We start from the raw sequence: 57,352 nt of genomic DNA on the forward strand, positions 1-57,352 counted from the left end.
AATCAGCGATGATATCACACCAAGTCATCCAATTTTATCTTGGGTATTCTATGCATTCCTATTAGTTACCCTTTTCCTTTCAGTACAATTTGTACGCGGCTGGTTCGACAGCGAAAATTAGCGTTTCTCAAATGGGGCGTCATAGAACGCCCTAACAATTTAATAATAACATTTCTAACCTAAAAACCAGCGGTAATTAACCGCACTTTAAAACCAATAAAGAGAACATTATGAGTTTATCTGCAGCGATTTTAATTTTAATCGTATTAATTATTATCAGTGCAATCTTATCATCAGCCGAGATTTCTCTCGCTGGTGCAAGACGCATTAAATTACAAACATTGGCTAGTGAAGGCAATATAACAGCTGAGAAAATCTTGAAATTACAAGAGCAACCAGGCCGCTTTATTACTGTTGTACAAATTGGACTTAATATGGTTGCTGTATTAGGAGGGGTGATTGGTGAAGCAACTCTTAGACTTTACTTGCAGAATTTTTTGCATGAATACACTAAGGCAGAATGGGTAGAATCGGCTTCTTCTTGGATTTCCTTTTTCATTGTCACCACGACATTTATTTTATTTGCCGATTTAATGCCGAAACGTCTTGCGTTAATTAATCCAGAAGGTGTGGCACTTAGAACTGTTGGCATTATGCAGGCCTTTATTTTCTTCTTAAAACCGATTGTATGGTTTTTTGATGGTATTTCTAATGCTTTATTTCGTTTAATGGGAATATCGACTAAACGTGAAGATAACATGACGCCAGAAGACATTGTGGCTATCGTAGAAGCGGGAGCTGAAGCGGGTGTGCTAAAAACACAAGAGCATTATTTGATTGAAAACATTTTTGAGATGCAAGAGCGCACCGTGTCTTCAACCATGACGACCCGTGAAAACATCGTATTTTTAGACCGCACTTTTACTCGTCAGGAAGTGTTGAATACCTTATCGGCAGACTCTCATTCTAAATTAGTGATCTGTGATAATGGTTTGGATAAGATTTTAGGTTATGTGGAATCACATACCTTATTAACACTCTATCTTCAACAAGAAGTGGTAGATTTAACGGATAGCCGTTTATTACGTAAAGCGTTATTTATCCCGGATACGCTGTCGCTATACGAAGTATTGGAATTATTTAAATCTACAGGTGAAGACTTTGCGATTATCGTCAATGAATATGCGCTTGTAATGGGCTTAATTACCTTGAACGATGTGATGAGTATTGTGATGGGAGAATTGGTTTCTAATGAAGAAGAGCAAATCGTCAGCCGTGATGAAAACTCTTGGTTGATTGATGGGGCAACGCCGCTTGAAGATGTGATGCGCGTTTTGGATATTGAATCTTTCCCTGATTCAGAAAATTACGAGACTATTAGTGGCTTTATGATGTATATGTTACGCAAAATCCCGAAAAAAACCGATTTTGTCGTATACGATAAATATAAATTTGAAGTCATTGATACCGAAAACTTCAAAATTGATCAAATTTTAGTTTCGATTGTCAAAGACAGCGGAGTGAGCAAAGAATCAGCGTAGTGCTAGGCGTTTCCTTGCTTAACTCCCCATTCTAAGTATAATTAATGGCGGTTTTAACCGCCTATAAATAAGGAAAATTTAATGTTTAAAAAAATCTCGGTATTCTTTGTGGCAGTAATGCTTGCGGGTTGTTCTTCGATTTCAGATATGACCTCTTACATTCCATTTATGGGTAAAGACAAAAAGGTCATTGATTTAGATAAAGATAAAATCGACCAAAAATCTTATGCGGCAGCTTATGAAGCCACAGTGGCAACGTATAAAGATCGTGTAACGAAAAATTTCTTTGTGGATAATTTTGCAAGTGGTGCGAATGACTGGTATCTCGGTCGTATTGTTGTGCCAATCAAACAAATTCAAGATAAGCTCTACACGGGTGGCCATGATTCTGATGTGTATGCTTACTACAGTGGTGTGTTGCATGCAGAAGCATTACAAACTAACTTCAGCCGCTTAAGCGCGAATTGTTGGCAAAAAGTGGATTCACCAAGTGTGACACAAGGGATCTACGATGCAATGCGTGATTTGCAAAAAGGCAAAGAGCGCGGTGAAAATGACGCTTACATTTCCCAAGGTAGCGAAATGCTACTCAAAGCCTGTACCGGCCAATAATCAATTTGAGCTGTTGATGAGCGATCTCATCAGCAGCTTTTCTTTTTTTAAATCATCAATGTGAAGGAGCAAGAATGTTAGAACTTTCGGAAAGCAACATTCATTTAAATGCTACGGCAACAAATAAGCTGCAAGCTATTGAAATGGCTGCAAGTGCGTTGGAGCAAGCTGGTAATGTTGAACAAGGCTATTTACAAGGCATGCTTGGACGTGAACAACAAACCTCCACTTTTTTAGGCAATGGGATTGCGATTCCACACGGTACATTAGAAACCCGTTCGATGGTGAAAAAAACCGGTGTGCAAGTTTTCCAATTTCCACAAGGTATTGAGTGGGGTGAAGGCAATATTGCCTATGTTGTAATTGGTATTGCTGCCCGTTCTGATGAGCATCTTGCTTTACTTCGTCAATTAACGCATGTTTTAGGTGATGAAGACACCGCGGCACAATTAGCAACATTAACAGATGTTGAAAAATTCCGTGCGATTTTGTTAGGTGAAAGCGATTCTTTTAGCATTACTGAAGAAACATTAAGTTTAGATATTGAAACGCAAAGTTTGCTCACCCTTACCGCCATCAATGCAGGTAAATTACAACAGCAAAGTGCGGTTGAAAATAGCTTTGTTTCTGAAGTAGTCTCCAATTCTGCTCTGCCACTTGGCAAAGGGTTATGGGTAACCGATGCCGTATCAGGTAACTTGAAAAATGCGTTGGCATTCAGTCGTGCGAAAACCATTTTTAGTCATAATGGCAAAGCGGTGAAAGGCGTGTTGACGATTTCGGCTGTCAGTGACCAAATCAATGAGACATTAGCGTGTTTATTGGATGATGAAGTCCAAAATATTTTATTAAGTGGTAATACGCAGCAAATTTTGACCGCACTTAATGGTGGTAAAGTGCCAGTTGCAGCAGCTGCTCAATCTGAAGGTCAAATCGCTACGGGTGCAGTGATTGGTACCTTTACTGTTCGTAATGAACATGGCTTGCATGCTCGCCCAAGTGCGGTGCTTGTTAATGAAGTGAAAAAATTCGCCTCCAAGATTACCGTACAAAATATTACTCGAGAAACCGCACCAGTTAGTGCAAAAAGCTTGATGAAAATTGTGGCATTAGGTGTCACTCAAGGTCATCGCTTACGTTTTGTTGCAGAAGGGGATGATGCGAAACAAGCTATTGAAGCCTTAGGTAAGATTATTGCGAGTGGGCTTGGCGAAAGCGTATCAGCTGTGCCACCTGCTGAACCAGATACCATTGAAGTAAGTAGTGAGCACGCACCACAAATTCACGAAGAAAAAACAGGTTTACCAGCCGATGCCATTGAAGCCGTATTTATGATTCGTAATGAACACGGTTTACATGCTCGTCCAAGCGCGGTACTGGTTAATGAAGTGAAAAAATACAATGCGTCAGTTGCGGTACAAAACTTAGATCGTGACACCCAATTAGTCAGTGCAAAAAGTTTGATGAAAATTGTGGCGCTAGGTGTCGTGAAAGGTCATCGCCTACGTTTTGTCGCGAGCGGTGAAGAAGCTCAGCAAGCGATTGACGGTATTGGTGCAGTCATTGAAAGTGGTTTAGGCGAAGGTCGGGGGTAAGTGATGGCAAAAGTAGCAACAATTACCTTAAATTCCGCTTATGATTTAGTTGGGCGTTTGTCTCGTATTGAAATCGGCGAAGTGAATACCGTTGAAACGCTCGGTATTTTCCCTGCTGGCAAAGGCATCAATGTCGCTAAAGTGTTGAAAGATTTGGGTGTAGAGGTGGCCGTTGGTGGCTTCTTAGGGGAAGATAACGTCGGTGATTTTGAAACCTTATTTAAAAAACAAGGCTTGGAAGACAAATTTCACCGCGTTGCGGGCAAAACTCGCATTAACGTAAAAATTACGGAAACCGAAGCGGATGTAACAGATTTAAATTTCTTAGGTTATCAAATCACTCCAGAAGCTTGGCAGCAATTTACAGCAGATTCATTAGCGTATTGCCAAAACTTTGACATCGTTGCGGTATGTGGCAGTTTGCCGCGTGGTGTGAGTCCTGAATTATTTGCGGATTGGCTTAATCAGTTGCATCAAGCTGGTGTGAAAGTCGTATTAGATAGCAGTAATGCCGCACTCACGGCTGGTTTGAAAGCGCATCCTTGGTTAGTGAAACCGAATCATCGCGAATTGGAAGCGTGGATTGGTCACCCACTAAATTCTCTTGATGAAATTATTGTGGCGGCTAAAAAACTTAAAGCAGAAGGTATTGCTAACGTCATTATTTCGATGGGTGCGAATGGTTCTTTATGGCTGAGTGATCAAGCTGTTATTCAAGCTCAACCACCTAAATGTGAAAACGTGGTGAGCACCGTAGGGGCTGGTGATTCTATGGTAGCTGGCTTAATTTATGGTATCGAAAAAGGCTTGTCTCAAGCGGAAACCTTAGCGTTTGCAAGTGCTGTTTCTGCCTTTGCCGTTTCACAAAGTAATGTGGGCGTAAGCGATATCGCCTTGCTTGAGCCAATTCTGGCGAATGTCAAAATTTCTGTGATTGAAGGATAATGTAATGAATTTGTTTTTAACTCAATCTCCGCAAATTGGTGCGGCAAAAGCCTATTTACTTCGCCAAGCATTGAGCGTGGCAGCGAAAAAAGCCAATCATACTGTGGTTGAACAAGCTAAAGAGGCGGATTTAGTGATTATTTTCGGATCTAGTTTGCCAAACTCTGTTGATCTTGTGGGCAAAAAAGTCTTTTTAGCTAATGAAGACGCGCTGATTGCTTCACCTGAAGCAACGCTGACGAATGCACTCAATCAAGCCGTGGACTATGTTCAGCCTACTCAAAGTGCGGTTGAATTCGGCGGCGTTTCTGACGTCAAAAATATTGTTGCGGTTACAGCTTGCCCAACGGGTGTTGCGCATACCTTTATGTCTGCTGAAGCCATTGAAACCTATGCAAAAAAACAAGGTTGGCAGGTAAAAGTAGAAACCCGTGGCCAAGTAGGCGCAGGTAATGAAATTACCCCAGAAGAAGTTGCTGCGGCAGATTTAGTCTTTGTTGCAGCTGATATTGATGTGCCGTTAGATAAATTCCAAGGTAAACCGATGTATCGTACGTCGACCGGTTTGGCTTTAAAGAAAACAGCACAGGAATTCAATAAGGCATTTAAAGAAGCGAAAATTTACGAAGGTGGTGCAGCAAAATCTTCTGCGAAATCAGAAGAAAGCGGTGAGAAAAAAGGTGTTTATAAACACTTGATGACAGGTGTATCGCACATGTTGCCGTTGGTGGTTGCTGGTGGCTTGTTAATCGCGATTTCCTTTATGTTTGGTATCGAAGCCTTCAAAGATGAAACGATTTTCCATGGTATTCCAAAAGCCTTAATGGATATCGGTGGCGGTGCAGCATTCCACTTGATGATCGCAGTATTTGCCGGCTATGTGGCCTTTTCTATCGCAGACCGTCCGGGGCTTGCGGTAGGTCTTATTGGCGGTATGTTAGCCACCACAGCCGGTGCAGGGATTTTAGGTGGGATTATCGCCGGTTTCTTAGCGGGTTATGTGGTGAAAGGATTAAATGCAACCATTAAATTGCCGGCAAGTTTAACTTCCTTAAAACCGATTTTAATTCTCCCGCTCTTTGGTACCTTGATTGTTGGTCTTGCCATGATTTATGTGATTAACCCACCGGTTTCACAAATTATGACGACCTTAAGCGATTGGTTAAAATCCATGGGCGAGGTTAATGCGATGGTATTGGGTGCGATTATCGGTGCCATGATGTGTATTGATATGGGCGGTCCAGTAAACAAAGCAGCTTATACATTCTCCGTGGGAATGTTAGCCTCTCAAGTTCATACCCCAATGGCTGCCGCTATGGCTGCCGGTATGGTGCCGCCAATTGGTATGGCGATTGCAACTTGGATTGCTCGCAGTAAATTTACCAGTAATCAACGTGATGCAGGTAAAGCTTCTTTTGTCTTAGGGTTATGCTTTATCTCTGAAGGGGCATTGCCGTTTGTGGCTGCCGATCCATTACGTGTGATTATTAGCTCGGTGATCGGTGGTGCAACTGCCGGTGCGATTTCAATGGCATTAAATATTTCTCTTCAAGCACCACATGGTGGTTTATTTGTGATTCCGTTTGTCTCAGAACCATTGCTCTACCTAGGTGCAATTGCAACGGGGGCATTATTAACCGGTGTGGTTTATGCGGTGATTAAACCAAAGGCGACAGAATAGCCAATTCTTAGATTAAAAAAGTGCGGTAATTTTTAACCGCACTTTTCATTTATCAGGTATAATTACAATGATTTAGGGAGAAATTATGGATAAATACAATAAACTCCGCATTGAATGGGATTGTCGTCGAGGTATGCTTGAGCTGGATAAAATCATCATGCCTTTTTATAAAGCGCATTTTGACCAACTGACTGACGACAAAAAAGATATTTTTATTCGTTTACTTGCCGCCACGGATTTACAACTTTTTTCGTGGTTTTTTAATGGCAGTCAATCAGAAGATGCTGAAGTACAAGCGATGGTTGAATATATCCAAGATGTGCAGAAAACGAATGTCCGTTAATTTTTTTGAAATTTTTTATAGATAAGGAACTTTTCAATTTTAACTCTGTCTGATAAAGCAACAATAGCTTGCTGTCTTGAATATATGAAGGCGTGTTAGACGTAGCATAGGAGATATATGGCTGAACAGCTAACAGATCAGGCTTTGGTAGAAAGAGTGCAGCAAGGCGATAAAAAAGCCTTTAATCTATTGGTTTCTCGTTATCAAAATAAAGTAGCCGGACTTTTAACCCGCTACATTTCTCATAACGACATTCCAGATGTTGTACAAGAATCCTTTATTAAGGCCTATCGTTCCATTGAATCCTTTCGGGGCGATAGTGCATTCTACACTTGGCTATATCGAATTGCCGTTAATACGGCAAAGAATTACTTAACGGCACAGGGACGCCGTCCACCGAGCGAAGATATTTTGGCGGAAGATGCTGAAAGCTACGATGTGGGAACCCATCTACGTGATGTAGATACCCCTGAAAACGAAATGTTATCTAGCGAATTAGAAAAAGTGGTATTCGATACCATTCACAGTTTGCCAGAAGATTTAAGAACCGCGATTACCTTGCGTGAGCTTGAAGGTTTAAGTTACGAAGAAATCGCAGAAATAATGGATTGCCCAGTAGGCACTGTACGTTCTCGCATTTTCCGTGCTCGGGAAGTGATTGAGAACAAAATACAACCGCTTATGCAACGTTAAAATAAAGTCGGAGTTTATAAAATGCAAAAAGAGTTACTTTCAGCCTATATGGACGGAGAAGAAGTCAGTGCCGAGTTGACGGAACAACTCTGTCAGGATAAAGATTCACAAGAATCTTGGGCGGCATATCACACAGTAAGATCGGTTATGCGTAAAGAGTCACCAGTATTATTAGGTGCTGACTTTACGGCGAAAATGGCTGATTTAATTGAATTAGAAGAAGTAAAACACGTAGAGATTACTGTTTCTCAACCAACCCCAGAAGAAGCTGACAGCTTACCATTCGTGCAAAAATTAAAAGCATTCTTTGCACCAATGACACAAATTGCGGTGGCTGCAGGTGTGTGTTTGGTGGCAGTAGTAGGTGTGCAATCATTTAATGCGAAAAGCACCTCGGTTACACCTGAAAACCCAGTTTTACAAACTTTACCATTTAACAATTCTGTTCAAGAAGTAAGTTACAACGCTCCGACCAAAGATGTAGCCACTTCGGAACAGGTTGAGCAAAAAAATCGCCGTATTGGTACGATGTTGCAAAACTATGAATTACAGCGTCGTATGCATGCAGATAGCTTAAATGTGGGTAGCAACCAAGCGAAATAATTACAGCAATTAATCGATAATTCACCACCTTAGGCGTGGTGAATTTTTTTATGGATCAATTGATTTATTTATGAAAAAAACGTTTCTCAAATTAACCGCACTTTTAGGCTTATTCCTGTTACCTTTTACGGCATTTGCAGAAGAGCCAATTCAGTCATTAAATAAAATGTCGCAAGCCATGCGAGATTTAAATTATGAGATTGCTTTTGTGCAAACTACACCAACGAATATGGACTCGTTCCGTTATCGCCATATTAAGCAAGGGCAAAAAGTGTATGCGCAGTTGGTGACATTAGATGGTGAGCAACAAGAGATCATCCAGCGCGGTAATTTAGTCAGCTATTTCCAGCCTGGGTCACGCGCTTTCACGATTAACAGTGGTGAGATTGTGGATGCACTTCCTGCGGTCATTCGTACTGATTTTAGCAAGCTGAGTCAGAATTATGACTTTATTAAGCTTGGAAAAGACCGAATTGCAGGCCGATTTGTCGATACCATTCGTATTGTGCCCAAAGACGATTTTCGCTATCAATACCTCGTTTTCTTAGATGAAGAAAATGGTTTGTTATTGCGTGGCGATATGCTTGATCGAGAAGGCAAGTTACTTGATCAGTTCCGTGTCGTGACGTTATATATCGATGATCGTCTACGTGGTTTGACAGATTACCTTAATAAGGTGTCAGTGCCGCCACTTTTAAATGAAGGGAAGCAAGAGTCATTCCTTTCAATCAATTGGAAAACTGATTGGTTACCGCAAGGTTTTGATTTAATTCGCCAGAATCAAGATGTAATAGATGGTGAAGTGATTGAAAATGCGTTATTTAGTGATGGTCTTTTCACTTTCACGCTTTATATCAATAAAGCAGATAGCACTGCCGCAAAAGAAAATACATGGAAACAAGGGGCTTATACGATTTACAGTGAAGTCATGGGCGATAAAGAAATTACCTTTATCGGACAGCTTCCAATTGCTGCAGCTAAACGAATTGTACAAGGCGTAACATTCCTAAAATAATTCAGTAGACGTGAGAAAGTTGCTATTTTGTTTCCCCTTGCTATACTTTCTTCACCTAATGGATTTTGATAGCTAGACCCCGTCCTGCGGGGTTTTGTTTTATCAAGTGCGGTCATTTTTCTTAAGGTTTTTACAATGAACAATCCCCTTCCTCTTCTTGGCATCACAGGTTACAGCGGTAGTGGCAAAACCACATTGCTGGAAAAATTGCTTCCTCAATTAATTAAAAAAGGCCTACGTGTTTCAGTGATTAAGCACAGCCATCACAATGCCCATGTGGATAAAAAGGGCAAAGACAGTTGGCGAATGAAAGAGGCGGGGTCTGCACAAGTTATTATGGCTTGCGATAGTCGTTGGGCATTAATGACAGAAACGCCTCAAGAGCCGGTTTCTTTAGCCTATTTAAGCCAACAATTTGATCGTCATTTAACGGATTTAGTGTTAGTGGAAGGATTTAAACAAGAACCCATTCCAAAGATTTTGTTGCATCGACAAGAGATGACAAAACCTTTGCCGGAATTAGATGAAAACGTGTTGGCTTTAGCAACAGATTATTCGCTTGAAACTGACCGCACTTTATTAGATATTAATCACATTGAACAGATCGCTGAGTTTATTTATCAATGGTGGAAAAAGACGCAGTAATAGAAAGTCAGTACTATAAAGGGCTGGCTTGGGTGGCTTCCATGGCTTTGTTTATGCAAAGCTTGGATGCGACTATTTTAAATACTGCCTTACCAACTATTGCAACAGATCTACAAACCCCCGTCTTTGAAATGCAAATGGCGATTATCGCCTATTCTCTGGCCGTTGCTTTATTTATTCCTTTAACTGCTTGGGCGGCAGCGAAATTTGGTACACTCACTGTTTTCCGCTCTGCTGTTTTTACCTTTGTATTTGGCTCGGTAGCTTGTGCGATGGCCACTTCTCTAGAAACTCTTGTATTCGCACGGATTCTCCAAGGTATCGGTGGTGCATTTATGATGCCGGTTGCTCGTCTTGCGATTATTCAAACCGTACCGAAAAACCAATTGATTAATGCCTGGAATTTAATGGCAACAGCTGGACTCATTGGCCCTATTCTTGGCCCGATTTTAGGTGGTTGGCTTGTGGTGCATACCTCATGGCATTGGATTTTCTTAATTAATATTCCTATTGGTATGTTAGGCTTTTGGGCGGCGGCTAAAGTGATGGGAAATCATAAGGGTAATGCGTCTAAGTTAGACTGGACGGGATTTTTACTCTTTGCATTTGGTTTAGTGGGTTTAACGCTCGGGCTTGATTTACTCGGTGAAAGTCAGAGTGATCGCATAACCACATATAGTGCATTAGCGATTGGCATGGCATTATTGATGGCTTATTATTTTTATGCGAAAGGTAATGATCGTGCCATTTTGCCGTTATCTCTTTTCAATACAAGAACATTTCGATTAGGCATTGCCGCCAATATCTTTATTCGTCTTTCCGGTTCGGCTGTGCCGTTCTTATTGCCATTAATGTTCCAACTTTCTTTTGGTTATTCAGCTGAAGAGTCAGGCTGGTTGCTTGCCCCCATTGCGCTAATGTCTGTCGTATTTAAACGTTTTATTGGACACATCTTAAATATCTTAGGTTATAAAACCACGTTAATTTTATCGTCACTTTTAATGGCTGGTTCAACAGTTTCCATGTCATGGCTTGATACCTCATCATCCACAACATGGATTATATGTAATTTGATGTGGTACGGTGCTTGCATGTCGATGATTTTTAGTTCAATTAATACACTTACTGTTGGCGATCTATCACAGGAACAAAGTGGTACAGGTTCAACCTTGCTGAGTATTGTGCAACAAGTGGGGATTGGGTTTGGTATCGCTGTGGCATCTATTATTTTGACGTTATACCGTCAATTTGTTGGTAATGAAGGGGATGCATTACAACACGCTTTCAGTTACACGTTTCTGACGACTTCCATTTTTGCTATCGCATTAGTTTGGATATTGAGTTATTTACGTAAAACAGATGGAGATCATTTGCGGAAAAAACGCTGATATTGAATGCCTTAGTTTAATTTGTTATAAGAAAGATCTTTTTCTTATTTCGTAAAAGTTTGATTTGCTTATATCTTAGGTAAAATTTTATATTTATGTTTGGGTGTTACACCCGATTAAAGAAGGAAAACTTATGAAATTAAAAGCGACCTTAACTCTTATTGCAGCCAGTTTATTTTTAGCAGCTTGTGATCAATCTGGTTCTGCGGCAAAAGAAAATGCAAAAGCAGAAACAGCAAAACCTTCAGGTAATAACACATTTGTGTACTGTACAGCGAAAGCACCACTTAGCTTTAGCCCGGCGTTGGTAATGGAAGGCACATCTTACAATGCGAGTTCACAACAAGTGTATAACCGTTTGGTTGAGTTCAAAAAAGGTTCGACTGACCTTGAGCCAGCATTGGCTGAAAGTTGGGAGATCAGTGATGATGGTTTAACTTATACGTTCCATTTGCGTAAAGGGGTGAAATTCCATACGACAAAAGAATTTACGCCAACACGTGATTTTAATGCGGATGATGTGATCTTTTCTTTCCAACGTCAGTTAGATCCTAACCACCCTTATCACAACGTATCGAAAGGGACTTATCCGTATTTCAAAGCAATGAAATTCCCAGATTTATTAAAATCAGTTGAGAAAGTGGATGACAATACCGTTCGTATTACTTTGAATAAAAAAGATGCGACTTTCTTAGCAAGCTTGGGTATGGACTTTATCTCTATTTACTCCGCTGAATATGCAGATGCGATGCTGAAAGCGGGTAAACCAGAAACGATCGATAACAAACCAGTTGGGACAGGTCCGTTTATTTTTGTGGATTACAAAACTGACCAAGCGGCACAATATGTAGCAAATGAAACCTATTGGAAAGGTCGTACACCACTTGATCGTTTAGTGATTAGCATCGTACCCGATGCGACTACACGTTATGCGAAGTTACAAGCGGGTTCTTGTGATTTAATTCTCTTCCCGAATGTGGCGGATTTAGCCAAAATGAAAACTGATCCAAAAGTACAGCTTTTGGAACAAAAAGGTTTGAACGTGGCATATATCGCATTCAATACAGAAAAAGCACCGTTTGATAATGTGAAAGTACGCCAAGCATTGAACTATGCTGTAGATAAAAAAGCAATTATTGAAGCGGTTTATCAAGGTGCGGGCACTGCAGCGAAAAACCCACTACCGCCAACAATTTGGAGTTATAACGACGAAATCCAAGATTATCCGTATGATCCAGAGAAAGCGAAACAGCTTTTAGCGGAAGCAGGTTATCCAAACGGTTTTGAAACTGATTTCTGGATTCAACCAGTGGTACGTGCGTCTAATCCAAATCCAAAACGTATGGCTGAACTTGTGATGGCTGACTGGGCGAAAGTAGGTGTAAAAGCAAATCCAGTAACGTTTGAATGGGCTGATTATCAAAAACGTGCTAAAGCAGGTGAATTAACGGCAGGTATCTTCGGTTGGTCAGGTGATAACGGTGATCCGGATAACTTCCTTTCTCCATTACTTGCAAGTGCTAATGCGGGTAACTCAAACTTTGCTCGTTTCAAAAATGCAGAATTTGATGCCTTATTAGATAAAGCGATTGGCTTAACTAATAAAGAAGAACGTGCGGCACTTTATAAACAAGCACAAGTGATTTTCCATGAACAAGCACCATGGATTCCAGTTGCTCACTCTGTTGGTTTCGCACCACTTAGTCCTCGCGTAAAAGGCTACGTACAAAGTCCATTCGGCTACGATGCATTTTATGGTGTGAGTGTTGATGGTAAATAATTAACGGACTATACTAGCCCTTGCAGTTGCAAGGGCTTTTTGTTTTCAAGCAAAAGGAGAAAGAAAATGGACTTACATGATATTCGTGAGGATTATTGCAAACAGGCGCTTTCTCAGCATGATTGCGATCCCAATCCCATAAAACAATTTGAAAAATGGCTCAACGAAGCGATTACCGCCAAAGTAAACGAGCCAACAGGTGTTAATGTTGCGACAGTCAATGAAGATGGTCGGCCAACAAGTCGAATGGTGCTGTTGAAAGAAGTGAACGAACAAGGCTTTGTATTTTTTACGAATTATCACAGCCGAAAAGGTCGCGCCATAGAACATAATCCTTTCGTTGCCCTAACATTCTTTTGGCCTGAATTAGAACGTTCTGTTCGTATTGAGGGCAAAGCTGAAAAAATCTCGCCTGAACAATCAGATGAATATTTTGCAACGCGCCCTTACACCAGCCGAATTGGCGCTTGGGCCAGCGAGCAAAGTGCGGTCATTTCTAGCCATAAATCTTTATTAGCGAAAGCAGCTCTGATTGCAGCAAAACACCCCCTAAACGTCCCTCGTCCACCACATTGGGGTGGCTATCTTGTGATTCCTGATCGCATTGAATTCTGGCAAGGTCGCCCAAGTCGTTTACATGACCGAATTTGTTATTTATACAATGAGGGGAAATGGGAAAGAGAGCGGTTATCGCCGTAAGTTTCTTCAAAAATATGTAAAAAAATAACCGCACTTTGATTTGGTAACCAAAGTGCGGTTTATTTTTACGTTATTTTTATTTACCGATGATTTCTGCCAACTCAACTTTGCGGTTTTCGTAACGAGAACGGGTACATGCATCGGCTGTGGCGATAGCCGCACGGGCAGCTTCACCAGTGAGTAATTTTACAAACTCCTCAGTTGGTTCCATACCATGAAGAATATCGTTTAAATAACGCATTTCTTTTTTCATGATAGAACTCAACCAGAGCGGTGTGCGTTTGCCTGGTTTACCATATTGAATTGCACCATCCATTTCTGTGCTGTTGTAAATACGGGTGCGGTCATCGTCTTCTTCTTGGGTTTCGTGAATGAGGAAATAGGTGTCTTTTCCATCCACGCGAAGGGTACCTTTGGTATTGTACATATCAAGTTTGATCGCACCTTTTTCCCCTTGAATTAATACATAATGCTCACCCCAACGGAAAGCGGAACCCCATTCTAGAACTGCGAAGCGATTATCATCATATTCCATGGTGACAAAAATCATATCGTCTTCATCACCGAATTTTTCGCCTTTGTGTGCAACATTGGCGGCTGCCATGGTAACGGTTTTTGGCATGCCGCCCATAATGAATTGTACGCAGTCTAATTCGTGAATATGGTGGTATAAGTGACCGCCAGATTTTTCACGGATTTTTTTCCATGAAATGGTTGGTTGTTGTTCTTCCCAGCCGTTACGTGCGGTGTGACAATAAAGCACTTTACCGATCACGCCTTGATTGATTAATTCTTTGGCGTGGTGAACACCGTTAAAGAAGTTCATTACATGGCCAGCCATAAAGGTAACGCCATTTTCTTCGCAAGCGCGGACCATGTCGTCACAGTCTTGATAACTTAAGGCGATTGGTTTTTCACAGAAAACGTGTTTTTTGTTTTTCGCTGATAGGATTACCGGTTCTTTGTGTAAGTAGTTTGGGGTGGCGACAATTACGCAATCCACATCAGGTGATGTGACCAATTCTTCAAGAGATTTTGCCGCTACGCATTGTAATTCTTGAGCAATGGTTTCACCATTTTCAGGGTCATATACCATGGTAATCTGTGCATCATCAAATTCATTCATGAAACGGGCTAAATCTGCACCAAAATAGCCAACGCCAACAACACCATATCGCATCATAATAAACTCCTTATTTTTTCACTGAGATTTGTTTTTCTGTTACCATGGATTGCTTCGCTGCTTCTGCAACTTCGATGGCTTCAGTTAAACATAGACTTAATGGGCTGGTTTTTCCTTGTGTTAAGTGCTCTACCACGCTTTGCACTTCGATTTCAGCCGCTCGGCTTAACCAAAGTTGGCAAGGTGCGTGGGTGACATTATATTGCTGTGTACCTTTTGCACTTTCGCGTAAAGATAAATCAGCCTCAAATTCATCAAATAAATCAACGTGTTCTATTTTTCCATCTAGATAATTAAATGTGACACTTGAGGTAAAGAAATTGACTTCAATCACACCATTTTCACCATGAATTTGAATGCCCCATTGGTGTAACCGATAAGCGGTGCCCATTTCGAGCGAACCTAACACGCCATTTTTAAAACGTAATAACAACTGCAACACATCACGGCTATCTGGCGTATCGTGATGCGCTTGATTAGCTGCCTGAGCAAAAACAGCCTCAATATCGCCTAGTAACCAACAGAGTAAATCCAATTCATGAATGAGGTGGAAAAGCTCACCGCCCGTAAGATTGGCATCTAATTTCCACCATTCTTTATTTGGTAGGTTTTCAATCCAACGCTGACGCATGGCTCGTGCTACAGTAATGCGGCCTAATTTTCCTTGTTCTAAAGCCGCTTTGACTTTTAACATGCCAGGTAACGTACGCTCTAAATGGCCTACAAAAATGAATTTGCCTTTTTCTTCAGCAAGACGGCGTAAATGTTGGCCTTGAGAAGAGCTTAAGGTAAAAGGTGTTTCAATAAAGACATGACAGCCAGCGTTTAACGCTAAGATTGCTGGGGAATAATGGGCGTAGTTTGGTGTGGCGATAACCACTAAATCAGGTTTGGTTTCAGCCAACATTTCTTCCACACTAAAAAAGGCTTGGCTGCCATATTGATCTGCAAGTTTTTGTGCAAGAGAAGGGTTGATATCGGTCACCGCAATTAAGTTTGCTTGGGCTTTGTCAAATGCTGAAGCTAACTGAACACCAAAAAATCCGCAGCCGATTAAGGCAATGTTTAATCCATTAGTTTGCATCATGCCCTCCTTGTTGTAAGCGTTGGCGAATACTTTGGAAATACTGCAAGATCGCGCGTTGCATCCGTACCAAATCATGTGCTTCTACGGCATCAATTAATTCGCGATGTTGCATGGCTGATTTTTCAGGCGAAAGTGTTGGTGGCGGTAAGCCTTTTTCCACTTGTTGATAAATTTGCCAAAACGCATCTAAATATTGAATCAGTAATGGGTTATTTAATGGTTCATAAAGTCTTAAATGAATGTGGTATTCATCTTTTGGGGAAAATTTTTGCTCACGGGCATTTTTTTCCATATTGGCCACTGATTTTTGCAAAAGTGCGGTCTGTTCTTGGCTAATTTTTCCTAACACCATTGGAGCAAAGCCGTATTCCAAAATTTCCCGAATATCCAAAATATTAATCAGCTGATTATGATCATTATGCAAATTCAGTTGGGTGTGAAAACTTAATCCACGAATCATGGGTACAAGAGATGATTCACTCACAAAGGTACCGACGCCATGGCGAATGTCTAAAATGTGTAGCGCCTCTAATGATTTAATGGCTTCACGTAAACTGGAACGGCTCACTCCGAGCTGTTCAATCAGTTCATTTTCTGTTGGCATCAAATCGCCAGATTTAAGATTTTGTTTGATGATGAGCGATTTGATTTTATCCTGCAAAACGAGACTTGCTTCTTTTTTACTTGTTTTTTTCATTTCTGTTCTCATTTTCTAATCTATTTTCTGAATTTGTGATCCAGCTCTCATTCTCTCTAATTGACATAAGACATCATACGTCTTATCTTTATTTATGCAAGCAGAAATTAGCAGTGATTTTAAATTCTGTGATCTATACCACAAAATTCTCAAATACAAGGAAGGGAGGTTGTTATGGCAACATCATTACCATGGTATAAAGAAGTCAGTCCTACGCAAAAAAAAGCGTTATTTGCGGCTTGGTTAGGTTATGTTTTTGATGGCTTCGATTATATGCTTATCACTTACGTGCTTTTGGATATTCAAAAAGAATTCGCCATGAGCACAACGGAAACATCCACATTATTACTTGCAGCCTTCGTCGCACGTCCATTAGGTGGGGCGATTTTTGGTAGTTTTGCCGATAAATATGGTCGTCGTTTGGCGATGATTGTTTCCATTATTACGTATTCCGTCGGCACATTCTTGTGCGGATTATCCACCAGTTATATTTGGCTTTTCATCTTCCGTATGATTATCGGTATGGGGATGGCGGGCGAATATGCTTGTTCTTCCTCTTATGCCATTGAAAGCTGGCCACAACATTTACGTACAAAAGCCAGTGCATTCTTAGTGAGTGGCTTCTCCATTGGTAATATTCTTGCTTCTCAAGTGATTCCTTGGGTATCTCAAACTTATGGTTGGCGTATGGCTTTCTTCATCGGTTTAGCACCAGTTGCTTTAGTGCTCTACGTTCGTCGTCATGCACCAGAAAGTGAAGAATGGGCACAAGCGAAAGCAGCGGGTAAAGTGAATAAAGTTCCACTTACTGACCTATTCACTAAAAAACAATTACCAATTACTTTAATTATTTTCTTAGTTTGCTATTCAATTTTCTCCGTAAACTGGCCGGTAGTAGGTTTACTTCCACTTTATCTCAAAGAAAATGGCTATGCTGAAAATGTGAAATCACTGATGTTCTGGGCAGGCTTTGGTATCCTCATCGGTACCTTAATTGCAGGCTTTATCGGGGATAAATTGGGTGAGAAGAAAACCTTTGTATATAGCTTATTGTTATCGCTTTTCTTCCTCTTCCCAGTATTCTATTTGCCAGAAAATAATGTATTAGCACTTGGTGCGTTGCTCTTCTTCTTACTTGCAACTAACTTAGGTATTGCCGGTTTAGTGCCAAAATATATGGCCACTTTCTTCCCAGCTGAAATGCGAAGCACAGGTATTGGTTTCATCTATAACTTCGCTGCGATCGGCGGTGGGGTGTCTCCTGTAATTGCCGCCGCACTTAGCGAAAGAGTGGGACTTGGTTCAGCCCTTGTGTATGTCACCTTATTCTGGACAATTGTCCTTGTTGCTCTCGTTGGATTAAGATTGCCAGAACGTATTCAAGCTCGTATGCAACAATAAAAAACGAAAGCAAAACAGACCGCACTTTTAGGTGCGGTTTGTTGTTTATACAAAAATAGTTTGAAGCGCATCACAAATTTGTTAAAAATATGTTTCAATTTTCTCTGTTAAATGCTAATTAATAATCTCCCCTATCGTTTTATAGGAGATTGTATATGCAAACTCAACAAACCTTTCTCTCTAAATATAAAAGTCTCATTATTCTTGCCTTAGACTTTGTCTTCATGTTGGTGTTAATCAAAATACTGCCGTTTTCTGCTCAAGAGAATCGCGGGTTAGCCTTGCTGATTTTTATTGGTATTTTATGGTTAACGGAAGCCTTTAATATTACCGTGACATCCCTTATGGTGCCTGTCGTGGCCATAGGATTAGGCTTGATTAATACACAAAAAGCGCTCGCACCATTCTCTACCCCAATTATTTATATGTTCTTTGGGGGATTTGTGGTGGCTGCGGTGTTGCAAATTCAGAATCTAGATAAGATTATTGCGAATTACATTATTCGTTTGGCCAAAGGAAACTTAAAACTTTCTATTACCTACCTCTTCACCGTAACTACATTCCTTTCTATGTGGATTAACAACACCGCTGTGGCGGCGATGATGTTACCGCTCACGATGGGGATGTTAAAAGGTATCAATGCAGAGAAAAATCATCGGTTGTACGCCTTCGTATTGTTAGGCATGGCATTTAGCGCCAGTATCGGTGGTATTGGTACATTAGTGGGAAGTGCACCGAATGCCATTTTGGCGTCTCAAATTCAAGTGACCTTCACGGAATGGTTAGGTTACGGTTTCCCGGTGATGGTACTTCTTGTGCCTTCAATGATTTTTTCTTTATGGGTGATTTTACGTCCAGACTTTTCTGTAGATTTTAATCCGTCACTTGAGAAAGTCAGCTTTAATCGAAAAAATATTATTACCTTACTGATCTTTATCGGTATGGCGATTATGTTGCTTTTCAGCTCTCTCTTAAACCCATGGATTACGGCTTTCCTTGAATTGCCGAAAAAAATCGAAAACTTTGATACCGTGATTGCGCTATGCGTTGTGATCTTTATTTGTGTTTCAGGTGTTGCGAGTTGGAAAGAAATTCAAGAGCGTGTTGAATGGGGCGTGCTCGTTTTATTCGGTGGTGGTTTAACACTCAGTATCGTGATGAAAGATTCTGGTGCCAGTAAGATTATGGCGGATAGTATCGTTCAGTTTGTGCAAACCAAACCACTTTGGGTACTTTGCTTTGTGATGACGGCATTTATTATTTTCCTAACAGAATTTACATCGAATACCGCCAGTGCGGCGTTGATTATGCCAATTGTGATTTCAGTGGCACAATCTATGAATTTACCGCCTATCGCTTTAGCCGCAATTATCGCTTGTGGGGCAAGTTGTGCATTTATGTTGCCAATCGCTACACCGCCAAATGCTATTGTGTTTGCAACAGGCAATGTGAAACAACTTGATATGGCCAAAGTCGGTTTGATTTTAAACCTATTCTGTATCGCCATCATCGGCAGTATGACTTATTTTGTTTGGTTGTAAATCTGGTTAAAACTGACTGCACTTTATTAGCCTATAAGCCTATAAAAGTAAACCGCACGTTAAAGTGCGGTTTGTTGTTTATCTCGAAATAACCTCTTTTGTGAAGGCTTCCATTTCGGCTTTACGCCATGGTGTTGAGAAGAAAATAGTATCTTTCAAACCAGATTCACTATTTAGTGGACGAACACCGAATTCTTGGTTTAATTTCTGTTGTACTTCAGGTGAGGTAATCCAATGCACGAAAACAAGTGATGCGGCTGGGTTAGGCGCATTTTTTGCTACGGTTACAACATTACCACCGCCAGGCATCCCAAATTTTGGTACATAGAATTTTAAACGCTCAGTAATTGCACCTTGTTTTTGCAAGCTGAACAAGTGATCTTGCCATGCAGAGACAATCACTAACTCACCATCGTTTAAACGGGTTAGACTATCAGCATTCGAAGCTGTACGGATTAGCGCATCTTTTTTACTGCTGAACCAATCCCAGGTTTTCTTCCAATTAGCAATCTGTGCTTCATCAATTTTATCGGTACGGTAATCATAATCACCATTAATATATACTAAAGCTCGCTGAATGAAGGCATTACCGGAGCTGCCACCGTTTGGATCAGAATAGCCGAATTTTTTTGGATTTTTATCAATATAACTTTCCATATCAGCCCAAGATTGTGGCAGTTCCTCTTCTTTGATTCGCATAGGATCATAAGCTAGACCGGTTTGGTTACCCCAGTAACCTACAGCCATATCGCCTAATTCAACACCTTGTAAGTGGTGATTTAATTTATCGAAATTTGGTAAGTTATTGAGTTTTAAAAGAATGTCATTTTTCGCTACGTTGCCTAAACGGTCAGCATTTAACACAACCACATCCATTTTGCCGGTTTCTAGATTTTTTTCAGCAATCAGTTTATTGATATTACCGTCCAAGGTGCCTTCAGGTACTTTGACTTTAATACCGTATTGATTTTCAAATTCTTTGACAAAATTACGGAATTGCGGCTGCAAATACCAAACGCTAACTGTCAATTTTCCTTCTTTTTTAGCGAGTTCTTCGATTTCGCTCCAAGATTTACCACTTAAGTCAGTGGAAGCCGAGGAAAAAGTACTGACAGCCAAGGCGGCAGCGGTAAGACCAATGGATAGAAGTTTACGGATATTTTTTTGCATAAGATGCTCCTTGTGAAAATTATGCTTTTCCTGTGGATTGAGAGAGATAATTCCCTTTCAACAATTTTTCGATAATCATCATCAAAATAATGTTTGGTACCAACAAAATAATCGATACAACGGCCGCATTCGGACGAATAAAAGAATAACCGAGGAAAGAATATAAAATGGTTGGCACGGTAATAAAGTCTGGTGAGCCGATAACGAAAGCGATAGCAAACTCTTCAATACTTTTCACTAAACAGAAAATAATTGATGCTAAAAAACTGGGTTTTAACATCGGCATATATACGTCTTTGAAAACGGTAAATTTAGATGCACCTAAGTCACGGCTAGCATCAATAAGGTCTTGCGGTACAGAAGAAAAGCCCGCGGATAAAATCCGAATAGCATAAGGTAACGTGAGTACAACATGCCCAATAACAATGCCGATGAATGGATTATTAATATTTAAATCCAATAACATACGGCTAAAGAATAGGGCAATAATCATGCCTGGAATAACCAATGGAATCAGTGTTAATAATTCTGCTAATTTTTTACCTCTAAAGTCCATACGTCCAAATGCATAAGCTGTTGGGAGAGAGAGTAAAATAGTGATCAGAGAAACCGTAGGCGCAATGGTATAGCTATTAAACATTGCTTCAGGTAAAGAGGTGGTTTCCCAGACGATTTTCCAACGCTCAAAAGATAATGATTGAGGGAAAATATCTGGATAACTCCACGGTTTAGCGGGATCTACCAATGACCATAAACCTGCCATTAAAAAGGGTAGGAACAACCAAATAAAATTAGCAAGAATAAAGAACGTTAAGGAAATACGTGCGATTAATCGACCATTTTTCGTTGTGATTTGTGCGGAACTATTCATTTGACTTCTCCACGTTTGACGGCTAATGGTTTAATCAATAATGACACTAGGATGGTGAAGAAGGCAGAGGTCAACATAATCGTTAATGCCATGACCGCACTTTGATTCCATTCTTCAAATTCATAGGCAGACATTTGCATTAAACGCGCTAAAGAATAGGTACTGCGAGGACCGGCAATGCTATAAAAGGCGAAATCACCGAGTGCGCCGATAAATATTAAAATAAAGGAAACTTGTACCGCACCTAAGGTTAGAGGGAAGATCACATAACGAAAACGTTGCCAAGGATTCGAACCTAAATTTGCAGCGGCATCTAATAAATCGGTTTTCAACGAATTAACCGCGCCACCAATAAGAATTAAAGCAAAAGGAATGTTTTTCCACATTTGTAAAATTACTACCCCCCAGCCAAATTCGTCATTTTGTAGGGTTTTCGGTTCGTCCCAAATGCCTAAATAAACGAATACTTCGTTAAGAATGCCGTGGTAAGAAATCATATTGACGAACAAGAAGGCTGCAACCAATCCCGGTACCAACATAGGTGCCCGCAAGATGGTGATGATCGTTACCTTAGCTGGTAATTTTTTACGTAACCACATGGCAATGGGATAAGCCACGATGATGGATAAAATCGCTCCTAATAAAGACACTTTTACGGAATAAATATACGAATTTTGGAATACAGGGCTATTTAATACGGCTTGCCAATACTCCAAACTAAATTGGCTTTCTTCCCCACCCATACTGTATAAACCAAGGCTTTGAGAGACGACAATGTAGAATGTGGACCCCATTAAAAATAGGATTGTACCTAAACCGCTGCATAGCAATAACCATGCTTTTACATCATTTTTGAGACTTTTCATTTTACGGACTCCAAGAATTTAATCGCATGGCGGGGAACCGTAAAGGTGAGTTTATCGCTCAAATTCGGACATTTTGTTAGTTGCAGGCGTAATTTTTTCTCTTCATCATTACGTTTAATGACTCCTTGCACTTCCGTGATATTGCCCATAAAAGCGGTGTTGATGATATCTACTGTAATTTGGTTTTCAGCTTCCGTTTGTGCGTTTGGTAACAATTCAATGTCTTCCGGTCGAAAGCAAATATAAATTCGTTCTGATTCCGGTTTTTTCTCTGAAAATACGGTGAAATCGCCAAAAATAGAACTAACAGCATAAAGGTTATCACCGATATTTTTTACATTGGCTTCTGTGATATTGGCAATGCCAATAAAATCCGCCACAAAGCGGTTTTTAGGATGATGATAAATATCTTGAGGAGAGCCAATTTGCTCAATAGAGCCTTTATTTAACACGATGATTTTATCTGACATAGTTAGGGCTTCAGCCTGATCGTGAGTCACATAAATACTCGTCAAATTATATTGTTTTGAGAGTTGCTTAATTTCAAAACGTACACTTTCGCGTAATTTGGCATCTAAGTTGGAAAGCGGTTCATCAAATAAAATTACATCTGGACGAGTGACCATGGCTCTGGCTAATGCGACACGTTGCTGTTGACCTCCAGAAAGCTCATTGGGTAATTTCAATTTATGAAATTCTAAATCCATTTGTTTCAATGCGAGATTTAAACGCTGTTTTTGTTCTTCAATATCAATTTTACGTTGCTTTAAACCATAGCAAATATTGTGAGAAACGTTGAGGTGAGGGAAAAGGGCATAGGATTGGAAACACATGGCTGTATTGCGTTTTTCTGGAGGAACATTGTTAACATTTTTTCCTCCGATAAGGATTTCACCTTCATCAGCCACATGAAATCCAGCGATTAATTTTAATAAGGAGGTTTTACCACAGCCGCTTGGTCCTAATAAGGTGACAAACTCGCCTTCTTCAGCGGTAAAAGTAATATTATTTGCTGCGTAAAAGTCACCAAATTTTTTTGTAATATTTTTTATTTCTAACTTTGCCATTTTTACATCCTCTATTTGGCTTACAACTATAGAGGTAACCATAAAAACACTTAGTTATTTTTTCAATAAAATAAAAATATTTTTCATGAATTTGTGATGAAGATCACGCATTTAGCTAAAAATATGGTTTTATTACATTTTAATAATGCGGAGGCGGTGTTTCTTCTGCTTGGCTGGCAATATTAGAAGGTTGCATATCTTTTAATTTGCCGGCGAGATAGCGGAGTTGAAGTTGAATTTTATCCATATCAAACTGTTGTTGAACTAATGCTTGGTTGAGTTCGTCTAAAAGTTGTTCTTGAAAAGCAATTTTCATTTCAAGTTCGGCGATGCGATCTTCTAAAATTTGTTGATTTTGCATAAAATTTCTCTAATTTTTAAAAAAATGTTGTGAATTTAGTCAATCCGATTTAACCTATTCGCTATTCCGTTTCTATTATAAAGGATCAAGCAAAATGTTGAAAATTCAAAAGCTTTCTCTTGCTGCACTTATGGTAAGTGCGGTCGTTTCAGGTTCTGTTTTTGCAGAAGATAAAGCAGCGCCAAGCGCAAGCGATGCGTCTTATGCTGTAGGTGCATTAATGGGTAACCAAGTAAAAGATTTAGTGGATGCTCAAAAAGAAGTGATTCAATACGACAATGCGCGTATTTTAGATGGCTTAAAAGATGCATTAGAAGGTAAAGTTGATGTTCGTAAAGACGAAAAAATTCAACAAACCTTAGATGGTATTCAAGAGCAATTAGTGTCTGCAGCGAAAGCAAAAGTAGAACAACAAGCGAAAGCCGCAAAAGAAGAAGGCGATAAATACCGCGCTGAATTTGCGAAAAAAGATGGCGTAAAAAGCACTAAAGATGGCTTACTTTACAAAATTACCGAAGCAGGTAAAGGTGATGCAATTAAAGCAACAGATACTGTGAAAGTACATTACACCGGTAAATTACCAGATGGTAAAGTATTTGATAGCTCTGTTGAACGTGGTCAACCGGTTGAATTTAAATTAAACCAAGTGATCAAAGGTTGGACTGAAGGTCTTCAGTTAGTGAAGAAAGGCGGTAAAATTGAATTAGTGATTCCACCTGAATTAGCTTATGGCAAACAAGGTGCAGGCGATTCAATTCCACCTGATGCAACACTTTACTTCGAAGTTGAAGTATTAGACGTTAATCCTAAAAAATAATCCTTAATTCAACCGCACTTTGTCCAAAGTGCGGTCATTTTCCCTACCAGATTTAGAAAATGATACTAACCGATAGACAACCTTTCACCGATGAAGATCGTGCTATTCTGATTTCCTATAAAGCGGTAGTTGATGGCGTGAGCGCGTTGATTGGCAAGCATTGTGAAATCGTATTACACTCTTTGGAAGACATTGAGCATTCTGCGATTTGTATTGCCAACGGACATAATACCAATCGCCAAGTGGGTTCACCGATTACGGATTTAGCCCTGAAATCCTTGCGTAATATGCAAAGCGAGAGTGTGTCTAAGCCTTATTTCACGCGAGCGAAAGGTAATGTGTTGATGAAGTCTGTGACCATCGCTATTCGAAATGGCAAACAACGCATTATTGGTTTACTTTGTATCAATATCAATTTGGATGTGCCGGTTTCTCAATTTATGCAGGCCTTTATGCCAACGCAGGAACAAAATGAAACCTCTTCCGTCAATTTTGCAAGTTCAGTGGAAGAATTGGTGACACAAACGGTAGAAAAAACCATTGAAGAAGTGAATGCAGATCGCTCGGTTTCGAATAATAATAAGAACCGTCAGATTGTGATTTCACTTTACGAAAAAGGCATTTTTGATATTAAAGATGCGATCAATTTAGTGGCTGATCGCCTCGCGATTTCTCGCCACACCGTGTATTTGTATATTCGTCAAATCAAACAAGAGCAAGAGTAATGAACTATGTTCTCGCCGTGAAAAGTCCCATTTATGGAAAACAAGGGGCTTTTCTTGCCTATCAATTTGCCCAAGCTTTACTCGAAAAAGGGCATGTCATTAGCCAAATTTTCTTCTTCCAAGACGGTGTGAGTAATGGCAATGGCTTGGTTTATCCTGCCAATGATGAATTTAATCTCACGCAAGCTTGGCAAGCCTTGTCAGCACAGCATCATATTCCTTTGCATTTATGTGTAGCCGCTTCACAACGTCGTGGTGTGGTGGATGCACTTACGGCAAAAGAGACAGATAAAACGAATCTTGCAGAAGGTTTTGAGATTACAGGCTTAGGCGAGTTTATGGCGATGGCATTAAAAGCAGATCGGGTGGTGACGTTATGAAGCTGGCATTCTTATTTCGTACCGCACCGCATGGAAACGCGATTTCTCGTGAAGGTTTAGATGCTTTGCTTGCTGCGACAGCATTTTGTGATGAAGAGGAAATCGGTGTCTTTTTTATCGATGATGGCGTATTAAATTTACTCGATGGGCAAAATCCTGAGTTATTGTTACAAAAAGATTTTATTCGAACCTTCAAGCTGTTAGATTTATACGATATTGAACAGCGCTTTGTCTGTGCCACTTCACTCGACCAATACAATTTGCAAACAGAACAACTCATCATTTCTGCTGAAAAAATTGACCGCACTTCGCTGATCAATAAACTTAGCCAAGCAGAAAAAGTGTTTACGTTTTAAGGAATATTATGCTTTATACCTTTTCTCAAGCTCATTATTCTGAGACAGAACTTCAACGTTCTTTGACTGAAATCACGGAAAATGATGCGGTGGTTTTATGGCAAGATGGCGTGTTGCTAGCGGTAAAGTATGGGGAAATGTTTACTCAATGCAAAGGGCAATGTTTTGTGTTGGAGCAGGATGTTTTAGCCCGAAATTTAACCGCACGTTTGCCAGAAAACAATCAAGTGCGGTCAATTTCATTAGCAGATTTAGTGGATTTAACTGCTCAATATTCGCCTCAAATCGCCTTATAGTGGGCGTTCTTTAGGTAACAAGAGCGGTAGTACCATAACAGAATAAAGTGCCAAACCTGCGGCCATTAAGCAGGTAATTTCTAATCCTCCTGCACGTAACCATTCGCCAAATCCCATATCATTTACTAGAGTTGCATAAAAGATCCCCGCTACGACGGTATAACAAAATCCAATTAGTACCGAAATTAATGCGATAGCTTTTACGTGATAACTCGCATAACGGTGAAATGCTGCCCAAAGTGTAATGAGAAAAGTCGGTACCGCAGCCACGATAAAGACGGTAATCGCTGAAGATTGAAATCCATCGGCATCATTGTTTGCGAACATTAGGCCAATAGTGCCAATAATTTGAATAATCAACGGTAAAAGAATAAATGCTTTAAGATATTTTTTCATGAGATGTCCAATTAATAGAAAAACGGAAGCATTGTATCAATCAAATGAAAGACAACCAATCTTTTCTCTATTCGGTTTTTATTACATCCACTAATGTGGGCTGAACGATTGAGGCATAATCTTGCGTATTGAGAATAATAGAGCGTTCTAACGTACCTGCATTAAATGCTAATTCATCATAACGAGACAGTAAGCTAGGATCGGCAATTAATAACAAATTAGGATGAAAGCTAAAAGGCGGAATTGCACCAAATACACAGTCAGTTAGGGTATCTACTTCTGCAGGACTAGCAAGCGAGGCTTTCGTGCCGCCTAAATAGGCTGCAACTTTGCTTAAATCAGATTGTTGATCAGCCGGCAATATAACTAACACTGCTTGTTTTACGCCATTTCCTTTCACTTTGCATACTAGCGCTTTTGCCCCTTGCCCTAATTCTGTACCACGAATTTTAGCCACTTCTTCTGATTTTCCTGCTGTGGGGTGTTCAACGACACGATAGCGTGCTTGATGTTTATCTAAAAGTGCGGTCAATTTTTCAAATGTTTTGACAGACATGCGGGTTCCTTCAATAACGATATTTTTAATGAGTTTAACAAAGGTTGATTTATGTGAAAATCAAAGAAAAATAATTAATCTTTTGGGGCGTATTTATTATGAGATAGACAAATACCTTTACGCCCCGTACTATGTTCCTTTTTATTTGGTATCGATTATGACTCGAATTAATCTTGTTCCGCCAGCGGAGCTTTGTGATCAGCATCTTTTAGCGGAGCATCGCGAATTAACCCGCATTCCTAACGCCGTGGCGAAAGGTAAATTTCATTTGAAAGGACAGCCTACGGAATATAAATTAGGTGAAGGGCATGTGCGCTTTTTCTTTAATAAATTGGCGTTTTTAAAGAAACGGTATGATGCATTGCATGCGGAATGTAAGGCGCGAGGCTTTAACGTGCAGTATATTTGGAATGAAACGTTACCCGATGATCCAAGTTTATGGTTGGACTATGAAGCCACAGAGGCGGCGTTACAGATTAATCGGGAACGTATTCAGGAAAGAATGCCATTAAAGGCGAGATTTACACCGCATCTTCCAAAGAGCGGTCAAAAATAAAGGAGTTTTCACTTATGAAAGGCAGTGAGAATATAAAAAAGGTGAGCATCGCTCACCTTATGAATTGTTTAATCTTTCAATTTAATAAAAAATGTACCACTAGGTATGATAGGCAAATAGTTTTTATGGAAATCCATAAAGGTTTTTTGTGGGTCTATGTCTTCAAAAAGTTTTGGGTAAAGTGCTTTTGCCATAAATTGAGCGGCTGCTAGATCACTTAGTGAGCGAGAAGCCGTATGATAAATACCGTAAACACGGTGGTTTTTAACTGCAGGTAAATCTTGCCACCCTGCACGGGTTAAGAAACCTTTTAGGCGTTTTTGTGCATCCTGTTCATTGATGTTTATTCCCATCGCCATCATTTCATCGTTAGTTTCATGCCCCATTTCTGTGCCAGAAATCATAATAACTTCAGGTTGTGCGGCAAGAAGTTGTTCTGGATTAATTGGTCCCCAATTTTCGACAAAAGGCGCGCTTACGTTATCCCCGCCAACAGTTTCAGCAATAGCACCCCACATATTTTTACCAAAGGTAAAGCTATATTCACTAGGACCTTTATTGCCAAATTCTACATAGATTTTAGGTTTAGGTAGGTTAGCCTCTTTTACACGTTTTTGAATATCAGTAATGCCTTGAGCATATTCATCTGCAATTTTATTTGCTCGTTCTTCGGTACCTGCAAGTTGCCCAAAAATCTTTGCGCTTTGGGTGTGTCGTTCTACACTTTGAGCATTAAAATCGACAACAATAATTGGAACGCCAGCTTGTTCTAACTTTGGTAGTTCGGAACCAATAGTTTGATATTGCCATTCTGCAAGAATCAATACATCAGGTTTTAATGCCAAGGTTTTTTCGGTTGAGAAAGTTCCTGTATTTACATTACCAATATCAGCAATATTTTTGAGTTCAGGCATTTTTTCAGAAAACAATGCCCAACTTCCTGGATTAAATTTTTCCCAAAATTCACGTGAGATACCTTTAACATATTTAAAATTTTCAACACCCGTAACAGCAATGTAATCAGGATAGTAAAAGCCTAACACGGCATTTTTTACGGGCACATCAACGTTAACTTCTCGTCCTAATACATCTTTGATTGTTTTTATTTCTGCTTGAGTAGTGATACCAAAAGTCAGTAATAGAACGGCCAAAATTAAACGAATTGTTGATTTTTTTTGCATATAAACTCCTGTCTGAATAAAACATCAGAATATTGCCATAAATAAGAATCATTATCAAATTTAGATGTTATAAAGTGATAATACAAGAAATGCTGTTGAAGGGTAAAATAGGCATATATCTAGAAAAAACATATTTCGCATTTAAAATTGGAAGTGCGGTCAAAACTTAGTAAGTTTTCACTTCTCCTTGAGTTGGACTAAAGGAGAAGTGAATGGGGTTAAATTATTTATATTCAACCACGATATCGCTTTCGCTGACGGTATCACCATAAACTGGCAATAAGGTTTTTTCATAAGCTTGTTTTAAACGCCCATCTTTGCCTAAGGTTTGGATTTCGTTATTTAACCAATTTAACAATTCCGGTGCATCTTTGCGAACAGCTGGTGCAATAACATCTTGATCGCCAAAGTTTTTTACGCCCACGGTATAACCTGGATTTTGTTTTGCCCAAGCGAATAAGAAGGTATTGTCATTAGATAATGCATCACCACGGCCATCACGTAAGGCTTCAAAGGTTTCGGTATTTTGTTCGAATTTCAATAACTTCACATCTGGATAGTTTTTGGTGAAGAAAATATCAGCAGTAGTGCCTTTATCCACGATCAAGGTTTTGCCTTTTAATTGTTCAAGATCAGTAATGACTGAGCCATCTTTTGATACGACACCGAGTGCCACTTTCATATATGGATTCGCAAAATCTACCACTTCTTTACGAGCTGGTGTTACAGTGAAGTTGGCGAGAATGATATCAACTTTCTTAGAAAGTAAGTATTCAGCACGGTTTGCGGCATCCACTAAAACAAATTCCACTTTGTTTTCGTCACCTAATAAATCTTTACCGATCGCTTTACCAATTTCGACATCAAAGCCTTGGCTTTTACCTTGCGCATCTACATAACCAAATGGTGGTTTATCGCTAAATACACCAATGCGCACTTTGCCATCTTTTTGTATTTGCTCAAGGCTTGAAACCGTTTTTGCTCCGTCTTTAGCCGGTTCTTTATCATTACACGCGGTTAAGCCAAATGCTAATGTAGCTGTGGCGAAAAGTGCGGTCAATGTTTTAAATGTTTTCTTCATAGTTTGTCCCTCTCGGTTCATAATTTAAGATATTTAAGAATGTTTTCGCACGATCCGTGGTTGGATTCGTGAAGAAATCTTCCGGTTTTGCTTGTTCAATAATTTGCCCTTTATCCATAAACACAATGCGATTGGCTACTTGGCGGGCGAAGTTCATTTCGTGGGTAACGATGAGCATCGTCATACCGTCTTTAGCGAGGCCTAAAATTACATCAAGTACTTCACGTACCATTTCAGGGTCAAGGGCAGCGGTTACTTCATCGAACAGAATAATTTCAGGGTTCATGCATAGTGAACGCACAATAGCAATTCGCTGTTTTTGCCCACCTGATAATTCTCGCGGATAAGCATTTTTTCGGTCATATAGACCTACACGTTTAAGTAACTCATCGGCTTGTTTTTCAGCTTCTGCGCGATCGCGTTTTTGTACTTTTAAAGGGCCAAGTAAAATATTGTCAATCACTGATAAATGAGCGAATAGTTCATAACTTTGGAATACCATCCCAATGCGTTGGCGCGCTTTGACCCAAGGAATGTCTTTGCCTAATTCGCCTGCATTTTGCAGCAAAATCTGACCGCGCTTTATTTCCTCTAGCCCATTTAGGCAGCGTAAAAAAGTACTTTTACCACAACCCGATGGACCTAAAATAACGACAACTTCGCCTTTCTCTATAGAAAGATTGATGCCTTTGAGTGCTTCTACATCACCGTAATTTTTGACGAGGTTTTTAATTTCTAATAACGCCATGTGTTTTCCTAATAAAAATTAACTTTCCCAACGGGTTTCTAAATAACGGGAAAATAAGGATAGCGGGTAACAAATCACAAAATATAAACCGAAAATGACACCGTAAATCCAAAGCGCCGCCGATTGATTACTAAATAATGAATGCTCGATAATTTGTTGACCGACTTTAATCACTTCGACTACACCAATTAACATCGCCAAAGAGCTGGTTTTTACCATGCGAGTAAAGAGGTTAATAGCACTTGGTGTCACACGTTTTAAACTTTGCGGAAGTAAAATATACACAAAGGTTTGAAACGGCGTTAAACCTAAAGCGTAGGCGGATTCCACTTGATGTTTTTCAATGGAAGTTAATGCACCACGCACTAAATCGCCCATTTCTGCTGTTCCCCAGAAAATAAACACCAAAATACATACAGAAATGCCATCTAAGTGAATATCAAACCATTTTGCTAAACCGAAATAAGCGAGAAAAAGTAACGCTAATAATGGAATGATGCGTACAAATTCTAAATAAAAGCGACAAATGGCTTTGATAATGGGATTTCTGCTTGTCATGATTACGCCAAAAATCACACCTAAAATACAGGCGAAGAAGACAGAAACGAATGCAATTTCAGCCGTTACCCATAAACCGTTGAGCAAGCGTTCAATGTTGCTGCCTTGGAATAATAACTCAAGCCCCATATTTTGCTCTCCGAGTACGGCGTTCTAAATAACTGATAAACAGAGACATCGGTAATAGAATGATCAAATAAAACACCACTAATAAAAATAAGGCTTCATTGGTTTTGTAATCGAGCCCGATGACTTCTTTTGCTACAAACATCAGTTCAGCGACGGCGACAGCGCTGATCACCGAGGTTTCTTTCATTAAGAACAAGTAATTTGCGCCAATTGCAGGTGTCGCAATCGCAAAGGCTTGTGGAAAAATCACATAACGAAAAGCTTGAAAAGGGGTTAGACCAATACTTAAGGCTGATTCAATTTGCCCTTTTGATACCGCTTCCAGACCACCACGAAAGGCTTCTGCCATATAGCTTCCACCTAAAAATGCCAGGCCGATAATGCCGCAAGTAAACCCATCTAATTTCAGGCCAATTTTAGACAGCCCAAAATAGAGAAAAAATACTTGAATCAATAAAGGCGTATTACGAGAAAGCTCAATATAGCCTTTTACTAGCCAAGTTAATGATTTGACTTTGTAGGTGGTAATCACCGCACAAATCACACCAATCACTAGCGACAATAAAATGCCCCAAAAGGCGAGATGAAGGGTCATCAGCGTGGCATGAATAAAACGTGGGGTGACACTTAAAATATAATCCCAATTCATTTTTTATAATTTAATCGTTTGCGTAACGATATAGTAAAAAATTTTGAATCGTTGAGAAAAGAATGGAAATTTATTACTTATAATGAAATGTAATAACAAGTGGGTTTTAAATGAAATAAGTGGTGGTTAGGAATAAAAAAACGGGGCTTTATTCAGCCCCGCCTTTGTTTATTTTAATCACGTTTTGCAATAAGTGCGGTTGGTTCTTCGTCTGTTTTTGGTTCATCTTGTATTTCAGCCGGTTTGTCTTGAATAGACATGGCTGATTTTAAACTGTCCTGACGAATTTTTTCCGCTGCTTCTTTGTCGCCAGCTTGTTCGAACACATAGGATGCCATCATGACATCATTTGGTTGAAGTTGAGTTGGGCAAGCAGTAACTTCTTTAAATGCTTCTGCTGCTTTAGCAAAATCGTTATTACGAACATAAAGATAGCCTAATGCACGATTGAGACAACAACGTTGGCTTTCATCGGCACGTTTTGCACGTTTTTCCACTAACTTAAGCAGTTTGCTGTTATCTTCTGCTTGTAAACGAGTGATTTGCGTGCAAAGCTCAGGGCTAATTGGGGTGTTATCACCCAATTTTTTCATGATTTCAAGCGTAAATTCATAAGCTGATTCATGGTCGTTGCAATCAATCAAGCGTTGAATTAAAGCGGTTTTTAATTCTAAATCATTGCGACGACGGCGTGGCTGAGCTTCCCACCATGCGAGCAAGCCTTCAACGCCTTCTTCATTCATTTTCTCATCTAACAAGCCATTTTCTGTTTCTTGTTGAAGCGCTTTAAATTCTTCAGCTGAGAATAAGCCTGAACCTTCGATTAAATCTAAGATTTCATCTAAAGCTTGATAAGCTTTGGAGCGGCTATAAATTTCAGCAGCAAGTTTTAATACTTCTTTGTTGCGATCTGACATTTCAAGCAAACTGTCAACGGAACTGCGCGCAGCCGGTAATTTATTTTGTTGTAATAAAATACGGGTGCGAGCAATTTCGACAACTAGGTTATCTGAACCTGCAAGTTCAGTCGCCTCAATTAAATAACGGTTTGCGCTGAATTCATCACCGCGTTGCTGTGCAGCTTCAGCGGCTTTAATCAGATTTAATACTGGCTCTGCAGAATGTTTCGCATTTTTACCAATCAGTTTTTCTGCTTTGGCATAATCGCCTTCATTCATCTTCATCAAGCCTTCAAGGGTTTGACGCTGTGCTTTCACACGTTTACGGCGAGAGAACCAGTTATAGGTATTGTTACTTAAACGGAAGAAACGGGTCACCAACCACTCTAACGAATAAATCACTGCAAGTGTGACCACAAAGAGAATCACTAATGTGGTGAGTGACATTTCATATACGGTGTTTGCTGTTTCAACTCTGACATAACCTTGCTGACCGGAGAGGTAAGGTCCTGCAATCAATCCGGCAAGTAAGGCGATCATTAAAAAGAGAACTCTAAACATTATCTATCCTTATTGTTGGGGTTCAGTTGCCGGTTGTGCAGCTGGTGCTTCAGCGGGTTTTTCTTCAGCTTTTGGCTCTTCCGCTTTCGCTTCAGGTGCTGGTTTTACTTCTTCTTTTCTTGGTGAATTATCAACCGCTTTTTCTGCTTCGATTTCCACTTTCTGCACATCTAAAGGTGTACGATTTAAGTACTTATCAAGCATACTTAAGCTTTGTAATTGGCTTGGCACATCCACATAGATGGATACTTCAGATAATTCATCCACTGATTTTAAGAAACTTTGAGTCACTTCAGCATTGGTATCAAAATAGCTACGAATCCAAGATGCAACGGCCTCTAAAGATTGTTTATAAAGCTCATTTTGCTGACGAGGCACTGCCATAATTGCTAATTGTAAGCGTAAACGAATGTTTTCACGCAAATAGATATCTTGGTTTGGCGCTAATAATTCTTTGCGATCCGCACCATGTTTCGGTGAAATACGGATAAAGTGATTCAAGAATGAGGTCGCACTTTTTTCTGCATTTTCTGCCCAGTCAGACAGAGAATCTGATAATTTTGTTGCATTTTGATCATCACCGAAATTCACATCTAACACAGGTAACTCATCAACCGTATTAGCTAATTGCGATAATTTTTGCATGACCGAATTTTGATCCACGCCAGCTACGGAGAGAAGTTGTTTCAGATCTTGATTGATTGCGCTACGGATAGCCGCGGATTGTGAGTTATTCACTTTAGCAAGAGTCTCATCAGCGAGTTTTAAGAGTGAAACCGCTGTATCCACATCATTATCTAACACTAATTTACGCAATGCATTGTTGAGTAAGAAATCGGATTCAGAGAATAACCAATCAGTAGGTTGTTGAGCATTAGCTTGTGCGCTCACTTTATTGATTTGTGATTGTAAGCCAACTAACTCATGTGATTTGGCATTGATTAGCTCTTCTACTTGCGCAATTTTGTTTTGCGTTGCTTTATTCGCAGACTCTAATTGAGCAAGCTGTGTAGTATCAAATTTTACTTCTTGAGCAGGTGCTGAAACCACCGTTTTATTATTGATTTGAGCTTCAAGTGCGGTCAATTTTTGTTGGAATTCATCCACTTTTTGTTGGCCAAAATAATAACCTGCACCACCCACGCCAAGTGCAATGAGAATAGCCAATAAACTTAATCCAGTACCACTTTTCTTCACAACGGTTTGTGTACGTGGCGCAACAGGCTCGCGATCTTCAGTTTGAATTTCCACTGCATCTGTTTCTTGGATTTCATCTGTCGTTTCAGGGGTTAATTTCTCTTTCGCCATATCTTTTCCTTAGTGAGAAAGGGGAGTTACTTCATTAAGTAAGGTATTAAGTAAACTTTGATTGTCCGCACCAGCGGAAACCACCACATTATGCCAACCTTGTTGTACTGCGACATCCGCAATGCGTTGACTTACCGTGACTAAACAGCAATTTTTTAGCCAATTTTGTTCATTTTCAGGCACAAATTCGATTAACGCCTGCAAAATTTCAAGGCTTGTGACCACAAGGGTTTGCACACCAGAACGAATACAAATACTGGTTTGCTCTTCGTTATTATAACTAATCGGCGTGCGTTGGTAACATTCGACTGTCTCAACAGTTGCGCCGCGTAGTGTGGTCTGTTCGCGTAATAATTCTCGTCCACCGTTGCCACGTAAAATTAACAAGTTTTTATCTGTTAATTCTGCCATTTGCGGTAAATTTAATACACCTTCAGTATTTTCCGACGTTATTGGATAACGAACAGTACACTCAGTTTGACAGGAAAAATGCTGTGCCGTTCTATGTCCAACTGTAAAGTATTGTAAATCTTGACGCCAATTAAAGCCAATATCTTTCAGGGTTTTATCCGCAAAATCGACCGCACTTTTTGAAACCAAAAACACATAATCACCACTTTTTAGCTGATTAAGTTTTATCGGTAATTGAGCCAATTCAGCACCTGCTTCAATAGAAAGCAAAGGCAAATGCAAGGCAACCACACCGGCTTGATTCAGCTGGTCAACGAGGGCTTTTCCTCGTTCATCAGGGCGAGTGACTAGTACGGCCATGGTGATTACCTATGCTGAGTAAATCTTCGCCAGAATCTTATCTGCGCCTTGTGCCAGAAGTTGTTCAGCAATTGTCACGCCTAATGCTTCGGCATTTTCAACCGCACTTTTACCTTCCGCACGAATAATCGCAGAGCCATCGGTTTCTCCGACGAGTGCGCGCAAGAAAATTTCGCCATTTTGCTCAATGGCATAGCCACCGATTGGCACTTGGCAACCACCTTGTAAGCGGGTATTCATTGCACGCTCGGCCAAAACACAAGTCGTCGTGGTGGCATCTGAAAGTGGCGCAAGTAATGCTTTCACTTCTTCATCATCAACACGGCACTCAATGCCCACTGCGCCTTGTCCGGCAGCCGGTAACGACTGTTCCACTTCAATAAACGAGGCAATACGTTCCGCTAGCCCTAAACGAATTAAGCCAGCTGAGGCTAAAATAATGGCATCGTATTCGCCATTGTCTAATTTACTTAATCGGGTTCCTACATTGCCACGCAAGGAACGGATATCAAGATCAGGGCGTAATTGTTTTAATTGGCATTGACGACGTAAGCTTGATGTTCCGACAATAGCGCCTTGCGGTAATTTATCTAATGAACGGTATGTATTAGACACGAAAGCATCGCGCGGATCTTCACGTTTACAGATCACACTTAAGCCCAGACCTTCTGGAAATTCCATCGGTACATCTTTCATTGAATGGACGGCAATATCAGCACGTTTTTCAAGTAAAGCGTTTTCTAACTCTTTAACAAATAAGCCTTTTCCACCAATTTTAGCCAGAGGGGAATCTAAGATTACATCACCTTTTGTCACCATCGGAACTAATTCAACAGAAAGTGTTGGGTGGAACTTTTCTAATTGATCTTTCACAAAATTTGCCTGCCAAAGTGCTAAAGGGCTTTGACGGGTTGCAATTTTTAAGGTTTTAAGTACTGCCATAAATACCGCTGATTTTAAATAGAAATATGCCCTATGCTACCATTTTTAGGGCAAAAAGTCAGATCATTTAAATTTTTGATTTCTGATGAGCTAAGTGGTACAGTAATATCAGTTATATGGTCATAGGTAGGAAGCCTTGAAATACGATCTCACTCAAGCCCGAAAATGTATCGAAACTCTAGATAAACGTCGTTTTGATCGTGCATTATTGGGCTCAGGTGATGCATTCCGACACATCGTCTCTTTAGTGCCGCTGTTGTTGCATCTTAATCATCCTGCTCTGCCGGGTTATGTGGAAGATGCCCCGGCAGGCATTGCCGATTTTACTCTTTCCAATTATCAGCAAAATTTTCTCTCAAAAGAACATCCTGAACTTGTCGAAGCCGTGCAAAGTGCGGTCAATTCTGATGCTGTTTTTGCGCAGATCTTAGGTATTTATGTGATGGGCAGTTTTGGCTCCATTAGCCAAACTTCAGCTTCGGATTTGGATATTTGGATCTGCCATCAAGATGATTTATCTGAACAAGAACAGCAGCGCTTAGCGGAAAAAACGAAGAAAATTAGCCAATGGGCATCCACATATCATGTGGAAATGCATTTTTATTTGATGACACAACAACGTTTCCGTAACGAACGTTATTCCGATCCACTAACTAAAGAAAACAGTGGTTCAGCTCAATATATGTTGCTGTTGGAAGAATTTTATCGCTCCGCTGTACGTCTTGCTGGCAAGCCATTATTGTGGCTCCACTTGTGGGTGGAAGATGAAAAACAATATGAGGCCGAAGTTGCTCGTTTAGTCGCGGCTGGTGAGCTTAATTTAAATGATTGGGTGGATTTCGGTGGATTAGGGCAATTCTCAGCCAGTGAATATTTTGGTGCAAGCTTATGGCAACTTTATAAAGGTATTGATTCACCTTATAAATCGGTGATGAAAATCTTGTTGTTGGAAACCTATGCCCAAGAATATCCAAATACCCATTTAATTGCTCGTCAATTTAAAGAAGATTTACTTTCCGGTCGTAGTACCGCTGCACATCATTTTGACCCTTATATCGCGATTTTAGAGAGAATTAGTCAATATTTGACCGCACATTCAGAATTTAAGCGTCTTGATTTCGTACGTTCTTGTTTTTATGTGAAAGCCACAGAAGACTTTGCGTTATATCACGCATCAAACTGGCGTATTTCTTATATGAAAATGATGGCTCAAGAATGGGGCTGGTCAAAAGAGCGCATTGAAGAATTGGATCAGCGCCCAAATTGGAAAATCAAACGGGTGAAAGAAAGTCACAATAATTTGGTGAATTTCTTGATGATGAGTTATCGAAATCTGGTGGATTTTGCACGCAAACATAAAATTAATTCTAGTGTGATTCCACAAGATATTACGGTACTTTCTCGCAAACTTTATACTGCCTTTGAAGAATTACCGGGTAAAATTACGTTACTAAACTCACAAATTTCCTATAACTTAACAGAAGAACACCTCACGTTCATCGAAGTTCACGGCAATAAGCGCTTTAAAGATGGTTGGTATATGGTAAATCAGCCGCCACACCACATTATGTTCTCGAAAGAACGTGTGATTGAATACGGCGAAAGTTTAAATAAAGTGGTTGCGTGGGCTTATTTTAATCGCTTGTTGACGGCTGAAACCCATTTGCACTTAATTAGCCAAAATATCGACCAACTTACTTTACGTAATTTTGTGGCTGATTTGCGGTTATTTTTTCCGCATACAAATAGCCAAGTTCCGACAAATGAGGCACTTTCTTCACAGTGCGAAATCCGCGATCTATTTATCGCGGTGAATTTGGTGAATGATCCAACCGCACAAGTCGAAGAGCTTAAATCAAATATTTCGCCAAGTGATTTATTCAGTTTTGGTCAGTTAGAACAGAGTTTGGTAGGAAGCATTGATTTCACTTACCGTAATGTGTGGAATGAAATTCGAACTTTACATTTTGAAGGGCAGAATGCGATTTTGCTTGCCTTAAAAGTGCTTTCTAATAAAATTGATCAAGGTGTGAATCAGCCCCGTTCTATACAGGTTTTCTGTTACAGTAAACACTACAACCGCACATTGCGAAACTTAGTGAGCGTACTTGTAAACCGTTGTATCAGTATTCAATTAGGCGACAGTCGCCCAACAACGCACTCCCGTTTACGTGTGGCAGGGAAAAACTGGCAATTCTTCTTTGAAGAAAAAGGGATCAGTTTGCAACCTATTGATGGTGGAAAAGAAAGTGCGGTCAATTTTGAGGACGTTTTACCGACTCAGTTGGAAGAAAAAGAAATTATTCCAGAGGCCCGTCGATATCCGCCTGAAATTGATTTGTTTGCCAGTGAAGGTTTTTTACAATTCTTCTTTGAGGATAATGCCGATAATAGCTTTAACGTTTATTTGTTAGATGAAAAGAATCGTCTCGAAATTTATCGTCAATGTGAAGGTTCAAAAGATGATAAAGTGCGTGAAGTGAATCAGATTTATCAATCACTCGGCTCGAAAGATTGTAAAAATCCGTATAAAATGGTGCAACGGAATTTTAATTATCCTCAATTTTATCAATTGCATCCGACAGAAAGTGGCATGCGTATTATGCCGTTCAAATTTAAAAGCAAAAGGACTTGCGAATAGCTCAATCAAAACAAGCATTGTTTGAGGTAAATCAAATTTATCTGCAAATTATGCATTGGAAGATAGGCAAAATCCCGATAGAATCCTTCGTTCGAAAATCTATTGAGAAATAATCTAAGGCTGTGGACGTTTTCGCCTTCAGGCGATAGAATGTTTGTCCGCTTATCTCTTGGAGAATATTATGCAAGAAAAGTTAAAAGTATTAATTATCGACGACCATCCATTAATGCGTCGTGGTATCAAACAATTAGTTGAATTAGAAGAGAATTTTGAAGTCGTTGCCGATGTAGGAAGCGGTACAGAAGGCATTTCCATTGCGATTCAAGAATCCCCGGATTTAATCATTTTAGATCTGAATATGAAAGGTCTTTCTGGTTTAGATACCCTTAAAGGCTTGCGTGCAGAAGGTGTTGATGCACGAATTTTGATCTTAACTGTGTCTGATGCGAAAAATGATATTTTCACTCTCATCGATGCGGGTGCTGATGGCTATTTATTGAAAGATACTGAGCCAGATGTGCTACTTGAGCAAATTAAACGTATTGCACAAGGTGAAGTGATTTTAAGTGATTCGATTAAAAATCTTCTTTTAGAACGCAAACATACTGTTGATCCAATGGATTCACTCACCGATCGTGAAATGGATGTATTACGTTTAATCGCAACAGGTTTATCTAATAAACAAATTGCGGGCCAACTTTTCATTTCTGAAGAAACGGTTAAAGTGCACATTCGTAACTTACTTCGTAAACTTAACGTTCACTCACGCGTTGCAGCAACCGTCTTGTTCTTTGAGCGAAATGGTCGATAGGTAAATTTCAAACGATAAAAAAGAGCGGTTTTTTAACCGCTCTTTTTGTTATCTTGGCACGCCCCGTAATAAAGGGATTGGCTCAAATGGTGCGACTGAAGTTGGCGCAGGAATATTATTAAAAATTAAGATAAATGGTTTAGGAGGCAAGATTTTTTCATTTCGCCACAAGCTTCCCATGCCGACTAATTGAATATCATCGGGTAAATTTTTGATTCCTGATTTTAATACGGCTACGGTATTTGGACGAGGGTGTCCAATAGCAATGGCGGTGCCATGTTTACGTGCATATTGAATTGCACTTTGAAATTGGCGTTGAACATCTGCCAAATTATCGCTGTCATCTAAAAAGATATGGCGATCTAATACACGTACGCCTTGTTCTTTTGCTATTTTGCCCGCGACTGATTTTCCAATGGTGCGGCTATCTAAAAAGAATAAATGCTGCTCGCGAAGTGCGGTCATTAAATAAGTCATTAATGTGGCATCGGCTGTGGCTGCACTGCCCATATGATTATTCATTCCAATGGCATTGGGCACAATAGATTTGGCCTTTTTCACTCGTTCATTCACTTGCTCTTCGGACAAGCCTAAAGTCAAACCACCTTCCTCAATTTTAATATTGCTGACCGGTTGCATCGGCATATGAATGAGAATATCGTGATTTTGTGCTTTCGCTTCTTGATTGCGAATTTTGGCATAGGGTGCGGCAGGAATAATCGCAACGGAGACTTCTTTTGGCATGGCTAAAACTTCGGCATCTTCTTTCGGATGATAGCCAATGTCATCAATTACAATAGCCAGTTTGCCTTGTGCAAAAGTAAACGCAGAGAAAAGTGCGGTTGAAAAAATGATCGTATTTTTGACTGCACTTTGAAAGAATGCCACCATTATTTAATCCACCCAGCTGGATTTACAGGCACTCCTTTACGGCTGATACCAAAGTAAAGCGCCGATTTTGAGAGCTCACCCGTATTACCTACTTGTGCGATGGTTTGCCCCGCAGATACAATCTGACCTTGTTTTACAAACACGGCTTGGTTGAAACCATATAAACTCAAGTCGCTATCGCCGTGTTTCACAATCACCATATAACCATAGCCGTTAAGATGACCCGCTAGAATAACACGACCATTTGCAATGGCTTTTACCGCTGTACCCGTTGGTGCACCGATAACCATACCTTTCCAGCGCACTTCACCCGCTTGGATTGAACCAAAGGAATACAACGTCGGGCCGGAAACCGGGCGACTGTATTGACGAGCTGCCGTACCTAAACCACTGGTGCTATTAATCAACTTACGCTCTTGATCGGTTGGTTGATAAGGTTTTGAGGTCCGTTTTTCTTCCTCTTGTTTTTTCTGAGCAAGAGCTTCACGCTCACGTTGTTCTTGTTGGCGAGCGGCTTGTTCTGCACGTTGAATTTCTTGGCGAAGGGCATTCTCATTCGCTTTCAACGTCTCCAGCTTATTTTGATCTTTCGTTAAGTTTTTGTTGAGTTCATTTAACGTAGATTGACGTTCTTGTTGCGCTTTTTGTAATTCTTGCTGCTGTTTCTTTTGCGTAGAAAGCTGATCGCGATGATTTTTTTGTTGCCCTGAAATTGCTTCGCGTTGTTTCGCTAAATTCTCTTGTGTCGCTTTCAGATTGTTAATCATATCAATGCGAACTTGGTTTAAATGCTGATAATACACTTTCATGCGTTCCGCTTTTTTCGCATCTTCTGAAAGCATTCTTTCCAAGGTAGAAGGATTTACACCTGAGCGATAAATGGCATCTATTTGTTGTGCGAGCTTCACTTTTTGCACGCGCTCTTGCTTTTCTAATTGCTTGATTTGCTTTTCGGTTTCTGCCATTTGCTTGCGGATTTCTTGCAAACTTAATTCTGTTTCACGTAATTCACCGACAACGCTATTAATTTTGCTTTCTTGATCTTTAAGACTGGCTTGGAGTTTAGCTTGTGCTCGTTTTTGCTCGGCGATCTTCGATTCTTGTTGTTTAATTTGTTTTTGAATTTGGTTGAGATCGTTGCCTTGCGCGAAAGATGAAAAGCCAAGCAGACCACAAGCAAAAAGTGCGGTCAGTTTTGATAAGATTTTTTTTCTACAATTGCTTTGCTGCATACATCTAAACTTGAGAGAAATTAAGGGAAGAATAAAACTTAAATACTAGCATTATTTTTGAGTGGCTAAAAGTTTACAGACGATTTTTTGCGAAAGATCAGTAAATGCCGCCTTTTTACTTTTAAACATAACGATTTTTTGCTATAACAGAGCCATTCATTTTTTTATTAATACTTAGGAGATCCTTATGGAATTAGTATTCATTCGTCACGGTTTCAGTGAGTGGAACGCAAAAAATTTATTCACCGGTTGGCGTGATGTGAATTTAACCGAGCGCGGCGTAGAAGAAGCAAAAGCGGCAGGTAAAAAATTGTTTGAGAAAGGCTATGAGTTCGATATCGCCTTCACCTCTGTTTTAACTCGTGCAATCAAAACCTGTAACATCGTGTTAGAAGAATCTCACCAATTATGGATTCCTCAAGTGAAAAACTGGCGTTTAAATGAGCGTCACTACGGTGCATTACAAGGCTTAGATAAAAAAGCAACCGCAGAACAATACGGTGACGAACAAGTTCATATCTGGCGTCGTTCTTATGACATTTCTCCTCCAGATTTAGACCCGAAAGATCCAAACTCTGCACATAACGACCGTCGTTATGCAAACATCCCATCTGATGTGGTACCAAACGCAGAAAACTTAAAATTAACCTTAGAACGTGCATTACCATTCTGGGAAGATCAAATTGCACCAGCAATGCTTTCTGGTAAACGTGTTTTAGTGGTGGCGCACGGTAACTCACTTCGTGCATTAGCAAAACACATCATCGGTATTTCTGATGCGGAAATCATGGATTTTGAAATCCCAACCGGTCAACCGTTAGTGTTAAAACTTGACGATAAATTAAACTACGTAGAACACTACTATCTTTAATTTATAAATGATTTCAAAGTGCGGTTAATTTTGACCGCACTTTTTGTTTAAGGAGAATAACGGATGAAAAAATTACTCGCAGTGATTTTTGCCTTGTTACCTGTTTTGGCCTTTGCAGCATCGCCAAATCATACGGCAAAATCAACTCAAACCAAATCAGTGAAAACGGCAGTTAAAAAAGTGGAAGCCAAGAAAGCCACTACGCCTAAAACCGTAGCTAAAACAGCGAAAAAGAAAGCAGATGCCAAAAAAGCAGAAGCGAAAAAGCCAGCTAAAATTGTCGAAGCGAAAAAAGCGGTAACGAAAAAAGAAAAAATAAAAAATAAAACGACAAATAAAGCCGCTAAAGCAGAGCCGACAAAAACGAAAGGCAAACAGCCAGTAGAAAAAACTAAGCAAACTGCATTAAAAGACAAAAAGACGGTAGCGAAAAGCAAACAAAGTGCCGTTAAAGAATCAGCTAAACCTGAAAAAGTGATTGCTAAAAAAACACCAGCGGTTAAAACCGAAGTGAAGAAATCGGAACCCAAAGCTGTTGAAAAAGTGACTGAAAAGAAAGTAGATACTGTCGCACAAAAAACAGCGAGTATGGTAACAAAATCCGTCGTCGTACCAAGATGTAATGATTCAAAAGTTTTTGCGGTATTATCTGATGCCTTCAAAAAACAAGGTGCAGCCACTAACACCCAAATGACAGTGAAACAAATCTCGCAAGCCCGAGAAACGCAATCTTATCCACAACAAGGCATTCGCAGCTGTAATGCGATAGTGGAAACCAACGGTGTTAAATATGTTACGGATTACAGCATTATCTTGAATGATAAAGGCTTTTTCGTGCAAGTTGAAAATGCACAACCCGCTCAACGTTTCTAATCTTAACGTGCGTTATTTAAATGAAGTTGTTTGAATAACGCACGCATTTCTTCTTCATTCAAACGGCGATATTCACCATTACCCAATCCAGCAAGCGTTAAATAGCTCATTTGATAACGGATGAGACGTAATGTCGGAAAGCCGATATGTGCTGTCATTCGACGCACTTGTCGATTACGCCCTTCACTAATTTTAATTTCCAACCAGCTCGTTGGAATACTTTGACGTTCACGAATAGGTGGATTGCGAGGCCAGAGAAAATCTGGTTCTGAAATCAACCGCACTTTTGCCGGCTTCGTCATTCCATCTTTCAATTCAACACCTTGACGAAGCTTGTCTAAATCAGCCTCTTCAGGAATCCCTTCTACTTGCACAAAATACGTTTTTTCTGTTTTAAACTTTGGATCTGCCAAACGATGTTGCACTTCACCATTATTCGTTAAAATCAGTAGCCCTTCGCTATCACGATCCAATCGCCCTGCCGCATAGACATTAGGAATAGCAATAAAATCTTTTAACGTAGATCGGCCATTTTCATCGGTGAATTGTGTCAGTACATCAAAAGGTTTGTTAAATAAAACAATAATAGTCTGTTCTAGTGTGAGTAGCTTCGCTTTAGGCTTAAATGAACGAGTAGGTTTTGCCGTTCGTTTGGTTGTAAATGAGCGAGAAGGGAAAGATTTCGACATATTATTTATTCAGTAAAAAGAGAAAAAGGGCGGATTTTACTCCGCCCTCTTATATTACCATTGATAACGATAAACCGCTTGAATTATATAAGGTTTGTCAAAGTTTTTACCGTCAGCACGGCTTACTTCTAAACCAAAACGATGATTTGCAAATCCAGCATTTAAACCGACCGCACTTTCAAAACGTCCACGGCTGCTTGCGACATCAAGTGCACTGTTTGTGTAATGAATTTTGCTGCTACGGTTTTTGCTGGTAATCGCATTGATTTCTGCATAAGGTTGTAAATTCCAACCATTACTTAATGCAAAGCCTTTGGCTACACGTAAACCAATTCGAGAATAAACAGAAGATAAGCTATCTTCATTCTCTTGTGATGAAATATGTGTCCACGCTAATTGTGCTTGCGGTGTGATTGTCCAATCGTTCGCAAGGCTAAAGCGTTTGCCTAATTCACTCGAAATAGTATAAGTGTTGTAATGATGTTTTTCTGTGAGATCTGAGTTAGCGTGTAAACGGCTGTATTTCACGATGTTATCTACATAAATACCGTTATCTGCAAGGTAAGCTGCATATAAGCCCACGCTGTTGCTTCTTACTTTGCCATCACCGTAATAATCATTGAAATCAACGTTAGCTTGGCTACGACCAACAAATCCACCAACACGGAGGTTATCTGTTACAGCAGCATCAGCGCCCACTTGTAAGCTATGTACGTTTTGTTTAAAGCCAGAAGTTTCACTCTCACCAGTCGAAAGCGCGGCTAATTTTTGGCGAGAATTCACATTACGAACCCATACATTACCTTTTTCACCATTTTTCACTTCACCTAGACGTTGATGGATGCCACTTAAATTATCTTCCACTAAAAGCAATTGTGCTTGGCGAAGAGAAACTTGCACATTCGCTAAGTCTGAAAGTAATGGTTTACTTGGTAGATCTGCAGGTGGTACTACTGGATCACTTGGAGTCACCGCAGGTTTATTTGGAGTCACCTCAGGTTTATTTGGAGTCACCACAGGTTTATTTGGAGTCACCACAGGTTTATTTGGAGTCACCACAGGCTTGCTTGGAGTTACCACAGGATTACTTGGCGTCACCACAGGTTTACTTGGTGTAGCTGGTGCAACAGGTAGAGTTGGGGTGACCGCATTTTTAGAGTTCGCTAATACCCAATTATTTCCTTCTTTTGTTAGAAAATATTGATAAGCCCCTAAATCTACACGATTATTCGGGTTAGTTAAGCTAAATCCAGCATTACCACCATTGGTTTCGACAAGTGTTACTTTACCGCTAGCAACATTCGCGCCTTGGTTAGTTACACCAATTTTATGATTACCTTCGGCAGTACCTTTAACAACGATTTTATCGCTTTTATTTTCAGCAACATTGGTATTGAGGTTAAATGTGCTAGAACCTGTAAGGTTATCTTTAATTGTTAATGTCTTGTATTCAGAAGTCGGAGTAAATGTAATCTCAGAACTGTTAGCATCTAGGTTATTCAATGTGCTTGATTTATTGAAGCTCCATTGGCTATTAGACATAGATAAATTGATTTCATTCTTAACTGGCGAATCTGGATTTTCAAGAATTGCACCAGTTAGTTTTGAATTCTTACTCGCTGTAAGGTTTAGATGATAGACACCTGCAACTTTGGGATCTAAAGCATCACCGCCTTCTTCTGCTTCAATAGGGAAGTTTTTATCATTAAGTGAGATTAATGCTTGAGTAGCATTTAATGTTGTATTTTCTAAATTAATTTTAACTAACTGCTCATCGCCCAATGGGAATGCGAGTAAACCATAACCTGTATTACTTTCTGAATTTTTTAGTGTTATTGTTTGCGATCCGCTATCTGATGTGGTGAATAAACCACTTTTATTGTTAAGAGTTACATTTAAACCATTAGCTATAACCGTCTGAGCCGCATTCTCATCATCTGTACCGATGTCAAAAGCAAATTGCATATCTTGATTTCCAGTAATTTGTACATTACTGATATTTGCTATATCTTCTGCACCATATAATGCGTAGGCAATATCATTCTTTCCATTCATCTTGATACTATGATTGGATGAATTGATAACTGAGGTCTTTTGAGATTCAATTGCACTAGAACCATCGTTATTTATTTCAATATCAGCTTGTGTATTAATTTTGCCATCACGAGATTCAATCGCTGCATTGCCACTTGAATCACCATAAGCATCAGTTATATTGTGAATTTGTGCGTAATTTTTCTCAACAATGAGTTTTGAGCCTTTTTCTAAAGTAGCAACTGCCCCAGATATATCTAAAAGTGAACTTGAAGGGTAGTCTTCTTTAAGTGTGGCATTTACACCAGATTTAATAGTAAGTTGATTATTTCTATCAGTAAGGTCAAAAATACTAAATAGTGAATCACTAGAGGCTATTGGCTCTCCACTTTGTTTTCTAGTTCCGACATCAGTTTTAGCTATATTTTGGTAGTTTCCTGGTGTAATAGTTACATTAATTGCATCACTAATTGATGTTTGTTGGTTTTTGTTGAAAGTCCAATTAGGTGATGCACCCCAAGAATACTGACATCCTGTTGAGTTTGAGCAAGTGAGATCTGTTGCCCATGCCGAATTAACTAACCCTAACGCCATAGCCACCAAACTCACTTTAAAAGTGCGGTTAAAAATTTTATTGTTTTTCATATTAATTCCTTTGGATTATAAAAAAGCCAACTTATTGAATAAGTTGGCTTGAATTTTACCGATTTAATGATTAACCTGCAACAGCGATACGTTTCATATCTGTCATATAGCCACGTAACTCTTGACCAATTAATTCAACTGGGTGGTTACGGATTGCATCGTTTACATCGCGTAAAGTGATGTTGTCGATAGCAACTGCTGGTGTTGGTTCACCTAGGTCACCTTTTTGTAAGGTTGGGATGATTTCTTTAGCAAGAATAGGGGTCGCTACATTAGAGAATAAGTAGTTACCGTATTCTGCAGTATCAGAAATTACCACGTTCATTTCGTATAAACGTTTACGCGCGATAGTGTTTGCGATTAACGGTAATTCGTGAAGTGATTCATAGTAAGCTGATTCTTCATAGATACCGCTTGCCACCATTGCATCAAAGGCTAATTCAACACCTGCTTTCACCATTGCTACCATTAACACGCCGTTATCAAAGTATTCTTGTTCAGAAATTTTGATGCCGTCTGCTTTTGGTGCATTTTCAAAGGCAGTTTTGCCAGTTGCTTCACGCCATGCGAATAAATCTTTGTCGCCATTTGCCCAGTCAGCCATCATAGTTGCTGAGAAGTGACCGCTGATGATGTCATCCATGTGTTTGTAATATAAGAAGCCAAGGCTTTCTTTGATTTGTTCCGCAAGTTCAAATGCACGTAATTTTGCGCTGTTTGATAAGCGATCCATCATTAATGTGATACCGCCTTGTTTTAAGGCTTCGGTAATGGTTTCCCAACCGTATTGGATCAATTTACCTGCGTATGCTGGATCTTTACCGTCTGCAACAAGTTTGTCGTAACATACGATAGAACCTGCTTGTAACATACCGCAAAGAATGGTTTGTTCACCCATTAAGTCAGATTTTACTTCTGCGACAAATGAAGATTCTAATACGCCCGCACGGTCACCACCGGTTGCTGCTGCCCATGCTTTCGCAATAGCCATACCTTCACCACGTGGGTCATTTGCAGGGTGAACTGCGATTAATGTTGGTACACCGAAACCACGTTTGTATTCTTCACGTACTTCAGTACCTGGACATTTTGGTGCAGTCATGACTACAGTGATGTCTTCACGGATTTGCTCACCTACTTCAACAATGTTGAAACCGTGTGAGTAACCGAATGCTGAATCTTTTTTCATTAATGGCATCACATCAGCCACCACTTTAGAGTGTTGTTTATCTGGTGTTAAGTTGATCACTAAGTCTGCAGTTGGGATTAACTCTTGGTAAGTGCCCACTTTAAAACCGTTTTCGGTTGCACGCTGGAATGATGCACGTTTTTCTGCAATCGCTTCAGGACGTAATGCATAAGAAATATCTAAGCCAGAATCACGCATATTTAAACCTTGGTTTAAACCTTGTGCACCACAGCCTACGATAACGATTTTTTTGCCTTTTAAGTAGTTGCAACCGTCAGCAAATTCGCTGCGATCCATAAAACGACAACGACCTAATTGGTCTAATTTTTCGCGTAAATTTAATGTGTTGAAATAGTTAGCCATTTTTCATCCTTAATATGATGTTGATTAATGTGTGTATGAGGTTGTGTTTGAATATAGTTTTTTATTGTGTCATGGATTATAAGATTTTTAATTATTGCGTAAAGTGATATTATTGACACTTAGTATTGCAATTTTTGCAACGATATTTACATTTTAATGATACATATGAACTTTCAAGACCTTCAAATATTTCTTCATCTTGCAGACACACAAAATTTTGCAAAAACCGCTACGCAAAATCATATGTCGCCTTCTACGCTTTCACGTCAGATTCAACGAATGGAAGAAGAATTGGAACAACCTTTATTTATTCGTGATAATCGACAAGTACGTTTAACCGAACAAGGTGAAAAATTTTTGCAATTTGCGAAAACGGAATGGCAAAACTGGCAACAATTTAAGCGTCAGCTTAGGGATAATTCTGCGGAATTAAGTGGAGAGTTGCGCTTATTTTGCTCAGTAACGGCTTCATACAGTCACTTACCACAGGTATTAGCCAAATTTCGTTCACGTTATCCGAAAGTTGAAATTCAACTAACTACAGGTGACCCAGCCTCTGCAGTGCAATTCATCCAATCAGAACAAGTGGATCTCGCTTTAGCTGGGAAACCGAATAATCTGCCGACGGGAGTAGCGTTTTATAAGATCGATGATATTTCCCTTTCATTGATTGCGCCTCGCGTGGCTTGTTTGGCGACACAATTATTACAGGAAGAACCGATCAATTGGCAGCAAATGCCTTTTATTTTGCCATTGGATGGGATGGCACGGCATCGTATTGAACAATGGTTACGTAGCAAACACATTAAACATCCGAAAATCTATGCCACCGTAGCAGGACACGAAGGGATCGTGCCGATGGTGGCGCTCGGTTTTGGACTAGCCATGTTGCCCGATGTAGTGATTGATAATAACCCGATGGCAAAAGAAGTTTCCCGTTTAAATTTGGATAATCCGGTAGAAGCATTTGATTTGGGCGTTTGTGTGCAAAAAAGAAATTTGGCAAACCCCTTAATTCGTGCATTTTGGGAGATGTTAGACTAGAATAATAAGTAGAATTAACCTAAGGATTATTATGTTAAGAGGCGTACTCATTTCACTTTTAGCCTCATTTTTATTTGGCTATATGTATTATTTTTCCACGCTGCTGAAACCACTTAGCGGCACGGATATTTTCGGCTATCGAATGATTTTTACATTCCCTTTCGTTGCCCTTTCCGTCATCATGTTTAAGCAAAAACAGGCATTAGTGGAACATATAAAACGCATCAAAAAACAACCGCTCTTTGCCCTTTCCTATATCACCTGTGGCGCATTAATGGGTTATCAAATGTGGCTCTTTTTGTGGGCACCCAATAATGGCAGCTCCTTAAGTGTTTCTTTCGGTTATTTATTGTTACCAATTGTGATGGTGGCCGCAGGACGGATCATTTTTAAAGAACGAATTTCAACATTGAAATTTATTGCTGTGTTAATTGCGGCTGTAGGGGTGATTTCTAACATCGTTTTAAAAGGCGGGTTATCTTGGGAAGCCATTGTTATCTGTGTGGGTTACACCACCTATTTCTCCATACGAAAAGCCTTAAAAAATACCGATCTTGGTGCCTTTTGCTTAGAAATGATCGCATTATTGCCTGTTAGCATTTACTTTGCCCTTCAAACCGATTTTGCCACCGTGCAGGAATCGAATCCTAATATTTGGGGATTATTGGTATTACTCGGGCTTATTAGTGGTGCAGCATTAATTGCTTACGTGATTGCCAGCAATATGCTGCCGATGAATTTGCTTGGCCTTTTAGGTTATGTGGAAACCATTTTGATGGTGATTATTTCATTTTTAATTGGAGAGGAAATGGATGCGGACAGCTATCCGTTATTCATTTGTTTAGTATTGGCGATGAGCCTGATTATTTTTGATGGCGTGTATAAACAGCGCGCAAAGGGAACAAACCATGTCGTTTAAAGAAATTAGTCCAGAACAAGCTTGGGAAATGATGCAAAATGGTGCCATGCTTGCAGACATTCGGGATCCACAACGTTTTACCTACTCCCATGCAAAAGGGGCGTTTCATTTAACCAACCAAAGTTTTTTACAATTTGAAGAACAGGTGGATTTCGATTCCCCGATTATTGTGAGTTGTTATCATGGTGTGAGCAGCCGAAATGTGGCGACTTTCCTCGTTGAACAAGGCTATGAAAATGTGTTTAGCGTCATTGGTGGATTTGATGGTTGGGTAAAAGCTGGTTTACCGATAGAAACGGCTTATTAATATTTTTTTGATTTAAAGTGCGGTGAAATTTACCGCACTTTTTATTTTTGTCTCGCTATTGCTTATCCACAATCGCTTTCAACATCGTGTAAGATTGGGCTTGTTTTTGTTCATCAAAAATATAGCTCACTGCCATAATTTCATCAAAATGTACCCGTTCACGCAGTTGCTTGAGTTGAAATTCCACACTTTCAGGACTACCAATAAGCGAACAAGCGGTCATTTGTTCCACTACCGCACGCTCTTGGTTGTAAATCGGGATCTCCTCGAAATCGACTGGACCAAAGTGCGGTTTCTTTTGGGCATGCATTTGGGCTTTCCAAACATCTTCCTCTGATGCCAAAGGCGGTTGTAAATTTTGTTGTGCGTTAGTGACCACATTTAAGAAAAATAGTGTTTGTGTTGTCACCAGTTGTTTTGCTTCTTTATCGGTTTCAGCAACAATCGCGTTCACACCTAAGATGACATAAGGCTCAGCAAGATAGGTAGAAGGTTTGAAGTTTTTGCGATAAATCTCTACTGCCATTTCCATCATGCGTGGCGCAAAGTGTGAAGCAAATGCATAAGGCAAGCCAAGTTCTGCCGCAAGATAGGCACTTTCGGTGCTGGAACCCAAAATATAAAATGGTATATTCAAGCCTGTGGAAGGGTAAGCTGAAACTGGGTTGCTATCTTTAAAGTAACCACGAAGTTCCGCAATTTCTGCAGGGAAATCCAGACTGTTTCGCCCACGACGAAGTGCTGCAGCCGTTTGCATATCAGTTCCTGGTGCACGCCCTAAACCGAGCTCAACTCGGTTTGGATAAAGTGTCTCCAGTGTGCCATATTGCTCAGCTACGACATACGGTGAATGATTCGGTAACATCACACCACCTGACCCCACGCGCAAAGTTTTCGTATTGGCTAGCGTATGTTGAATTAAAAGTGCGGTCGCTGAACTCACCAAATTTTTCATATTATGATGCTCAGCAATCCAATAGCGTTCAATGCCAATGTTCTCAGCATGTTTTGCAAGATTTACCATCGAATCGACCGCTTGCAAATAAGTTTGCCCTTCACGAACGGGGGCAAGATTGAGAATGGAAAGTTTCATGGTGTTTCTCCTTATTGATTGAGCAAAGTGAAATCCAACATCACTTTCCCAATATGCGTGCCTTTGTCCATTTCTATATGGGCTTTTGCTACGTCTTTAAAATCAAATACTTGATGAATAATCGGTTTGCCGATTTCACCGTTGCCGAGTTTTCCCCAGAGTTCGTTGCGTAAGGATTGGGTGATTTCTGCCTTTTCTAATTTGGTGCGACTGCGCATTGTTGAGCCGGTGATGTGGATGCGTTTTAAGGCAATCGTCAATAAATCCACGTTTTCGGCGATGTTGCCGCCCATAAAGCCAATTAAAAATAACCGTCCGTTTTGGCGAAGACTGTCGATATTACCTTGGAAGTAGCTGGCACCGACCAAATCCAACACGGCATCCACGCCACCTTGTTGTTTTAGCACCTCCGCAAAGTTTTCGGTTTTGTAGTTAATTGGTGCGCCGCCTAGCTGGCGGATGACAGCTGCTTTTTCTTCATTGCCCACAGTGGCAAAGGTTTCAATGCCTAAGCCTTTGGCAAGCGTGAGTGCGGTGATACCAATGCCACTCGTACCACCATGAACGAGTAAGCGTTCGCCTGATTTAACTTGTTGGTGCATAAATAAATTCACCCACACGGTGAACAAGGTTTCGGGCAATGCCGCAGCTTCAAGCAAAGAATAGTCTTTTGGAATCGGCAAGGCTTGCGTAGCAGGCACGATGCAATATTCAGCATAAGCACCACCATCGGTTAAGGCACAGATTTCATCGCCCGGTTTAAATGCCATTACACCTTCTCCGATAGCGGAAACTGTTCCTGAAAGTTCTAAGCCCATAATGGGCGTAACCCCTTTCGGCATTGGGTATAAGCCTTGACGTTGCATAATGTCGGGGCGATTGACACCCGCATATGCCACTTTTACTAAAATTTCGCCCGCTTGTGGTTGGGGAATTTCCGTTTCTTCGATAAAAAGCACATCGGGCGTGCCTGTTGTTTTCATATTGATTTGTTGCATTTTCATAGGGGGCTCCTCGATAAATAGGTCTTTATTGTCTCTTATTATACGAGGCTTTTCTGACTGGTAAATCAATAAAATTGGAATAGACTGTTCCGAGAAAAGGAAAAATATTGCAAAATAGGCACAAATTCAGATGTATTCGAAAAAATGATTGTATTTAATAATATTTCCCTAAAGCGCGGGCAAACCGAATTGCTCGAGAATGCCACGGCAACCATCAATCCGAAACAAAAAGTCGGTTTGGTAGGTAAGAATGGTTGCGGTAAGTCTTCTCTTTTTGCCCTATTAAAAAAAGAATTAACGCCAGAGGGTGGCGAGGTCACTTATCCATCCAACTGGCGGGTCTCTTGGGTGAATCAAGAAACGCCCGCATTGGATATTCCCGCCATTGATTATGTGATTCAAGGGGATCGTGAATATTGCCGTTTACAGCAGGAACTTAACGAAGCCAATGAACGTAATGACGGTCATGCAATTGCGCGCATTCACGGGCAATTAGAAACCTTGGATGCTTGGACTATTCAATCTCGCGCAGCGTCCTTATTGCATGGTTTAGGGTTTAACCAAGAAGAAATCACTCAGCCTGTGAAATCCTTCTCCGGTGGTTGGCGGATGCGTTTAAATTTGGCGCAAGCATTGCTTTGTCCATCGGATTTATTATTACTGGATGAACCAACCAACCATTTGGATTTGGATGCGGTTATTTGGTTAGAACGATGGTTAGTACAATATCAAGGCACCTTGGTATTAATTTCCCACGACCGTGATTTTCTCGATCCGATTGTGACGAAAATTCTCCATATCGAAAATCAGAAGCTTAACGAATACACGGGTGATTATTCTTCCTTTGAAGTGCAACGGGCAACTAAGCTAGCACAACAAACGGCTATGTATCGTCAGCAACAACAAAAGATTTCCCATTTACAAAAATATATCGACCGCTTTAAAGCCAAAGCGACTAAAGCCAAACAAGCACAAAGCCGTATGAAGGCATTGGAGCGTATGGAACTGATTGCGCCAGCTTATGTGGATAATCCTTTTACCTTTGAATTCCGTCCACCGCTATCTTTGCCGAATCCGTTGGTGATGATTGAACAGGCGAGCGCAGGTTATGGCAGCGGTGAAAGTGCGGTAGAAATTTTAAGTAAAATTAAACTGAATTTAGTACCGGGTTCGCGCATCGGTTTGCTCGGGAAAAATGGTGCAGGTAAATCAACTTTAATTAAATTGTTAGCCGGCGAGCTCACAGCCCTTTCTGGTACAGTACAATTAGCTAAAGGCGTGCAACTTGGCTATTTTGCTCAACATCAGCTTGATACGCTACGTGCAGATGAATCCGCTCTCTGGCACATGCAGAAACTCGCACCAGAGCAAACGGAGCAACAGGTACGGGATTATCTTGGGAGTTTTGCGTTCCATGGTGACAAAGTTAACCAAGAGGTGAAAGCCTTTTCCGGTGGAGAAAAAGCTCGTTTGGTGCTTGCACTGATTGTTTGGCAACGTCCAAACTTATTACTGCTCGACGAACCAACTAACCATTTGGATTTGGATATGCGTCAGGCATTGACCGAAGCGCTAGTAGATTACGAAGGCTCTTTGGTGGTGGTTTCTCACGATCGCCACTTACTACGTAATACCGTGGAAGAATTCTATTTGGTACACGATAAAAAAGTGGAAGAATTCAAAGGCGATTTAGAGGATTATCAAAAGTGGCTGAATGAACAAAATAGTGCGCCAGAAAATAAATCCTCGGAGAAAAATGACGACAATGAAAATTCCATGCAAAACCGCAAGGAACAAAAACGTCGTGAGGCCGAACTTCGCCAACAAACCGCGCCTCTTCGTAAACAAATCACTCAATTGGAGGAAAAAATGAATAAGCATGCCTCCAAACTTGCGGAGATTGAAAACCAATTAGCGGATTCCGAACTCTACAGCGCAGAAAATAAAGAAAAATTGACCGTACTTTTGGCACAGCAAGTCGAGGTGAAGAAAGCATTGGAAGAAGTCGAAATGGATTGGTTAGCGGCCCAGGAAGAATTGGAAACAATGCTACAAGCATAGGGACAGCGTATGAGTCAAAGTCTTTTCCAACACACAAAACACGAAGAATATTGCCCACAATGCGGTACACCTTTGCAAATGAAACAGGGTAAAAAAGGACTGTTTTTAGGTTGTACCGCATATCCCGCCTGTGATTATTTGCGTCCACTAAATAGAGTGGAACATAAGGTGTTGAAAGAGCTTGATGAAACCTGCCCGCAATGTGGCAACCCACTCCAACTCAAACAAGGCGCTTTTGGGATGTTTATTGGTTGCAGTCATTACCCCGATTGTGATTTTGTGGTGCATGAGCAACAGGATGAAGAACAATCTATTGACTGCCCAGAATGTCATAAAGGACATTTGGTTGCCCGTCGCGGACGACAGGGAAAAATCTTTTATGGCTGCGATAACTTTCCTCATTGCAAATTTTCCTTACCGGCAAAACCCTATGCCATGCCTTGTCCACAATGCCATTTTCCACTTGCGCTATTAAAAAGTGAAAATGCCGAACAGCAAGTGTGGCAATGCGCGAATAAAGGCTGTCGACATATTTTTGAGAACGAAAAATGAATATACAACAAATTGCCGCTCGTTTAATGCAAGACGAAGTCGTTGCCTATCCTACTGAGGCGGTATTCGGTTTGGGCTGTAATCCGCTAAGTGAAAGTGCGGTCAGAAAATTGCTCGATTTAAAACAACGTCCAATTGAAAAAGGTCTCATTTTAGTCGCGCCTAGCTTGCATTTTTTACAGCCCTTTGTTGATTTTTCCCATTTATCAGACGAACAACTTTCGCGCTTACAGGAACAATATGAGCATCCGATCACCTGGGTGGTGCCGGCTAAGACAGAGGTTCCACATTTTCTGACAGGGCAATTTAATAGCATTGCGGTGCGTTTATGTACTCATCCTGCCGTCAAAGCTTTATGCGAAAAAACAGGTTTTGCCCTCACCTCGACCAGCGCGAACTTAACCGGTCAATCACCTTGCCGCAGCGCAGATGCTGTGCGTTCCCAATTTGGGGCAGATTTCCCCGTGCTTGATGAAGCGGTTGGCCAAGCACAAAATCCATCGGAAATTCGCGATTTGCTCACAAACCAACTTTTCAGACAAGGATAAAACATGCAGCTCTATGCCGTTTGGGGCAATCCAATTGCTCAAAGTAAATCGCCGTTAATTCACCGCTTATTTGCTACACAAACCCAGCAAACGATGGAATATGTTGCCAAATTAGGTGACCTTGAGGATTTTGAGCAGCAATTACAGACCTTTTTTGCTGAAGGGGCACAAGGTTGCAATATTACCGCACCATTTAAAGAACGTGCCTATGCACTCGCTGAAGAACATAGCGAACGGGCAAAACTAGCAGAAGCCTGTAATACATTAAAGAAATTGGCTAACGGCAAACTTTATGCTGATAACACGGACGGCATCGGTTTAGTAACAGATTTACAACGCTTAGGTTGGATTCAGCCACAACAACGCATTTTAATTTTAGGTGCCGGCGGGGCAACCAAAGGGGTATTACTGCCTTTATTGGAAGCACAACAGCAGATTGTCTTGGCTAACCGCACGCTAGAAAAAGCACAACAACTGGCAGATAAGTTCAAACCTTACGGCACAATTGAAGCTGTCGCAATGGATACGATTCCCGCGCAAACCTACGATTTAGTGATCAATGCAACTTCGGCCGGATTAAGCGGGCATACCGCTGCCGTTGATGGCTCTATCTTATCATTGGCTCGCGCTTGTTATGACATGCAATATGCTAAAGGCTGCGACACACCTTTTATTGCCTACTGTAAATCCTTAGGGCTGAATAATGTCAGCGATGGTTTTGGTATGTTGGTGGCGCAAGCCGCCCACTCATTCCATTTTTGGCGCGGGGTAATGCCCGATTTTGTCGCAATCTATGAACAACTCAAAAAGGATATGGTATGAGTACAAGATGCCCTTGGGTGGGCGAACTTCTGATTTATATCGACTATCACGATAAGGAATGGGGTAAGCC

At 40.3% G+C, this 57,352-nt stretch carries 60 protein-coding genes (2 of these 60 only partly in view); 34 read left to right on the plus strand and 26 right to left on the minus strand.

Translation table 11 applies throughout. From position 1 onward, the window contains the following. The 14 genes from DPV85_RS06415 to pdxH all read left to right on the plus strand — a co-directional run. A protein-coding gene (locus DPV85_RS06415; protein ID WP_111327449.1) for a DUF1523 family protein crosses the window boundary here: on the plus strand, positions 1-121 show its final stretch. The gene continues 404 nt to the left of window position 1, outside the view; the window shows 121 of its 525 coding nt (coding positions 405-525); the start codon falls outside the window, past its left edge; the stop codon is at positions 119-121. A 109-nt stretch (positions 122-230) separates the two neighbouring features. Then, positions 231-1,541, plus strand: a complete 1,311-nt coding sequence (paeA, locus tag DPV85_RS06420) for a polyamine export protein PaeA (RefSeq protein ID WP_111327450.1) — start codon at positions 231-233, stop codon at positions 1,539-1,541. Between the two features lie 81 nt (positions 1,542-1,622). Further along, complete coding sequence (locus DPV85_RS06425; RefSeq protein ID WP_049365129.1) at positions 1,623-2,153, plus strand: HI_0449 family lipoprotein; 531 nt, start codon at positions 1,623-1,625, stop codon at positions 2,151-2,153. A gap of 74 nt (positions 2,154-2,227) precedes the next feature. Continuing rightward, positions 2,228-3,748: a fused PTS fructose transporter subunit IIA/HPr protein gene (gene fruB, locus DPV85_RS06430; RefSeq protein ID WP_111327451.1), complete on the plus strand. Its 1,521-nt coding sequence runs from the start codon at positions 2,228-2,230 to the stop codon at positions 3,746-3,748. Positions 3,749-3,751: 3 nt separating this feature from the next. Next, on the plus strand, positions 3,752-4,693 hold the full coding sequence (fruK, locus tag DPV85_RS06435; protein ID WP_111327452.1) for a 1-phosphofructokinase: 942 nt from the start codon (positions 3,752-3,754) through the stop codon (positions 4,691-4,693). 4 nt (positions 4,694-4,697) lie between these two features. Continuing rightward, positions 4,698-6,374 carry a fructose-specific PTS transporter subunit EIIC gene (locus tag DPV85_RS06440; RefSeq protein ID WP_111327453.1) on the plus strand — a complete coding sequence of 559 codons (1,677 nt, stop codon included), beginning with the start codon at positions 4,698-4,700 and terminating at the stop codon, positions 6,372-6,374. An 85-nt stretch (positions 6,375-6,459) separates the two neighbouring features. Beyond that, positions 6,460-6,717, plus strand: coding sequence for an FAD assembly factor SdhE (locus DPV85_RS06445; RefSeq protein ID WP_049364214.1), 258 nt, complete (start codon positions 6,460-6,462; stop codon positions 6,715-6,717). 117 nt (positions 6,718-6,834) lie between these two features. Further along, entirely contained in the window at positions 6,835-7,410 is a 576-nt protein-coding gene (gene rpoE, locus DPV85_RS06450; protein WP_014064431.1) for an RNA polymerase sigma factor RpoE, read from the plus strand. A 21-nt stretch (positions 7,411-7,431) separates the two neighbouring features. Beyond that, a complete protein-coding gene (locus tag DPV85_RS06455) occupies positions 7,432-8,013 on the plus strand; it encodes a sigma-E factor negative regulatory protein (protein ID WP_014064430.1) in 582 nt (193 codons plus the stop codon). A gap of 70 nt (positions 8,014-8,083) precedes the next feature. After that, positions 8,084-9,028 carry a sigma-E factor regulatory protein RseB gene (gene rseB, locus DPV85_RS06460; protein ID WP_111327454.1) on the plus strand — a complete coding sequence of 315 codons (945 nt, stop codon included), beginning with the start codon at positions 8,084-8,086 and terminating at the stop codon, positions 9,026-9,028. Between the two features lie 135 nt (positions 9,029-9,163). Continuing rightward, positions 9,164-9,673, plus strand: coding sequence for a molybdopterin-guanine dinucleotide biosynthesis protein MobB (gene mobB / locus DPV85_RS06465; RefSeq protein ID WP_111327455.1), 510 nt, complete (start codon positions 9,164-9,166; stop codon positions 9,671-9,673). Then, positions 9,652-11,061, plus strand: a complete 1,410-nt coding sequence (locus tag DPV85_RS06470; RefSeq protein ID WP_111327456.1) for an MDR family MFS transporter — start codon at positions 9,652-9,654, stop codon at positions 11,059-11,061. Before mobB ends, DPV85_RS06470 begins: the two co-directional genes overlap by 22 nt. A gap of 133 nt (positions 11,062-11,194) precedes the next feature. Then, positions 11,195-12,841 carry an ABC transporter substrate-binding protein gene (locus DPV85_RS06475; protein ID WP_111327457.1) on the plus strand — a complete coding sequence of 549 codons (1,647 nt, stop codon included), beginning with the start codon at positions 11,195-11,197 and terminating at the stop codon, positions 12,839-12,841. A 66-nt stretch (positions 12,842-12,907) separates the two neighbouring features. Beyond that, on the plus strand, positions 12,908-13,540 hold the full coding sequence (gene pdxH / locus DPV85_RS06480; protein WP_049384696.1) for a pyridoxamine 5'-phosphate oxidase: 633 nt from the start codon (positions 12,908-12,910) through the stop codon (positions 13,538-13,540). Between the two features lie 76 nt (positions 13,541-13,616). On the opposite strand, the gene DPV85_RS06485 is transcribed toward pdxH, so the two are convergent. The 3 genes from DPV85_RS06485 to DPV85_RS06495 are packed head-to-tail and all read right to left on the minus strand — an operon-like array spanning position 13,617 to position 16,507. Next, positions 13,617-14,723, minus strand: a complete 1,107-nt coding sequence (locus tag DPV85_RS06485) for a Gfo/Idh/MocA family protein (protein ID WP_111327458.1) — start codon at positions 14,721-14,723, stop codon at positions 13,617-13,619. 10 nt (positions 14,724-14,733) lie between these two features. Further along, the gene (locus DPV85_RS06490; RefSeq protein WP_032822500.1) at positions 14,734-15,807 is read right to left on the minus strand and encodes a Gfo/Idh/MocA family protein; all 1,074 of its coding nucleotides are present in this window, start codon (positions 15,805-15,807) and stop codon (positions 14,734-14,736) included. Next, entirely contained in the window at positions 15,797-16,507 is a 711-nt protein-coding gene (locus DPV85_RS06495) for a FadR/GntR family transcriptional regulator (protein WP_111327459.1), read from the minus strand. Before DPV85_RS06495 ends, DPV85_RS06490 begins: the two co-directional genes overlap by 11 nt. Before the next feature lie 174 nt (positions 16,508-16,681). On the opposite strand from DPV85_RS06495, the gene DPV85_RS06500 reads away from it, so the two are divergent. Both DPV85_RS06500 and DPV85_RS06505 read left to right on the plus strand, forming a co-directional pair. After that, complete coding sequence (locus DPV85_RS06500; protein ID WP_049365141.1) at positions 16,682-17,908, plus strand: MFS transporter; 1,227 nt, start codon at positions 16,682-16,684, stop codon at positions 17,906-17,908. Positions 17,909-18,063: 155 nt separating this feature from the next. Next, on the plus strand, positions 18,064-19,449 hold the full coding sequence (locus tag DPV85_RS06505) for an SLC13 family permease (protein WP_111327460.1): 1,386 nt from the start codon (positions 18,064-18,066) through the stop codon (positions 19,447-19,449). 78 nt (positions 19,450-19,527) lie between these two features. Here the strand turns inward: DPV85_RS06505 and DPV85_RS06510 are convergent, their stop codons facing one another. From DPV85_RS06510 to DPV85_RS06530, 5 genes are all read right to left on the minus strand, one after another. Beyond that, on the minus strand, positions 19,528-20,619 hold the full coding sequence (locus DPV85_RS06510; RefSeq protein ID WP_111327461.1) for an extracellular solute-binding protein: 1,092 nt from the start codon (positions 20,617-20,619) through the stop codon (positions 19,528-19,530). A gap of 19 nt (positions 20,620-20,638) precedes the next feature. Further along, positions 20,639-21,490 carry an ABC transporter permease gene (locus DPV85_RS06515; protein ID WP_111327462.1) on the minus strand — a complete coding sequence of 284 codons (852 nt, stop codon included), beginning with the start codon at positions 21,488-21,490 and terminating at the stop codon, positions 20,639-20,641. Next, a complete protein-coding gene (locus DPV85_RS06520) occupies positions 21,487-22,356 on the minus strand; it encodes an ABC transporter permease (protein ID WP_005694879.1) in 870 nt (289 codons plus the stop codon). Before DPV85_RS06520 ends, DPV85_RS06515 begins: the two co-directional genes overlap by 4 nt. Continuing rightward, positions 22,353-23,423, minus strand: coding sequence for an ABC transporter ATP-binding protein (locus DPV85_RS06525; protein WP_054420133.1), 1,071 nt, complete (start codon positions 23,421-23,423; stop codon positions 22,353-22,355). Before DPV85_RS06525 ends, DPV85_RS06520 begins: the two co-directional genes overlap by 4 nt. 139 nt (positions 23,424-23,562) lie before the next feature. After that, a complete protein-coding gene (locus tag DPV85_RS06530; protein ID WP_005699194.1) occupies positions 23,563-23,784 on the minus strand; it encodes a SlyX family protein in 222 nt (73 codons plus the stop codon). A 94-nt stretch (positions 23,785-23,878) separates the two neighbouring features. Between DPV85_RS06530 and fkpA the strand changes: the two genes are divergently transcribed. The 5 genes from fkpA to tusB are packed head-to-tail and all read left to right on the plus strand — an operon-like array spanning position 23,879 to position 26,358. Continuing rightward, the gene (gene fkpA, locus DPV85_RS06535) at positions 23,879-24,601 is read left to right on the plus strand and encodes an FKBP-type peptidyl-prolyl cis-trans isomerase (RefSeq protein ID WP_014064414.1); all 723 of its coding nucleotides are present in this window, start codon (positions 23,879-23,881) and stop codon (positions 24,599-24,601) included. 59 nt (positions 24,602-24,660) lie between these two features. After that, positions 24,661-25,326 (plus strand): helix-turn-helix transcriptional regulator, encoded by a 666-nt coding sequence (locus DPV85_RS06540; protein ID WP_111327463.1) that lies wholly within the window; start codon positions 24,661-24,663, stop codon positions 25,324-25,326. Further along, positions 25,326-25,706 carry a sulfurtransferase complex subunit TusD gene (gene tusD / locus DPV85_RS06545; protein ID WP_111327464.1) on the plus strand — a complete coding sequence of 127 codons (381 nt, stop codon included), beginning with the start codon at positions 25,326-25,328 and terminating at the stop codon, positions 25,704-25,706. The genes DPV85_RS06540 and tusD overlap by 1 nt, the downstream gene beginning before the upstream one ends. Next, entirely contained in the window at positions 25,703-26,062 is a 360-nt protein-coding gene (tusC, locus tag DPV85_RS06550) for a sulfurtransferase complex subunit TusC (RefSeq protein WP_070852852.1), read from the plus strand. The genes tusD and tusC overlap by 4 nt, the downstream gene beginning before the upstream one ends. A gap of 8 nt (positions 26,063-26,070) precedes the next feature. Next, positions 26,071-26,358, plus strand: coding sequence for a sulfurtransferase complex subunit TusB (gene tusB, locus DPV85_RS06555; RefSeq protein ID WP_111327465.1), 288 nt, complete (start codon positions 26,071-26,073; stop codon positions 26,356-26,358). On the opposite strand, the gene DPV85_RS06560 is transcribed toward tusB, so the two are convergent. After that, the gene (locus tag DPV85_RS06560) at positions 26,353-26,754 is read right to left on the minus strand and encodes an HI_0559 family membrane protein (RefSeq protein ID WP_005699125.1); all 402 of its coding nucleotides are present in this window, start codon (positions 26,752-26,754) and stop codon (positions 26,353-26,355) included. The two genes, tusB and DPV85_RS06560, sit on opposite strands and share 6 nt — an antisense overlap. A gap of 67 nt (positions 26,755-26,821) precedes the next feature. Next, positions 26,822-27,310, minus strand: a complete 489-nt coding sequence (locus DPV85_RS06565; protein WP_049373715.1) for a YbaK/prolyl-tRNA synthetase associated domain-containing protein — start codon at positions 27,308-27,310, stop codon at positions 26,822-26,824. Between the two features lie 157 nt (positions 27,311-27,467). Between DPV85_RS06565 and DPV85_RS06570 the strand changes: the two genes are divergently transcribed. Further along, entirely contained in the window at positions 27,468-27,866 is a 399-nt protein-coding gene (locus DPV85_RS06570) for a pyrimidine dimer DNA glycosylase/endonuclease V (protein WP_049373713.1), read from the plus strand. A 68-nt stretch (positions 27,867-27,934) separates the two neighbouring features. Here DPV85_RS06570 and DPV85_RS06575 read toward each other — a convergent pair whose 3' ends face one another. The 9 genes from DPV85_RS06575 to hemC form a co-directional block, all read right to left on the minus strand. After that, positions 27,935-29,047: an ABC transporter substrate-binding protein gene (locus DPV85_RS06575; protein WP_049356856.1), complete on the minus strand. Its 1,113-nt coding sequence runs from the start codon at positions 29,045-29,047 to the stop codon at positions 27,935-27,937. A 223-nt stretch (positions 29,048-29,270) separates the two neighbouring features. Continuing rightward, positions 29,271-30,128, minus strand: coding sequence for a cysteine ABC transporter substrate-binding protein (locus DPV85_RS06580; protein WP_014064400.1), 858 nt, complete (start codon positions 30,126-30,128; stop codon positions 29,271-29,273). Beyond that, positions 30,112-30,876: an amino acid ABC transporter ATP-binding protein gene (locus DPV85_RS06585; protein ID WP_049356852.1), complete on the minus strand. Its 765-nt coding sequence runs from the start codon at positions 30,874-30,876 to the stop codon at positions 30,112-30,114. The genes DPV85_RS06580 and DPV85_RS06585 overlap by 17 nt, the downstream gene beginning before the upstream one ends. 18 nt (positions 30,877-30,894) lie before the next feature. Beyond that, positions 30,895-31,563, minus strand: a complete 669-nt coding sequence (locus DPV85_RS06590; RefSeq protein ID WP_005699119.1) for an amino acid ABC transporter permease — start codon at positions 31,561-31,563, stop codon at positions 30,895-30,897. Beyond that, complete coding sequence (locus DPV85_RS06595) at positions 31,553-32,212, minus strand: amino acid ABC transporter permease (RefSeq protein ID WP_111327466.1); 660 nt, start codon at positions 32,210-32,212, stop codon at positions 31,553-31,555. The genes DPV85_RS06590 and DPV85_RS06595 overlap by 11 nt, the downstream gene beginning before the upstream one ends. A gap of 173 nt (positions 32,213-32,385) precedes the next feature. Next, positions 32,386-33,672, minus strand: a complete 1,287-nt coding sequence (locus DPV85_RS06600; RefSeq protein ID WP_111327467.1) for a heme biosynthesis protein HemY — start codon at positions 33,670-33,672, stop codon at positions 32,386-32,388. 9 nt (positions 33,673-33,681) lie between these two features. After that, on the minus strand, positions 33,682-34,980 hold the full coding sequence (locus DPV85_RS06605; protein ID WP_111327468.1) for a uroporphyrinogen-III C-methyltransferase: 1,299 nt from the start codon (positions 34,978-34,980) through the stop codon (positions 33,682-33,684). 9 nt (positions 34,981-34,989) lie between these two features. Continuing rightward, entirely contained in the window at positions 34,990-35,751 is a 762-nt protein-coding gene (locus DPV85_RS06610) for a uroporphyrinogen-III synthase (protein ID WP_111327469.1), read from the minus strand. A 9-nt stretch (positions 35,752-35,760) separates the two neighbouring features. Then, positions 35,761-36,693 carry a hydroxymethylbilane synthase gene (gene hemC / locus DPV85_RS06615; protein WP_111327470.1) on the minus strand — a complete coding sequence of 311 codons (933 nt, stop codon included), beginning with the start codon at positions 36,691-36,693 and terminating at the stop codon, positions 35,761-35,763. Positions 36,694-36,829: 136 nt separating this feature from the next. Between hemC and DPV85_RS06620 the strand changes: the two genes are divergently transcribed. Next, positions 36,830-39,334, plus strand: a complete 2,505-nt coding sequence (locus tag DPV85_RS06620) for a class I adenylate cyclase (protein ID WP_111327471.1) — start codon at positions 36,830-36,832, stop codon at positions 39,332-39,334. Positions 39,335-39,515: 181 nt separating this feature from the next. Next, positions 39,516-40,145, plus strand: a complete 630-nt coding sequence (locus DPV85_RS06625; RefSeq protein ID WP_005694852.1) for a response regulator — start codon at positions 39,516-39,518, stop codon at positions 40,143-40,145. Positions 40,146-40,193: 48 nt separating this feature from the next. Here the strand turns inward: DPV85_RS06625 and DPV85_RS06630 are convergent, their stop codons facing one another. Beyond that, positions 40,194-41,036 (minus strand): divergent polysaccharide deacetylase family protein, encoded by an 843-nt coding sequence (locus DPV85_RS06630; RefSeq protein WP_111327472.1) that lies wholly within the window; start codon positions 41,034-41,036, stop codon positions 40,194-40,196. Further along, the gene (envC, locus tag DPV85_RS06635; RefSeq protein WP_111327473.1) at positions 41,036-42,268 is read right to left on the minus strand and encodes a murein hydrolase activator EnvC; all 1,233 of its coding nucleotides are present in this window, start codon (positions 42,266-42,268) and stop codon (positions 41,036-41,038) included. The genes DPV85_RS06630 and envC overlap by 1 nt, the downstream gene beginning before the upstream one ends. A gap of 187 nt (positions 42,269-42,455) precedes the next feature. On the opposite strand from envC, the gene DPV85_RS06640 reads away from it, so the two are divergent. Beyond that, positions 42,456-43,139, plus strand: coding sequence for a 2,3-diphosphoglycerate-dependent phosphoglycerate mutase (locus tag DPV85_RS06640; protein ID WP_005694847.1), 684 nt, complete (start codon positions 42,456-42,458; stop codon positions 43,137-43,139). A gap of 63 nt (positions 43,140-43,202) precedes the next feature. Beyond that, a complete protein-coding gene (locus tag DPV85_RS06645; RefSeq protein ID WP_111327474.1) occupies positions 43,203-44,012 on the plus strand; it encodes a hypothetical protein in 810 nt (269 codons plus the stop codon). 2 nt (positions 44,013-44,014) lie between these two features. Here the strand turns inward: DPV85_RS06645 and DPV85_RS06650 are convergent, their stop codons facing one another. From DPV85_RS06650 to ilvC, 3 genes are all read right to left on the minus strand, one after another. Further along, complete coding sequence (locus DPV85_RS06650; protein ID WP_111327475.1) at positions 44,015-44,701, minus strand: rRNA large subunit pseudouridine synthase E; 687 nt, start codon at positions 44,699-44,701, stop codon at positions 44,015-44,017. A gap of 54 nt (positions 44,702-44,755) precedes the next feature. After that, positions 44,756-47,380, minus strand: coding sequence for an autotransporter outer membrane beta-barrel domain-containing protein (locus DPV85_RS06655; RefSeq protein WP_111327476.1), 2,625 nt, complete (start codon positions 47,378-47,380; stop codon positions 44,756-44,758). Between the two features lie 70 nt (positions 47,381-47,450). Further along, positions 47,451-48,932, minus strand: coding sequence for a ketol-acid reductoisomerase (gene ilvC / locus DPV85_RS06660; protein WP_005627251.1), 1,482 nt, complete (start codon positions 48,930-48,932; stop codon positions 47,451-47,453). Between the two features lie 165 nt (positions 48,933-49,097). Here ilvC and ilvY point away from each other — a divergent pair, with 165 nt between their 5' ends. The 3 genes from ilvY to glpE are packed head-to-tail and all read left to right on the plus strand — an operon-like array spanning position 49,098 to position 51,202. Then, entirely contained in the window at positions 49,098-49,976 is an 879-nt protein-coding gene (gene ilvY / locus DPV85_RS06665; protein ID WP_111327477.1) for an HTH-type transcriptional activator IlvY, read from the plus strand. A 31-nt stretch (positions 49,977-50,007) separates the two neighbouring features. Next, positions 50,008-50,895: an EamA family transporter RarD gene (rarD, locus tag DPV85_RS06670; RefSeq protein WP_046952562.1), complete on the plus strand. Its 888-nt coding sequence runs from the start codon at positions 50,008-50,010 to the stop codon at positions 50,893-50,895. After that, complete coding sequence (gene glpE, locus DPV85_RS06675; RefSeq protein WP_111327478.1) at positions 50,885-51,202, plus strand: thiosulfate sulfurtransferase GlpE; 318 nt, start codon at positions 50,885-50,887, stop codon at positions 51,200-51,202. The genes rarD and glpE overlap by 11 nt, the downstream gene beginning before the upstream one ends. A 55-nt stretch (positions 51,203-51,257) precedes the next feature. On the opposite strand, the gene DPV85_RS06680 is transcribed toward glpE, so the two are convergent. Beyond that, positions 51,258-52,295, minus strand: a complete 1,038-nt coding sequence (locus tag DPV85_RS06680; RefSeq protein ID WP_111327479.1) for an LLM class flavin-dependent oxidoreductase — start codon at positions 52,293-52,295, stop codon at positions 51,258-51,260. A gap of 11 nt (positions 52,296-52,306) precedes the next feature. Next, positions 52,307-53,299, minus strand: a complete 993-nt coding sequence (locus DPV85_RS06685) for an NAD(P)H-quinone oxidoreductase (RefSeq protein WP_243584669.1) — start codon at positions 53,297-53,299, stop codon at positions 52,307-52,309. A gap of 144 nt (positions 53,300-53,443) precedes the next feature. Between DPV85_RS06685 and DPV85_RS06690 the strand changes: the two genes are divergently transcribed. The 5 genes in view from DPV85_RS06690 to DPV85_RS06710 are tightly spaced (at most 9 nt apart) and all read left to right on the plus strand, a layout consistent with a single transcriptional unit that may run on beyond the window. Continuing rightward, a complete protein-coding gene (locus tag DPV85_RS06690) occupies positions 53,444-55,360 on the plus strand; it encodes an ABC transporter ATP-binding protein (protein ID WP_111327480.1) in 1,917 nt (638 codons plus the stop codon). A gap of 9 nt (positions 55,361-55,369) precedes the next feature. Beyond that, entirely contained in the window at positions 55,370-55,912 is a 543-nt protein-coding gene (locus DPV85_RS06695) for a DNA topoisomerase family protein (RefSeq protein ID WP_111327481.1), read from the plus strand. Then, the gene (tsaC, locus tag DPV85_RS06700; RefSeq protein ID WP_111327482.1) at positions 55,909-56,460 is read left to right on the plus strand and encodes an L-threonylcarbamoyladenylate synthase type 1 TsaC; all 552 of its coding nucleotides are present in this window, start codon (positions 55,909-55,911) and stop codon (positions 56,458-56,460) included. Before DPV85_RS06695 ends, tsaC begins: the two co-directional genes overlap by 4 nt. A 3-nt stretch (positions 56,461-56,463) precedes the next feature. Beyond that, complete coding sequence (gene aroE / locus DPV85_RS06705; RefSeq protein ID WP_111327483.1) at positions 56,464-57,282, plus strand: shikimate dehydrogenase; 819 nt, start codon at positions 56,464-56,466, stop codon at positions 57,280-57,282. Further along, on the plus strand, positions 57,279-57,352 hold the 5' portion of the coding sequence (locus DPV85_RS06710) for a DNA-3-methyladenine glycosylase I (RefSeq protein WP_111327484.1). The gene runs 478 nt beyond the window's last position; only the first 74 of its 552 coding nucleotides appear in the window; it begins with the start codon at positions 57,279-57,281; the stop codon falls past the right edge of the window. Before aroE ends, DPV85_RS06710 begins: the two co-directional genes overlap by 4 nt.

Source organism: Haemophilus parainfluenzae, from assembly GCF_003252725.1.
Classification (GTDB): domain Bacteria; phylum Pseudomonadota; class Gammaproteobacteria; order Enterobacterales; family Pasteurellaceae; genus Haemophilus_D; species Haemophilus_D parainfluenzae_L.

Bases quoted from the DNA above. Each gene is read 5' to 3' on its own strand.
- paeA (WP_111327450.1), top strand. From the start codon at position 231: ATGAGTTTATCTGCAGCGATTTTAATTTTAATCGTATTAATTATTATC.
- DPV85_RS06425 (WP_049365129.1), top strand. From the start codon at position 1,623: ATGTTTAAAAAAATCTCGGTATTCTTTGTGGCAGTAATGCTTGCGGGT.
- fruB (WP_111327451.1), top strand. From the start codon at position 2,228: ATGTTAGAACTTTCGGAAAGCAACATTCATTTAAATGCTACGGCAACA.
- fruK (WP_111327452.1), top strand. From the start codon at position 3,752: ATGGCAAAAGTAGCAACAATTACCTTAAATTCCGCTTATGATTTAGTT.
- DPV85_RS06440 (WP_111327453.1), top strand. From the start codon at position 4,698: ATGAATTTGTTTTTAACTCAATCTCCGCAAATTGGTGCGGCAAAAGCC.
- DPV85_RS06445 (WP_049364214.1), top strand. From the start codon at position 6,460: ATGGATAAATACAATAAACTCCGCATTGAATGGGATTGTCGTCGAGGT.
- rpoE (WP_014064431.1), top strand. From the start codon at position 6,835: ATGGCTGAACAGCTAACAGATCAGGCTTTGGTAGAAAGAGTGCAGCAA.
- DPV85_RS06455 (WP_014064430.1), top strand. From the start codon at position 7,432: ATGCAAAAAGAGTTACTTTCAGCCTATATGGACGGAGAAGAAGTCAGT.
- rseB (WP_111327454.1), top strand. From the start codon at position 8,084: ATGAAAAAAACGTTTCTCAAATTAACCGCACTTTTAGGCTTATTCCTG.
- mobB (WP_111327455.1), top strand. From the start codon at position 9,164: ATGAACAATCCCCTTCCTCTTCTTGGCATCACAGGTTACAGCGGTAGT.
- DPV85_RS06470 (WP_111327456.1), top strand. From the start codon at position 9,652: ATGGTGGAAAAAGACGCAGTAATAGAAAGTCAGTACTATAAAGGGCTG.
- DPV85_RS06475 (WP_111327457.1), top strand. From the start codon at position 11,195: ATGAAATTAAAAGCGACCTTAACTCTTATTGCAGCCAGTTTATTTTTA.
- pdxH (WP_049384696.1), top strand. From the start codon at position 12,908: ATGGACTTACATGATATTCGTGAGGATTATTGCAAACAGGCGCTTTCT.
- DPV85_RS06485 (WP_111327458.1), bottom strand. From the start codon at position 14,723: ATGATGCGATATGGTGTTGTTGGCGTTGGCTATTTTGGTGCAGATTTA.
- DPV85_RS06490 (WP_032822500.1), bottom strand. From the start codon at position 15,807: ATGCAAACTAATGGATTAAACATTGCCTTAATCGGCTGCGGATTTTTT.
- DPV85_RS06495 (WP_111327459.1), bottom strand. From the start codon at position 16,507: ATGAAAAAAACAAGTAAAAAAGAAGCAAGTCTCGTTTTGCAGGATAAA.
- DPV85_RS06500 (WP_049365141.1), top strand. From the start codon at position 16,682: ATGGCAACATCATTACCATGGTATAAAGAAGTCAGTCCTACGCAAAAA.
- DPV85_RS06505 (WP_111327460.1), top strand. From the start codon at position 18,064: ATGCAAACTCAACAAACCTTTCTCTCTAAATATAAAAGTCTCATTATT.
- DPV85_RS06510 (WP_111327461.1), bottom strand. From the start codon at position 20,619: ATGCAAAAAAATATCCGTAAACTTCTATCCATTGGTCTTACCGCTGCC.
- DPV85_RS06515 (WP_111327462.1), bottom strand. From the start codon at position 21,490: ATGAATAGTTCCGCACAAATCACAACGAAAAATGGTCGATTAATCGCA.
- DPV85_RS06520 (WP_005694879.1), bottom strand. From the start codon at position 22,356: ATGAAAAGTCTCAAAAATGATGTAAAAGCATGGTTATTGCTATGCAGC.
- DPV85_RS06525 (WP_054420133.1), bottom strand. From the start codon at position 23,423: ATGGCAAAGTTAGAAATAAAAAATATTACAAAAAAATTTGGTGACTTT.
- DPV85_RS06530 (WP_005699194.1), bottom strand. From the start codon at position 23,784: ATGCAAAATCAACAAATTTTAGAAGATCGCATCGCCGAACTTGAAATG.
- fkpA (WP_014064414.1), top strand. From the start codon at position 23,879: ATGTTGAAAATTCAAAAGCTTTCTCTTGCTGCACTTATGGTAAGTGCG.
- DPV85_RS06540 (WP_111327463.1), top strand. From the start codon at position 24,661: ATGATACTAACCGATAGACAACCTTTCACCGATGAAGATCGTGCTATT.
- tusD (WP_111327464.1), top strand. From the start codon at position 25,326: ATGAACTATGTTCTCGCCGTGAAAAGTCCCATTTATGGAAAACAAGGG.
- tusC (WP_070852852.1), top strand. From the start codon at position 25,703: ATGAAGCTGGCATTCTTATTTCGTACCGCACCGCATGGAAACGCGATT.
- tusB (WP_111327465.1), top strand. From the start codon at position 26,071: ATGCTTTATACCTTTTCTCAAGCTCATTATTCTGAGACAGAACTTCAA.
- DPV85_RS06560 (WP_005699125.1), bottom strand. From the start codon at position 26,754: ATGAAAAAATATCTTAAAGCATTTATTCTTTTACCGTTGATTATTCAA.
- DPV85_RS06565 (WP_049373715.1), bottom strand. From the start codon at position 27,310: ATGTCTGTCAAAACATTTGAAAAATTGACCGCACTTTTAGATAAACAT.
- DPV85_RS06570 (WP_049373713.1), top strand. From the start codon at position 27,468: ATGACTCGAATTAATCTTGTTCCGCCAGCGGAGCTTTGTGATCAGCAT.
- DPV85_RS06575 (WP_049356856.1), bottom strand. From the start codon at position 29,047: ATGCAAAAAAAATCAACAATTCGTTTAATTTTGGCCGTTCTATTACTG.
- DPV85_RS06580 (WP_014064400.1), bottom strand. From the start codon at position 30,128: ATGAAGAAAACATTTAAAACATTGACCGCACTTTTCGCCACAGCTACA.
- DPV85_RS06585 (WP_049356852.1), bottom strand. From the start codon at position 30,876: ATGGCGTTATTAGAAATTAAAAACCTCGTCAAAAATTACGGTGATGTA.
- DPV85_RS06590 (WP_005699119.1), bottom strand. From the start codon at position 31,563: ATGGGGCTTGAGTTATTATTCCAAGGCAGCAACATTGAACGCTTGCTC.
- DPV85_RS06595 (WP_111327466.1), bottom strand. From the start codon at position 32,212: ATGAATTGGGATTATATTTTAAGTGTCACCCCACGTTTTATTCATGCC.
- DPV85_RS06600 (WP_111327467.1), bottom strand. From the start codon at position 33,672: ATGTTTAGAGTTCTCTTTTTAATGATCGCCTTACTTGCCGGATTGATT.
- DPV85_RS06605 (WP_111327468.1), bottom strand. From the start codon at position 34,980: ATGGCGAAAGAGAAATTAACCCCTGAAACGACAGATGAAATCCAAGAA.
- DPV85_RS06610 (WP_111327469.1), bottom strand. From the start codon at position 35,751: ATGGCCGTACTAGTCACTCGCCCTGATGAACGAGGAAAAGCCCTCGTT.
- hemC (WP_111327470.1), bottom strand. From the start codon at position 36,693: ATGGCAGTACTTAAAACCTTAAAAATTGCAACCCGTCAAAGCCCTTTA.
- DPV85_RS06625 (WP_005694852.1), top strand. From the start codon at position 39,516: ATGCAAGAAAAGTTAAAAGTATTAATTATCGACGACCATCCATTAATG.
- DPV85_RS06630 (WP_111327472.1), bottom strand. From the start codon at position 41,036: ATGGTGGCATTCTTTCAAAGTGCAGTCAAAAATACGATCATTTTTTCA.
- envC (WP_111327473.1), bottom strand. From the start codon at position 42,268: ATGCAGCAAAGCAATTGTAGAAAAAAAATCTTATCAAAACTGACCGCA.
- DPV85_RS06640 (WP_005694847.1), top strand. From the start codon at position 42,456: ATGGAATTAGTATTCATTCGTCACGGTTTCAGTGAGTGGAACGCAAAA.
- DPV85_RS06645 (WP_111327474.1), top strand. From the start codon at position 43,203: ATGAAAAAATTACTCGCAGTGATTTTTGCCTTGTTACCTGTTTTGGCC.
- DPV85_RS06650 (WP_111327475.1), bottom strand. From the start codon at position 44,701: ATGTCGAAATCTTTCCCTTCTCGCTCATTTACAACCAAACGAACGGCA.
- DPV85_RS06655 (WP_111327476.1), bottom strand. From the start codon at position 47,380: ATGAAAAACAATAAAATTTTTAACCGCACTTTTAAAGTGAGTTTGGTG.
- ilvC (WP_005627251.1), bottom strand. From the start codon at position 48,932: ATGGCTAACTATTTCAACACATTAAATTTACGCGAAAAATTAGACCAA.
- ilvY (WP_111327477.1), top strand. From the start codon at position 49,098: ATGAACTTTCAAGACCTTCAAATATTTCTTCATCTTGCAGACACACAA.
- rarD (WP_046952562.1), top strand. From the start codon at position 50,008: ATGTTAAGAGGCGTACTCATTTCACTTTTAGCCTCATTTTTATTTGGC.
- glpE (WP_111327478.1), top strand. From the start codon at position 50,885: ATGTCGTTTAAAGAAATTAGTCCAGAACAAGCTTGGGAAATGATGCAA.
- DPV85_RS06680 (WP_111327479.1), bottom strand. From the start codon at position 52,295: ATGAAACTTTCCATTCTCAATCTTGCCCCCGTTCGTGAAGGGCAAACT.
- DPV85_RS06685 (WP_243584669.1), bottom strand. From the start codon at position 53,299: ATGAAAATGCAACAAATCAATATGAAAACAACAGGCACGCCCGATGTG.
- DPV85_RS06690 (WP_111327480.1), top strand. From the start codon at position 53,444: ATGATTGTATTTAATAATATTTCCCTAAAGCGCGGGCAAACCGAATTG.
- DPV85_RS06695 (WP_111327481.1), top strand. From the start codon at position 55,370: ATGAGTCAAAGTCTTTTCCAACACACAAAACACGAAGAATATTGCCCA.
- tsaC (WP_111327482.1), top strand. From the start codon at position 55,909: ATGAATATACAACAAATTGCCGCTCGTTTAATGCAAGACGAAGTCGTT.
- aroE (WP_111327483.1), top strand. From the start codon at position 56,464: ATGCAGCTCTATGCCGTTTGGGGCAATCCAATTGCTCAAAGTAAATCG.